We start from the raw sequence: 57671 nt of genomic DNA on the forward strand, positions 1-57671 counted from the left end.
TCCGATGATCGTCATCTATGGCGGGAGCCGTGGAGCTGAGGCAATCAACCGGGCCGTACTCGAAGCGATTCCTGAACTGAGTCAACAACCGGTCAACGTCCTCTATGTGACCGGAAACGTGCATTATGAAGCGGTCATCGCCGAAGCGAAGCCGGCAGAAAACGTCCACATCTTACCATACGTTTACGATATGCCTGCCTTGCTCGCCTGTGCGACGCTCGTCGTCTCGCGGGCCGGTGCGTCGACGATCTCTGAGCTCACGGCACTCGGCTTACCGAGCATCTTGATCCCGAGCCCGTACGTGACGGCCGACCACCAGACGAAAAATGCGTCAGCGCTCGTCGAGAGCGGGGCAGCGACATTGATTCGTGAGACGGACTTGTCCGGCGTCACGCTCGTCGAAGCGATTCGTCACGCCTTGGCCGAGCAGGAACAAATGGCAGCGGCATCGAAACGGTTAGGATTCCCGGATGCGGCGGAAGCGCTCGCTGAACTCGTGGAAGAAGTAAGCCGTTAAAGGAGAGGGAACATGGAGACACGCCAGAACACCGTCCGTAGTTTAGAAGACCGCATTCCGTATATGAAAGACCAGCGACGTAAGAAGGCGAACCGTCGCCTGTCCGCCATCTTACTCCTGTTCGCCTTGCTCATTGCGCTCGTCGTCTATATGCAGACGTCGGTGTCTGACGTGAAGGCGGTGAACGTGTCCGGCCTCGACTGGTTGTCCGAGGCGTACGTATTAGACGAGGTCGAACTCGACACGAACTCGAAAATCGTCGAGGTCTCTCCGAAACGATTAGAAGCGACGATCAAGGCGCTTCCCGGTGTGAAAGACGTCGACGTCGATCGGAGCTGGTATAACATCGTCTCGATCGATCTCGAGGAAGAGAAGATGATTGCCTATTCACGGACGGACGAGGAAGAAGTCGTCGTTCTCGCCGACGGCTCGCTCCATCCGACCGGTCAAATCGATGATCCGGAGAAATTGAAGGACGGACCGTTGTTGCGTCAATTCACGGATGTCGCCGACCTTGAGAAAGTGGCGGGCGAACTTGAACAAGTCGACGATGCGATGCGGGCCCGCATGTCGGAAATCGTCTTCTCCAAACAAGACGGTGAGCCGACGCGTTATGAGATCTTTATGAACGATGGCAACACGCTCGTCACACCGACGTTCAAACTTAGCCAAACCGTCTCAAAATACGGTGAAATCTTCGAAAACATCCCGAAAGGACAGCGGGGAACCGTCGTCATGGATGGCGGCTATTATTTCGTTCCGTATGAAAAACCGAAAGAATAATCTGATTTTTTACAGCCCTAATACACGATAGGGCTGTTTTTTTGTCGTTTGTAATCGAATTGACACCCCAAAACCGCTTAATTTGTAGGATTCTACCTTTTCTCACTATCTTATTTGTTGTAAACTTAGACGTGAGATATCTTGCCGGACCTAACAATATTTTTGGATATCTGTAATATTGTAACGGAATGATGAAACAGAAATTTTAGCGCGGAGGTGTTTCCCTGTTGGAAGCGAATGGTTATGTTGCCGCATTAGATATAGGAACGTCAGAAATTAAGCTCGTCGTGGGTGAACTACTCGGGGGAACGCTTAACATTTTGGCGGAGGGGTGCGCCCCGTCTGCAGGAGTAAAACGTGGCGCCGTCGTCGACATTGATAAGACGGTTCAAGCCATCAAACAAGCCGTCGAACATGCCGAAGCGGCACTCGGTGATCAAATTCGGTCGGTATACGTTGCCATTGAAGGGGAACATATCCAAATCGCCCCATGTCACGGAATCGCATCGGTCAAACGCGAAGACCAAGAGATCACGGACGCTGATGTGATCGAAGTCATCAACTCGGCGCAAGTGATGCGTCTCCCGGATGAGATGAGCGTCATCGATGTCATCCCGTCTTCGTTCACGGTCGACCAGCAGACAGGTGTCGTCGATCCACGCGGCATGCTCGGTTATCGGTTAGAGATGCACGGGAAGATGGTGACGGGCTCGAAGACGATCTTACATAGCATCCGCCGTTCGATTGAACGCGCGGGACTGAAGCTCGACGGCTTCGTGCTCGGTAACTTGGCGCTCGGCATGAGCGCGGCATCTGTCGATGAGATCGATCTTGGCATCGGCTTGATTGATATCGGTCACGAGAAGACGACCGTGTCCGTGTTCTATCGCGGCGACCTCGTCTACTCGTACATCCTCCCGGTCGGTGGCGACCATATGACACGTGACTTGGTGTACAAGCTCAATTGTAAATACCAAGATGCGAAAGTCGCGAAGGAAGAATACGGACTCGCCTTAGAAGAAATGGCCGATACGACCGAAGGCTTCTCGTTCACGAACATTAACGGGGAAGTCGCTTACGAGCCGCAAGCAGAAATTAGTTATGTTTTAGAGGCGAGAATAGAGGAAATGTTTACATTGGTGTTGAATAGAGTGCAAAAGGTAGGCGTCCCGACGCTCAGCGGAGGTTATCTCCTCTGTGGCGGAGCCGCTGCCTTGCCTGGCATCCAAGAACTTGCGACGCGAGTCATGGGTCAGAAGACGAGACTTTATCAACCGTCCTCGATTGGTGTCAGACACCCGAAATACGCGACTGCCGTCGGCGTCCTCAAGTATGTGCTTATGAGCGACCATCATGTCTCGAAGCAAAACTTGGAGAAACCGGAGGAGCGTGAGGTCGTTCCGACACCAGATCACACGAATCGTCACCACGATTCTGATGGGGAGCCGGAAGCGACAGACCGCGAATCGAAAAATGGATTCGGGCGATTAATGGAAAAACTATTTGGCGTGTAAGCTGATGCTATTAACAATCGGAAATTACGTAGGGGGATACCTGAATGATGTACTTTGATGAGGCGATTGACGCCGTAGCAAAAATTAAAGTAATTGGAGTCGGTGGCGGCGGTTCAAACGCTGTCAACCGCATGATTGAACACGGAGTACAAGGTGTCGAGTTCATCGCGGTCAACACGGACGCTCAAGCGCTCAACATGTCGAAAGCAGACGTGAAGCTTCAACTTGGCGCGAAATTGACGCGCGGACTCGGAGCCGGCGCAAACCCGGACATCGGGAAAAAAGCAGCTGAAGAGAGCCGCGAACAGTTGATTGAAGCGCTCGACGGCGCTGATATGGTGTTCGTCACAGCCGGTATGGGAGGCGGAACGGGTACAGGAGCTGCCCCGGTCATCGCTGAGATTTCTAAAGAAATCGGAGCGCTCACGGTCGGTGTCGTCACGAAACCGTTCATGTTCGAAGGACGGAAACGGATGCAACACGCACAACACGGCATTCAAGCGTTCAAAGAAAAAGTTGACACGCTCATCGTCATCCCGAACGACAAGTTGCTTGAAATCGTCGAGCGCAACACGCCGATGATCGAAGCGTTCCGTGAAGCGGACAACGTCTTGCGTCAAGGTGTCCAAGGGATCACGGATTTGATCGCCATCCCTGGATTGATCAACCTCGACTTCGCGGACGTGAAGACGATCATGACGGAAAAAGGATCGGCGCTCATGGGTGTCGGTGTCGCCACAGGCGAAAACCGCGCCGTCGAAGCAGCGAAAAAGGCGATTTCATCACCACTTCTCGAGTCTTCAATCGAAGGCGCCAAAGGTGTCTTGATGAACATTACGGGCGGGCTCAGCCTCAGCCTATATGAAGTCACGGAAGCTGCTCAAATCGTTCAAAGTGCCGCGGATGAAGAAGTGAACTTGATTTTCGGTTCGGTCATCAACGAAAACTTGAACGATGAGATCATCGTGACCGTCATCGCAACTGAATTTGCAGAAGATGTGCAAGGGGCGAACCCGTTCCTCCAACAGCCGAAGAAACAACCTGAGGCCGAAGTGAAGAAAGAGGCTCAACCGAAAGCAACCGAATCTGCTCCACAAGATGAAGGGAACTTCCATAGACCGGTCTATGGCGGGGACGTCCCAGACGAGACGATCAACATCCCAGCGTTCGTAAGACAACGCCGTAACTAAAAAATAGGGGGTGCCGGTTCTCGGCACTCCTTTTTTGTAAAAAAGGAGAACGTCATGCGACTGATTCATACATGGGAAACGGAAACGGAACGATATTCGGCTTACGTGACGACCCGGACCGACTGGCACAACGAAGGGAACGTCGGGTTGCACGTCGGAGACGATCAGGCGGCCGTCGTCGATAATCGAAACCGCTTTTTCACCGAGGCCGGTTTGAACTTGGCCGACTCGGTATGGGCGGACCAAGTCCACGGAAAGCGAGTCGCCTTCGTCGATGGGTCAGACCGCGGAAAAGGTGCGTTCGACTACGCCGAAGCGATTCAAGCGACGGACGGTCTCGTCACGACAGCCGAGAACGTCCCGCTCGCCCTCGTCTTCGCCGACTGCGTGCCCTTGTTTTTCTGTGCGAAAGCCCACGGAGTCGTCGGCGTGGCCCACGCAGGGTGGAAAGGGACGGTCGGCAATATCGTCGGCGCGATGGCGGATGCGTTTGCTGAACTCGGTGTCCCGGAACAAGACATCGACATGTTCGTCGGTCCGGCCATCACGTCTGAACATTACGAAGTCGACCGCCGCGTCCTCGATGCGGTGAAACAAGTGTCAGAGACAGCGTATGCGGGCGCCGTCGTCAACGAACGGGAGGACGGCCACGCCGAACTGTCGCTTCAACACGTGAACGAGACGCTCGCCATGGAACGAAATATAGACGTCACACAATCGAACGTATCGACCGTCACGGATCGGACGTATTTCTCGTACCGTAACGGTGATGCCTCACGTCGATTTGCTGCCGTCCTTGTCAAGGAGAAGAAATCGTGAGTATAGCTAATAATGTGAAACAAGTAAGACGGACGATCGCCGAACATCAAGCCGGACAGAATGTGACGCTGATTGCCGTCACGAAATCGGTCGGTCCGGACGTCGCGAACGCGCTCTACGAGGAAGGTGTCCGTGACTTCGGCGAGAACCGTCCGGAAGGGCTGCTCGATAAAGTCGAAGCGTTGCCCGAAGATGCCCGGATTCATTTCATCGGGAGTCTCCAAACGCGAAAAGTACGTCAAGTCATCGAGCACGTCGCAGCGATCCATTCGCTCGATCGGCTCTCACTCGCTGAAGAAATCAACAAGCGAGCTGATCGGGTCATCGACTGCTTCGTTCAAGTGAACGTTTCGGGGGAAGCCTCAAAACATGGGCTTGAAAAAGAGGAAGTCCTTCCGTTCATCGAGAACTGTAAACAGTATCCGCACATCCGGATCATCGGTCTCATGACGATGGCGCCTTTCACAGAAGAGGAGACGGTCATCCGTGACACGTTCCGTGAGCTTCGGACGTTGCGTGACGATATGGTTGCCAAGTCGTTCGAGCACGCCCCGTGCACGGAGTTATCAATGGGCATGTCAAATGACTATGAAATCGCCCTCGAAGAAGGCGCATCGTTTGTTCGTATTGGAACCATACTTGTGCAATAATATATCTTAAGGAGGAATCCGTTATGTCGATCAAAAACAAGATGAAAGATTTCTTCGGTCTCGAAGAAGAACCGAATGCGTATGAAGGCGAAGAGTATGTTGTCGCTGAAACGAAGCAACAACCGGTGACAGAGCAAATCGTCAAATCGGAGGAACGTCCGAAAACGGCGAACAACCTTGTCGCTTTTAACTCGAAGAAAAAAGAGCGCTCGAAAGTCGTGCTCGCCGAACCGCGGGTGTTCGCTGAGGCACAAGACATTAGCGATCAGCTAAAAGAAAATCGTGCGGTCATCGTCAACCTTCAACGTATGTCGAAAGAACAATCTCGCCAAGTCGTGAACTTCTTATCGGGTGTCGTCTATGCACTCGAAGGAACGATGACGTCGATTGGACATAACACGATTCTATGTACTCCGAACAATATCGAATTGACGGGGTCGATCTCGAATTTGATTTCGGAGGACGAACTCAATAGTAAAGGATGGTAAGTGAATGAATAACGTAGTAGAAGCTTTAGGAAATACGATTGTCACGCTTCTCGGCTATTATAGTTGGGTCTTGATCGCCTACATTTTACTGTCATGGTTCCCGAACGCGCGCGAGTCGAAGTTTGGACAAATTTTGTCGTATCTTTGTGAGCCGTTTTTAAATCCGTTTCGTCGGATCATCCCTCCAATCGGCGGGATGCTCGATATCTCCCCAATCGTCGCCTTATTCGTACTTCGAATGGCACAAGCGGGAGTGCGAGCAATTTTCGGTCTGTAAATGAGCGTCTTCGATCACTACCGACCGAGCGAGCGTGCCTTCATCGAGCAAGTGCTCGATTGGGTGCAGCAAGTCGAGGACAACTACTTGTTCAAACTGACAGATTTTTTAGACCCGCGTGAGCAACAAATCGTCAAACAAATCGTCGGGAACCGATTGACGATCCATGAAGACGGTGGCTTTGAAGGTGCGGAGCGGAAACGACTCATTCTCGCGCCTGATTACTATGAACTTGATTCGGATGATTTTGAAATCGCGATCCGTCAAATCGACTATCCGACTAAATTTGTCGACTTGACTCATCGTCAAGTGACGGGCACGCTCCTCAATGCCGGCTTAAAACGGCAAAAGTTTGGGGACGTGGTGTTACATGACGGTGTCGCCCAATTCGCGACGACGCGTGACGCGGCCGGTTTTATCGAGATGAACGTCGATCGTGTCGGGAAGGCACGGATTCGGGTCTCGGACGTGGCGCCGGAAGCCAAACTCGTCGTCCCGGAGACGAAGTGGAGCGACGAGTTCGGAATCGTCTCGTCCCTCCGGTTTGATACGGTCGTGAGTGAAGTGCTCGGCCTCTCGCGTCAAAAAGCGCAAGCGCTCGTCAAACAAGGCGAGTGCAAAGTGAATCATAAGCCGATTGACGATGCGAGTTTTATCCTCGAACCGGACGATTTAGTTTCGATTCGCGGTTATGGCCGGGTGAAGCTAATGGCGGTTCTCGGCTCGACGAAACGGGAGAAAATAAAAATCCAGTATGGCATCATACGTTGAATTTAGGAGGAAAGTCGAATGGCGTTGACACCGATTGATATTCATAACAAAGAGTTCTCGACTCGTTTTCGCGGGTACGATATCGATGAGGTCAATGAATTTCTAGATCAAATCATCAAAGAGTTCGAACTATTGATTCGTGAAAACAGAAGGTATGAAGAACTCGTCAACGATATGCAAGCTCGCATTGACTACTTCTCCTCGATGGAAGATACGTTAAACAAATCGATCATCGTCGCACAAGAGGCGGCCGAAGAAGTGAAGACGAACGCTGCCAAAGAAGCGAGCCTCATCTTGAAACAGGCGGAGCGTGAAGCGCTCGCCCGTGAAGAAGAAGCGGCCCGCAAAGAGCAGCTTGCTGAGCGAGAAGTCGTCCAAATGCTGAAAAAGGTCGAACTGTATCGGACACGTTTCCGTGTGCTCGTCGATGCGCAGATGGAGCTTTTGAACAGCACGGAATGGGACACGATCGTCGGCGAACCACCGGTCCAAACGGTTCTTGACGATACGACCGAACTTACGTATAATGACGACGAAGTCATACCAAACAAACATCACGGATAATACACAATACGTCGATTAGGACACGTCGATAAAGTCATACCTACGAAGCGACTTAGGGAAGGTGCAAGCCTAAGAGAAAGACTTTATTCGGTATCCCCTAGGAGTGTCGTGCTGAACGGAGTAAGCACGACCGCCTGACCTCGTTATCGGTCTCCAAGAGCGGTCTCAAACGTTGTTTGAGATTAGTAGGGTGGTACCGCGAGTCGACGAACTCGTCCCTATTTAGGGGCGGGTTTTTTTGTTGTCAAAAAACTGAAGGAGGAGTTTCAATGAACTACAAAGACACACTATTGATGCCTGAAACAGATTTCGCCATGCGCGGAAACTTGCCGAAACGCGAACCTCAAATGCAAGAAGCATGGGAGCAAATGGACCTATATACGCGCGTCCAAGAAAAGAATGCCGGGAAACCCCAGTATATTTTGCATGACGGACCGCCGTATGCGAACGGCGATATCCATATGGGCCACGCGCTCAATAAAGTATTAAAAGATATCATCGTCCGTTTCAAATCATTGAACGGCTATCAGTCGCCGATGATCCCGGGCTGGGACACGCACGGTCTCCCGATCGAGAACGCGCTTCAAAAAGCCGGCGTCAACCGTAAAGAAATGACGGTTGCCGAGTTCCGTGAGAAATGTGCGGCGTATGCGATGGAACAAGTGAACTCGCAGCGCGAACAGTTCAAACGCCTCGGTCTTTTAGCTGATTTTGAGAATCCATACATCACGTTGCTCCCGGAATACGAAGCGGCTCAAATCCGTTTGTTCGGGACGATGGCTGAAAAAGGTTACATCTATAAAGGGAAGAAACCGGTCTACTGGTCACCGTCTTCTGAATCGGCACTCGCTGAAGCGGAAATCGAGTACTATGACAAGAAGTCGCCGGCAATTTACGTGGCGTTCCAAGTCGCCGACGGGAAAGGCGTGCTCGAGTCGACTGACCACTTCGTCATCTGGACGACGACGCCTTGGACGATTCCAGCCAACCTCGGAATCGCCGTCAGCGATGAACTGACGTACACGCGTATCGAGCATGACGGAAAAGGGTACATCGTCGCCGACAGCCTCGTCGAAGAAGTGACGACAGCGCTCGGGTGGACGGACGTCACAGTGAGCGGGTCGTGGAACGGCCGCGAGTTCGAACATATGACGGCGAAACATCCGCTCTACGACCGGACGTCACTCGTCATGATCGGCGACCACGTCACGGCGGACGCGACAGGTCTCGTTCATACGGCACCGGGTCACGGGGAAGACGATTACCGCGTCGGTCAAGCTTATGGACTCGACGTCTTATGCCCGGTCGATGACCGTGGGTACATGACGGACGAAGCGCCTGGATTTGAAGGTCTCTTCTATGAAGACGCGAACAAGCAAATCGGGATGAAGCTTGAAGAGAACGGTTATCTCCTTAACTTGAAATTCATCAAGCACTCATACCCGCATGACTGGCGCACGAAAAAACCGGTCATCTTCCGGGCGACGCCGCAATGGTTCGCATCGATCAAAGATTTCCGCAGCGACTTGCTCCGCGAAATCGAAGAAGTGAAATGGGTTCCGGAATGGGGCATGACACGTTTGTACAACATGGTCCGTGACCGTGGGGACTGGGTTATCAGCCGTCAACGGGCTTGGGGTGTACCGATCCCAATCTTCTACGCTGAAGACGGGACCGAAATCATCACGAACGAGACGATCGACCACATCGCCAACTTGTTCCGTGAGCATGGCTCGAACGTCTGGTACGAGCGCGAAGCGAAAGACCTGCTCCCAGCAGGGTTCACGCATCCGAACAGCCCGAACGGCGAGTTCCGCAAAGAGCTCGACATCATGGACGTTTGGTTCGATTCAGGATCATCGCACGCAGGCGTGCTTGAAGAGCGGGCCAACCTTCGCCGTCCGGCCGACCTGTATTTAGAAGGCTCAGACCAATATCGCGGTTGGTTCAACTCGTCGCTCTCGACAGCGGTCGCGACGACAGGGAAAGCACCGTACCGCACGGTCTTAAGCCACGGGTTCGTTCTCGACGGCGACGGACGGAAAATGTCGAAGTCGCTTGGCAACACGATTGCGCCGAACGATCTCGTTAAACAGTACGGAGCTGAAATTATCCGTCTGTGGGTGTCATCGGTCGACTATCAGTCAGACGTTCGTGCATCTCATGACAACTTCAAGCAAGTATCGGAAGTGTACCGGAAGATCCGCAACACGCTCCGTTTCTTGCTCGGAAACTTGAACGGGTTCGACCCGTCGATGCGCGTCGCTTTCGACGACATGCCGGAAGCCGATCGCTTCATGGCGACGAAGTTGAAGCAATTGCAGACGAAAGTCGTCAAAGCGTACGACACGTTCGACTTCATGGCCGTCTATCACTTGATCCACAATTTCTGTGTCAACGAATTGTCGTCGTTCTACCTCGACTTCACGAAAGACATCCTCTATATCGAGCGTGAAGATGATGCGCGTCGTCGTGCCGTTCAGACGGTCATGTATGACACGGTCGTCACGCTCACGAAATTGATTGCGCCGATCCTTCCGCACACAGCGGACGAAGTGTGGCAAGAAGTGCCGGCCAAATCGGCCGACAGCGTCTTCTTGTCGGACATTGAAGAAGTCGCTTCGCTTACAGAGGAAGAGACAACGTTGCTCGCGAAATGGTCGAAGTTCCTCACGTTCCGTAACGACGTGTTGAAAGCGATCGAGATCGCCCGCGGCGAGAAGTTGATCGGGAAGCCACTCGAGGCGAAATTGTTCATCGCGCCGAAAGCGGAGACGAAACAGTTGCTCGAGACGATCGACAACGTCCGTCAATTGCTTCAAGTGTCGCAACTCGACTATGTCGAGACAGCCGACGTGGACTACGCCACGGCACAGATCACTGTCGCCAAAGCAGACGGAGCCGCTTGTGCCCGCTGTTGGACGTATTCGACGGAGCTCGGGCAAGACGCTGAGCATCCTGACCTTTGCCCACGCTGTACAGAAGTCATCGCGTAAGCCGGACCGGAGTGGCGAACCCCCACTCCGGTTTCTTATGACGTGAAAGGAGAATTTGATGAAACGTTATTACGGATTGGCCTTGTTTCTCATCTTGCTCGACCAAGTGACGAAGTGGATCGTCGTCCAGACGATGACGATCGGACAATCGATCGAACTCATCCCGGGGTGGTTGTATTTGACGTCGTACCGGAACAAAGGAGCGGCTTGGGGCATGCTCGAAGGACAGATGGTGTTCTTTTTCATCGTCACGGCCATCGTCGTCGTCGGATTGATTTACTTCTTGCATAAAGAAGTGAATGGATTCAGCCTGCTCGGTTATAGCGTCGGTTTGTTGCTCGCCGGTGCGATCGGGAACTTCATCGACCGGCTGTTTCGCGGCGAAGTCGTCGATTTCGTCGACACGTATCCGTTCGGCTACAATTTCCCGATATTCAACGTCGCCGACATGGCGCTCACGTTCGGGGTCATCTTTATGATCATCGGCGTCTTATTTGAAGAAAAATTAAACAAAGAAAGGGGACGATCGTAATGGAAACATTCACATTTGTCGCCGAAGAAAAGGCACGTATCGATAAATGGATGAGTGAGCGGAGCGACTGGTCCCGTTCGCAAATCCAAGACTGGATCAAGGCAGGAAACCTTCTTGTCAACGGTGAAACCGTGAAACCAAACTATAAACTGCAAGTCGGGGACGAAGTCGTCGTGATGGTCCCGGAAGCGGTCGAGCTCGAAGTGTTGCCAGAGGACATTCCGCTCGACATCGTTTATGAGGACGAGGATGTCATCGTCGTCAACAAAGCACGCGGCATGGTCGTTCATCCGGCGGCCGGACATACGTCTGGGACGCTCGTCAACGCATTGCTTTTCCACTGTGATGACTTGTCAGGGATTAACGGCGTCAAGCGTCCGGGCATCGTCCACCGCATCGACAAAGACACGACAGGCCTGCTCATGGTCGCTAAAAACGATTTGGCCCATGAGTCGCTCGCGCGCCAGCTGAAAGACCGCACGATCAAACGCGAGTATACTGCGCTCGTCCACGGTGAGGTCTTCCATGAACTCGGGACGATCGAAGCGCCGATCGGTCGCGATACGAACGACCGTCAACGCATGACAGTGACGGATCGAAACGCGAAAGAAGCGGTGACCCACTTCCGTTTGCTCGAACGTTACAAAGACTTCACACTCGTCGAGTGCAAGCTCGAGACCGGCCGTACGCACCAAATTCGTGTCCATATGCGCTACATCGGCCATCCGCTCGCCGGAGACCCGAAATACGGACCGCGCCGAACGATCGAGTTGAACGGTCAAGCGCTCCATGCGGCGACGCTCGGCTTCCATCATCCACGCACGGATGAATGGCTCGAATTCGTTGCGCCGCTCCCGGCTGACTTCGAGGCGGAACTCGCGAAATTGGACAAAATCGAGAAAACGCGTTGACAATCAACCTATTCCGATTTATAGTCTAGAAAGCATAACACCTTTAAACCCAGTCCAGAGAGGCTGTGAAAGGGAACATGGCCGCGGCCATGACACGTCGATTATTTGAGGCAGGAGTCTGCCCTCACATATGAAGACTTCCTTTCCAGCCGGATGAGGAAGTCTTCTTTTTTTATATATACGTTCAGAGAGGAGGAATACGTTTGAAACACTCTACCATACTAGACGAGGCCGCCATCCGGCGAGCGTTGACACGAATCGCCCACGAGATCATCGAGCGCAACAAAGGGACGGACAACGTCGTCCTCGTCGGCATTAAGACGCGCGGTGAGACGCTCGCCGACCGGCTCGCCCGCCGCATCGAAGAAATCGAAGGGAAGCCGATCGCGCTCGGGAACTTGGACATCACGCTGTATCGGGACGACTTGTCTAAAAAGTCACTCGATCCGGAAGTGAAAGCGACCGAACTCCCGCATGACATTAACGGCAAGACGGTCGTGTTGATCGACGACGTGTTGTACACGGGACGGACGGTGCGTGCCGCAATGGACGCACTCGTCGACCACGGACGACCGGATTACATTCAGCTTGCCGTCTTGATTGACCGCGGGCACCGGGAGTTACCGATCCGCCCAGACTTTGTCGGAAAAAATGTTCCGACCTCGAAATCCGAACAAGTTGTCGTCAGGCTCAGTGAAGTCGATGCGACAGACGAAGTATTTATCAAACAGCAGTAACACCAAAACCTTTAAGGTGGTCCAGAGAGGCCAGGAAGGAGAACCACATATGAAACCAATCCTCAACATCCACGAGCGTCCTGCTCACTTGCCACAATGGCTGCTCTTCAGCCTTCAACACGTCTTCGCCATGTTCGGAGCGACGATTTTAGTCCCGATTTTGACAGGACTGAACACATCTGTCGCCCTCGTCGCTTCCGGAGTGGCCACGCTCTCATTCCTAGCCATCACCCGCTTCAAAGTCCCGACGTACCTCGGGTCAAGCTTCGCCTATATCGCGCCGATCATCGCGGTCAGCCAACAATGGGGCGTCGAAGCCGCACTGTTCGGCGGCATCATCGCCGGCTCCGTTTACGGTGTCGTCTCGCTCATCATCTATAAAACGGGTGTGAGCTGGCTCCTGCGTCTCTTGCCACCGGTCGTCGTCGGACCGGTCATCATGGTCATTGGCCTGTCACTCGCGCCGGTCGCCATCGACATGTCGATGAATCAAGACGGGGCGTACAACGGCACGTTCATCACGATCGCCTTGCTCACGCTCGGGATCACGATGGTAGCGATGACGAAATTAAAAGGGGTGTGGGGCGCCGTCCCGATCCTCTTCGGAATCGTCGGAGGCTATGCGATTGCCGCCATGTTCGGAATCATCGACTACTCGGCCATCGGGCAAGCGAGCTTGTTCCAACTTCCTGATTTCACGATGGTGTTCGTCGACTACATGCCGATGTGGCAAGTCGGGGCGCTCCTCGCCATCGTCCCGGTCGCTCTCGTCACGATGACAGAGCATATCGGCGACCAAATGGTCACGTCGAAAATCATCGGACGCGAAACGATGAAAGACCCCGGCCTGCACCGTACGCTTCTCGGCGACGGCGTCGGGAAAGCAGTCGCTTCGGCACTCGGTGGTCCGCCATGTACGACGTACGGTGAAAACAACGGCGTCATGGCGATCACGAAAGTGTACAGTGTCTACGTGATTGCCGGTGCGGCACTCATGGCCATCAGCTTCGGCTTCCTCGGACACGTCGAAGCGTTCATCTCGACAATCCCGAACCCGGTCAAAGGCGGCATCTCGATCTTGTTGTTCGGTGTCATCGCCTCGAACGGCTTACGGACGATGGTCGAAAGCAAAGTCGACCTCGCCGAGAAACGTAATTTGATCATTGCCTCGGTCATCCTCGTCGTCGGACTAGGCGGCGCGATGGTCCAGCTCGGCAGCTTCCCGGTCCAAGGGATGGCGCTCGCGACAATCGTCGGTATCCTCTTGAACGCCTTCTTGCCAAAAGAAGAGACGGATGCGGAAGCGGAAGAGCAACCAATTGAAGAAACTCGACAAGCAAGTAACTTTTAATTCGATCCCGTGAGGTCGGCAAAGTGAAGGCTCGTTTATTTGGGTGTAGTCTATCCAAATGAAGGCGTCCCTTCACGTAGGTGAAGAGGCGCCTTTTCTCTTTGCCTTCTAACAAAAGGAGGAGACGAACATGAACTTGATCAAACAACAACCGAAACATTTTGTCAGTCTCGACACACTTACATTAGAAGAAATTATGGGAATGATCGAGGAGTCACTGCGCTATAAACAAGGCGATATGCCACCTTTGTTTGATGGAAAGACGGTCGCCAACTTGTTCTTTGAAAACTCGACACGGACGAAAAATTCGTTTCAAATGGCCGAACGACATTTGAAGATCCAAGAGATCCCGTTCGATGTGGCGACGTCGTCAGTGACGAAAGGCGAGACGCTCTACGATACGTGCAAGACGCTCGAGGCGATCGGTGTCGACGCCCTCGTCATCCGTCATCCGGAGGACGGGTACTATCATGAGCTCGTCGAGAAGCTGTCCATCCCGGTGCTAAACGGAGGGGACGGCAGCGGGGAACACCCGTCGCAGTCGCTCCTCGACCTCGTCACCATCTATGAAGAGTACAAGACGTTTCAAGGATTGAATGTCGCCATTTGCGGCGACCTCGTCCATAGCCGTGTCGCCCGATCGAACGCCTCGGTATTGAAACGGCTCGGCGCGAACGTCGTCGGCTGCAGCCCCGAGTCGTGGTGGGACGATTCGATGGGACTCGTTCATCGCGACATCGACGACATCTTGCCAGACTGCGATGTCATCATGTTGCTCCGCGTTCAACATGAGCGCCATATCATGGGTGACATCTTCTCGAAAGAAGACTATCATGCTCGCTTCGGCTTGACGGTCGAACGGGTCGAACGAATGAAACCGGGTGCCATCATCATGCATCCGGCCCCGGTCAATCGGGACGTCGAAATCGCGGGCAGTTTAATTGAACACCGACAGTCGCGCATCTTTCCACAAATGACGAACGGGGTATACGCACGCATGGCCATCTTACATCGAGCATTAGGGGGACAATTATGATACTTCAACGAGCAACGTGGTATGACGGATCAACGAAACGGACAAGTAACTTATTGATCGAGGACGGTATCATCCGTTCGGTCGACTATGACGGACCGACGGACGGTCACGACTTGATCGACGCGAGCGGAAAGCTCCTCATCCCGGGACTCGTCGATGTGCACGTCCATTTGCGGGAACCAGGCGGGGAGAAGAAAGAGACGATCAAGACGGGGACCGAGGCGGCAGCGGCCGGAGGATTCACGACGATTTGTGCCATGCCGAACACACGTCCCGTACCGGACGACCGGGCGACGATGGACAAGCTCTTGGCTAAAATCGAACAAGACGCTTTAGTCCGCGTGCTCCCATACGCCGCCATCACGAAACGCCAGCTCGGAATGGAGCAAGTCGACATGGATTCGCTCAAAGACGCGTTCGCCTTCACCGACGACGGTGTCGGTGTCCAATCGGCCGCGATGATGCGCCAAGCGATGCGCGAGGCGAAACGGCTCGGCAAAGCGGTCGTGGCGCACTGTGAAGACAATACGCTCAAGGCCGGTTCGGTCCATGAAGGGAAGTTCAGTCAACAACACGGCATTCAAGGGATTCCAAGTCTTGCCGAGAGCATCCACATCGCGCGTGACGTTTTAATCGCCGAAGAGACGGGCTGTCACTATCACGTCTGCCACGTCTCATCACGACAGTCGGTCCGAGTCATTCGCGACGCAAAACGAGCAGGCGTTCACGTCACGGCCGAAGTGACGCCGCACCACCTCGTCTTGTGTGAAGACGACATCCCGGGACTCGATGCGAACTTCAAGATGAACCCGCCGCTCCGGAGCCGAGACGACCGCGACGCGCTCTTAGAAGGGTTGTTCGATGGGACGATCGACATGATCGCGACCGATCACGCCCCGCATACGGTAGCAGAAAAAGCGGAAGGAATGGAACGGGCTCCGTTCGGCATCACCGGGTTCGAGACGGCGTTCCCGCTCCTCTACACGACGTTCGTCAAAACCGGACAGATGGAAGAAGCGGCGCTCATCGATTGGATGACGAGACGTCCGAGTGAGGTGTTCGGATTGCCTTACGGCGTGATCGACGCCGGACGAGCGGCGGACCTTGTCCTCATCGACACGGAAACGGTGCGCCAAGTTGACCCGGCGACGTTCCGTTCGAAAGGGAAGAACACACCGTTCGCAGGAAAAGCACTGACAGGATGGCCGGTCATGACGATCGCGGCCGGAGAAATCGTATATAAGGGGAGATTCGATGAAACGAACATTATGGCTTGAAGACGGGACGGCATTTGTAGGGAAGGCGTTCGGCGCCGACGTGGAGACGAGCGGAGAGGTCGTGTTCCAAACGGGGATGACCGGCTACCAAGAAATGTTGTCGGACCCGTCCTATTGTGACCAGCTCATCGTGTTGACGAACCCATTGATCGGGAACTACGGGGTCAACCGGGAAGACTTCGAGACGACGGTGCCGATGGCGAAAGGGCTCATCGTCAAAGAAGTGTGCGAGACGCCATCGAACTTCCGCTCGACGGCGACGCTGTCTGAGACGCTCGAACGTTTCGGGATCCCGGGACTAGAAGGGATCGATACGCGGATGCTCACGCGTCATCTTCGCTCGCGCGGAGTTATGCGCGGTGTCATGGTCGACGGGGAATCGACGTGGGCGACCGCTTCAAGCCGGTTTGAGGACGGCTTGCGTACCGATCAAGTCGAACGGGTGTCGACGAAGCGAGCCTACGTCACGACCGGAAGCGGTCCGCGCATCGCCCTCATCGATTTCGGGGCGAAGCTCGGCATCATGCGTGAGCTCGTCAAACGCGACTGCGAAGTCGTCGTCTTGCCGCACGACGTGACGGCAGAGGATGTGATGCGCTACGAGCCGGACGGGGTCATGCTCTCGAACGGACCGGGTGATCCGAAAGACGTCCCGACGGCGCTTCCGCTCATCGAGACGCTCATGCCGAAACTTCCGATATTCGGCATTTGTCTCGGGCATCAATTGATTTCGCTCGCAAGCGGTGCGAATACGTTCAAGCTTCCGTTCGGACATCGCGGCGCCAACCATCCGGTGCTTGAACTTGAGACGGGCGCGGTGACGATCACATCGCAAAACCATGGCTACGCCGTCGACGAGTCCTCGCTCGCTCACACTTCGCTCATCGTCACGCACCGGGCCGTCAATGATGGGACGGTTGAAGGCGTAAGACATTTGCATCATCCGACGTTCTCTGTCCAATACCATCCGGAAGCGGCGCCGGGACCGTATGATGCCAACGACTTGTTCGATCGCTTCATGCAACTCGTCCAAGAAAACAAACAGAAAGTAGGAATGTGACATGCCAAAACGACCAGACATTCAAAAAATCCTCGTGATCGGATCAGGGCCGATCGTCATTGGACAAGCGGCAGAATTTGACTATGCTGGTACACAGGCGTGTCTAGCTTTAAAAGAAGAAGGATATGAGGTCATCCTCGTCAACTCGAACCCGGCGACGATCATGACCGACCCGACGACAGCGGACCGTGTGTATATCGAACCGCTCGAGTCGGAGTTTGTCGAGCGAATCATCCGTCAAGAACGACCGGACGCGCTGCTTGCGACGCTCGGCGGCCAGACGGGGCTCAACTTGGCGATGGAACTTGATCGCCGCGGCGTCCTTGAAGATTGCGGCGTCGAACTGCTCGGGACGAAACTGTCGGCCATCGAACAAGCCGAGGACCGGGAACAGTTCCGCGACTTGATGTACAAGCTCGGTCACGGTGTGCCTGAAAGTGAGATCGTGCAGTCGCTCGAATCGGCCTGGGGTTTTGCCGACAAAATCGGCTATCCGATCATCATCCGTCCGGCGTACACGCTCGGAGGAACCGGTGGCGGGATCGCCCACGACCGGGAGTCGTTCGAACAAATCGTCGAGTCAGGGCTCAAGGCGAGTCCGGTCACGCAAGTGTTACTCGAAAAATCGATCGCCGGAATGAAAGAAGTCGAATACGAGGTCATGCGTGACTCGAGTGACCAGGCCATCATCGTCTGTGCGATGGAAAACTTTGATCCGGTCGGGGTCCATACGGGCGACTCGATCGTCTTTGCTCCGACGCAGACGCTGTCTGACCGCGACTATCAAATGCTCCGTAGCGTCTCGCTCGACATCATTCGCGCGCTCGGGATCGAAGGCGGCTGCAACATTCAGTTCGCACTCGACCCGGACAGCTTCACGTACTACGTCATCGAAGTCAACCCGCGCGTCTCGCGCAGCTCTGCCCTTGCCTCGAAAGCGACCGGCTATCCGATTGCGAAACTCGCCGCTAAAGTCGCGGTCGGCTATAAGTTGTCCGAACTCAAAAACCCGGTGACCGAGACGAGCTACGCCTCGTTCGAACCGGCGCTTGATTACGTCGTCGCCAAAATCCCGCGCTTCGCGTTCGATAAGTTTGAGAGCGCGGACCGCCGTCTCGGCACGCAGATGAAAGCGACCGGGGAAGTGATGGCGATCGGCCGCAACTTGGAAGAGGCGCTCCTGAAAGCCGTCCGTTCGCTCGAACTCGGGACGGAAGACTTGGCACAGCCGCGCTTGGCTGAGTTGAGCGATGACACGCTCGACCAGGAATTGGCGACGCCGACCGATGAACGGCTCTGGATGCTCTATGAGGCGCTCCGACGCGGTTACTCGACAGAACGACTTCATGAGTTGACGAGCATCGACCGCTTCTTCTTGGCAAAACTAGCGAACATTTGGCGGCATGAAACGAAGCTAAACGATGAGCCGCTCACGGCGGAGCGACTCCGTGATGTGAAACGGCTCGGCTTCAGCGACAAGATGATTGCCCGCATCATGAACGAAACGACTGAAGCGGTCACTTCGCTCCGGAGCGAATGGGACATCCGTCCGGTCTATAAAATGGTCGACACGTGCGCGGCCGAGTTCACATCGGAAACACCGTATTTTTACGGGACGTACGAAGTCGAGAATGAAGCGGTGAAGACGGACAAGCCATCGATTCTCGTCCTCGGTTCGGGCCCGATTCGAATCGGACAAGGCGTCGAGTTCGATTACGCGACGGTCCATTCGATTCAAACGATTCGCGATGCCGGATACGAGGCGATCATCGTCAACAACAACCCGGAGACGGTGTCGACCGACTTCTCGATTTCGGACCGGCTGTACTTTGAACCGCTCACGACAGAAGACGTACTCGAAGTCGTGCGCAACGAAGACCCGCTCGGTGTCATCGTCCAATTCGGTGGTCAGACGGCCATCAACTTGGCGGCTTCGCTCGAGGCACACGGTATTCGGATCATCGGAACGTCACTCGAAGACATCGACCGCGCCGAAGACCGGAAAGCGTTCGAAGCGACGCTTACCCGCGAATCGCTTGCCCAGCCGCCTGGCAAGACGGCTGTCACGGTCGAAGAGGCCGTCGCCTGTGCCGATACGCTCGGCTACCCGGTGCTCGTCCGGCCATCTTACGTCCTTGGCGGTCGCGCCATGGAAATCGTCTACGAACGTTCGGAACTAGAGCGCTATATGCGCCACGCCGTCGTCGCCTCGAAAGATCGTCCCGTACTCATCGACCGCTATTTGACGGGAATCGAAATCGAAGTCGACGCCATCTGTGACGGCACGGACGTCTATATCCCGGGCATCATGGAACATATCGAACGGGCCGGGGTTCACTCGGGCGATTCGATCGCGGTGTACCCGCCGCAACGGTTGAGCGCGGCGTTGAAACAAAAAGTCGTCGACTACACGATCAAACTCGCTAAGGCGTTCAACATCAAAGGGTTGCTCAACATCCAGTTCGTTTACGCGGACGATTTATACGTCATCGAGGTCAACCCACGGGCGAGCCGGACGGTGCCGTTCATCTCGAAAGTGACGGGGCTTCCGGTCGCACGCATCGCGACGCAAGTCATTCTCGGGACGAGCTTGCAACAACTCGGCCTCGGCACCGGGCTTCATCCGGAAGCGGACGACATTTCGGTCAAAGTGCCGGTGTTCAGTTTCGCAAAATTAAAAGAAGTCGATCCGTCGCTCGGGCCTGAAATGAAATCGACGGGCGAAGTCATGGCGACGGACCGGACGCTCGAAAAAGCGCTCTATAAAGGGCTTGTCGCCGCCGGTATGACAATCGCCTTGAAAGGCAACGTCCTCTTGACGATCGCCGACCAAGACAAAGAAGAAGCGCTCGATCTCGCCCGCCGCTTCCATCGACTCGGTTTCCGTTTGATGGCGACGGCGGGGACGGCAAAGGTGCTCGAACGGGACGGTCTTCCGGTGAGACAAGTCGGGAAGATCAAAGAAGACGGAGAGACGATGCTGAGTGTCATTGAACGAGGCGTCGACATCGTCTTGAACACGACGACACGAGACGCGCTCGCGACGAAAGACGGGTTCATCATCCGTCGGGCCGCCGCTGAGCAAGGTGTCCTTTGTCTGACATCGCTCGATACGGTCAAAGCGCTCTTGCAAGTCATCGAGAGTCTATCGTTCCAGACGACGAGTTTACCGGCTTTCACTGAATTCGGGGTGACCGTATGAGACAAATGGCGACCGTGTTATCCAATCGTCCCGTCGCCAAAGGCGCGATGGAGATGAAAGTGTCGGTCGGGGCAGGAGAAATCGCCCCGGGTACGTTCTTTCATGTGAAGACGTCGCAACTGCTAAGGCGGCCGCTTTCGGTCGCGAACGTCGATGGGAACGTCGTCACGTTCCTTTATAAAGTCATCGGTGCCGGCACGACTGATCTGGCTGCGCGCAAAGCCGGGGATAAGTTAGACGTCCTCGGTCCGCTCGGCAACGGTTTCCCGCTCGACCAAACTGGAAAACGGGTCGTGTTGGTCGGTGGGGGGATCGGAATTCCACCGCTTTACTACACGCGTCGCATGCTCGCCGCGCGCGGCATCGAGACGGTGGCAATTCTCGGGTTTGATACGAAAGAAAGCATTTTCTATGAAGACGCGTTCCGTGAGCTAGGGGAGACGATCGTCACGACGGTCGACGGATCGTACGGTGAACAAGGATTCGTCACCGGCCCGCTCGAACGCATCCAAGCGGACGTCTTGTTCAGCTGTGGCCCGGAACCGATGTTAAAAGCAGTCGCAGCGTCCCATATCCCGGAACGTTACATCTCGATCGAGAATCGGATGGGGTGCGGCATCGGGGCGTGCTTCGCCTGTGTCTGTCAAGCACCGGGCGGCTACGTCAAAGTATGCAGCGATGGACCGGTATTTCAAGCAGAAGAGGTGACGTTATGAGACTTCACGTCGATTTGCCAGGCTTGTCGTTAAAAAATCCGATTATGCCGGCGTCGGGATGTTTCGGGTTCGGGGAAGAGTTTGCCAAGCTGTATGACTTGTCCGTCCTTGGGGGCATCATGATCAAGGCGTCGACGGGGGAGTCGCGTTTTGGCAACAACACGCCGCGTGTCGCCGAGACGGCGCAAGGGATGCTCAACGCCATCGGCCTGCAAAATCCGGGCGTTGAAGCGATCATTGACACGAAATTGCCGTTCTTGTCCGCGTTTGACACCGAAATCATCGCCAACGTCGCCGGGTCGACGTCTGAAGAATACGTCCACGTCGCGCGGCAGTTGAGCGCGGACCCGACGATCAAAGCGCTCGAACTGAACATTTCCTGTCCGAACGTGAAATGTGGCGGCATGCAGTTCGGTACCGACCCGGTTATGGCAGCCGAACTGACTCGTCTCGTCAAAGCGGCCTCGTCGAAGCCGGTGTACGTCAAGCTGTCACCGAACGTCACGTCGATCACCGATATGGCGCGAGCGGTCGAAGCGGCCGGTGCCGACGGGATCACGATGATCAATACACTCGTCGGCATGCGCATCGACGTCACGACGGGTCAACCGATTTTAGCGAACCGGATCGGTGGTCTGTCGGGCCCTGCCATCAAACCGGTCGCGATCCGAATGGTGTATGAAGTCGCGCAAGCCGTCAACATTCCGATTATCGGGATGGGCGGGGTGCGAACGGTCGACGATGTTCTCGAGTTCATTTACGCGGGGGCGTCCGCGGTCGCGGTCGGGACGGCCAACTTTGAGAATCCTTACGTATGTCAAGAAATCATCGAAGCGTTGCCCGGACGGCTCGATGAACTCGGAATCGACCATATTTTAGATGTCAGGGGGAGAGCTTATGCACAGACTGTATCTCGCGCTTGACGTGGAGACGGCCGAAGAGGCATTTCGTCTGTTGCGGCGCATCGAGGCAAAACCGGCCGTGAAAGTCGGGATGGAACTGTTCTATCACGAAGGCGGGCAGTTCGTGGAACGGCTCGTCGGCGAGGGATATCCCGTCTTTTTAGACGTCAAAGTCCACGACATCCCAGAGACGGCACGACGGACACTCCGCCAAATCGGGCGGCTCGGTGTCGAATTGACGAACGTGCATACGCTTGGCGGTGAGACGATGATGCGCTATGCGCTCGACGGACTGCGTGATGTGAACGAGACGACACGATTGATCGGTGTCACCCAGTTGACGTCGACGGACGAGCGGATGCTCGCTGAAGAACTGCATATCGAAGGCGGTCTCGAACGAGCCGTCCTGCGGCAAGCGTTGTCCGCAGAGCGAGCGGGGCTCGACGGGGTCGTCGCCTCGGTGCATGAAGCCCGCGCGATTCACCAAGCACTCGGTTCTCAATTTTTAACCGTGACGCCAGGTATTCGCATGAACGAGACGACGGATGATCAAGTCCGGGTCGCGACGCCGAAAGCGGCCCGCGAAGCCGGAGTGTCGGCAATCGTCGTCGGCCGCCCGATCACCCGGGCCGAAGACCCGAACGCCGCTTACACCTACTACTTACAGGAATGGAGTCGAACTTATGAGACAAATCGCTGAAGCATTATTAGAAATCGAGGCCGTGACGCTCTCGCCGGAGAACCCGTATACGTGGTCGAGCGGGATGAAGAGCCCGATTTATTGTGACAACCGGTTGACGCTCAGTTATCCCGAAGTTCGCGATATAATCGTCGAAGCGCTCGTCGAAGCGGTTCGCCCGCTCGGTGCCGACGTCATCGCCGGGACGGCGACGGCAGGGATTCCTCACGCTACGCTCTTGGCCGACCGCCTCGGTTTGCCGCTCGTCTATGTCCGCTCGAGTGCGAAAGGACATGGCAAAGGAAATCAAATCGAGGGCCGGTTTGCGCCTGGGGCCCGGGTCGTCGTGATTGAGGACTTGTTGTCGACCGGTTCGTCGAGCATCGAGGCCGCCAAAGCGATCCAAAAAGCGGGAGGAGACGTGATTACCATTCAAGCCATCTTCTCCTATAGTCTGAGCCGTCTCGCCATCAATCTGTTAGACTCCGGTGTGAACGCGCACGCGTTGACGACGCTTGGCGAGTTGCTTGAAGTCGCCTTGGAGACGGGTGTCATCAGCGAAAGCGAGGCCGCTTCCTTGTACGAGTGGCAACATGATCCGCAAAGTTGGAGTGAACACGTCACATCAAAATGAGCCTTTTCAAGAATCCACCTCCGGGCGGATTCTTTTTCTGTTGGCAACATGTGATACTGGACGTGTTAGAATAGGGAAAGCAAATTAAGAAGGAGAGAGATATGGCGTACTCTAGAATGAAAGGGAAGTCATGGAAGGCGCGGTTTCAAGACATCCCGAAACATCGTAAAATCGCGTTCGGTCTCGTCCTCATCATCTTGCCCGTCCTTTTTTTCGTGAATTTATTCGTATTCAGCCACGTGTTGGCGCTCGGGGACAAGTATGAGGACCGCTATCAAATGAAAAAGCTGCGCTTAGAGACGGCACACGGCAATGTCGAGTTCGTCCGCAGCACGAACGAAAAAGTACAGATCGAGGTGCTGCAGACGAACTCGAAAGAACGGACGGTTAAAGTCAAATCGGTCGGGGACACGATTTCGGTCGTCGAACGTTACGGACGTCTCAGTCAGTTCGGCAGCCGGCCGAGCACGGCCCCGTCCCGCTATAAAATTCGGGTCTCGCTCCCGAGTTCAATGACCTCGATCGACGTGACCGCCGAGCAAGTGACCGGTCAAGGTTTGATCGCGAAGACGATCGTCCTCGATGCGAACGCGGTCAACTTGACAAAAATCGAGTCCGATCGACTGCGGGTCGAGACACGAAGTGACGCGACGATCGCATCGGTCCGCGTCGTCCAAGCGGATATTCGCTCGTATCGTCACGCCACGATTCGCGACATCGTCGTCAATCAGGCGTTGACCGTCCAAACCGAGGCTGGGGCGCTCACGTTCGAACCGCGAAATGCGACCGGACAAGTTCAAGTCGACACGGCTGGGAGCGTGACCGCTTCCGAGCGATTCCAAGACATGGGCGAAGGGGTGTATCGCCTCTCGAACTCGAACCGTCCGACGATTGAGTTGATCTCTGAGACAGGGAAGGTCGAATTGAAATGATAGATAAACGATACATCCCGAAAGTCGGCCTCCGTACGATCAAGACAGGGATCGCCGTCGCGATCACGATCGCGTTGTCTTGGTATGTGTTCGGTATTTATTCTGGTATGGGTGCCATCGCCGCGGTCGTGGCGATGCAACCGACCGTCAAGCGTTCCTCGAAAATCGTCTTCAGCCGCATTTTCGGCACGATGGTCGGGCTCATGTGTGGCTTGCTCATCGTCTATGCGTTCGGGGTGAACCCGATCTCGATCGGACTTGCTGTCATCGTCGCCTTGACGCTCAACACGACGTTCGACAAGACGCATATGTCGACGTATGCGGCGTTCGCGATCGTGCTCATGCTCGAGAACCCGACGACCGACTTCTTTCACTACGCGTGGACGCGTTCCTTGTTGACCGCAGTTGGCGTCTTCGTCTCGCTCGGCGTGAACTATGCGTTCATGCCGCCGCGGTACGAAGAGCGGCTCCTCGGTGAAATCCGCAAGACATCGGCCTATATGTTCCATCATTGGCGCGAGCTCGTCGGGTCACCAGGCGAACTGCTTGAGACACGGGCCCGGATTCTCGGACATCAAGAACTGCACATGATGCTCCAAGAAGATATGAAAGTGACGAACGTGAAACTGAAGCATTTGACGATCAAGCAGTATCGGCTGTTGATCCATCTCGAGGACAAACTCGTTCTTTTGCTCGAGAGCCTTGCGGAGCATCGGGAAGCGTTGTTGATGATGGAAGAAGATGAGCGGAAAGCGTTCGAGGCCGAGTTTTTATATTTGCTCGCCCACCATCACGACATTTTGTACACGTGTGACAAACCGTACTCGCTCTTTACGCTCCCGCATGAAGATTTGTCCGTCTCAGAAATTTTGCACGGTCACCTGCTCGACTATCATGAACAGCTCGAAGCGTTCAAACATAACCCGAAATAAACGAAGGCCCCGTCAAGCGACGGGGCCTTTTTGTGATTTGAATCTAAAAAGAGTTTTCACGTTTTCATAACTTTGCCGGCACCCTCATTGTTGGAGTGATTTAACAAGCCGCTCATCCGGTGTGACGTACACCGTCTGCTGATCCGTGTAGATGACGAAGCCGGGCTTGGCACCGCTCGGTTTCTTGACGTAGCGGGCCTTCGTATAGTCGACCGGCACGCCGCTCGAGGCGCGTGCTTTCGAGAAGTAGGCGGCGACGGCCGCCGCTTCGAGGAGCGTCGTCTCATCCGGTTCAGTCGAGCGAATGATGACGTGTGAGCCTGGGATATCTTTCACGTGAAGCCAAATCTCATCACGCCTTGCGAACTTGAACGTCAAATGATCGTTTTGTGTGTTGTTCTTGCCGACGAAAAACTCGGTGCCGGTCGAAGACGTATAGCCTTCGAGCGTGATTTTTTTCGTCTGTTTCTTCTTTTGATGCTTTTGGCGGATGTAGCCGCCTTCGGCCAACTCTTCGCGAATCTCGATAATGTCAGACGGCGAAGCGACGTCGAGTTGGGCGACGAGCGTCTCTAAATAACGGATCTCGGCCTCGTTCAACTCGATTTGCTTTTGTACTTCGACTTTGGCCACTTTCAGCTTGTTGTATTTCTTATAGTAACGTTGCGCGTTCTCGTTCGGTGTTTTGAGCGGGTCGAGCGGGATGTCGATCATGGCGCCGTCTTCATCATAATAGTCGACGACGTGCGCGACTTTCATCCCTTTCTCGAGCTGGAACAAGTATGTCGTCAATAGTTCCCCGAATTTTTGAAGCTCATCCGACCGTTCCGTCGCTTTCAAGTCGTCAAGCAACCGCTTACGCTTCAACTGGTTTTTCTCGAGCTCGGACTTCAACAAACGTTCGACGTCGTGGGCTTGCTGTTTGACCCGGTCACGGTTCGCTTTCTCATAGAAGAAGCGATCGAGCACTTCTTTGCTCGAGTCGTACGTCTCTTCAGACGTGACGTCACCGAACGTCAGGCGAAGCGGGGCGAACCGTTCTTTGCCAGAGGCGAGCTGTTGGAACACGTATGGTCCTTTAAGGTCGTCGATGACGCTCTTGAACGCCGTCTCGACATTCGCACGGTTCGTGACGTTTGCCCGGTGTACGATTTCTTGGGCGATCTGTGGGCTGAGCCCGGCAAAACTGGCGACAAGTTGCTTATCGAGCTTGCCTGCGTTCCAATCGATGCGTTTAAGCCCATCTTCTCGCTCTGTCAGCGGATCGGCTTTGTCTTGGGCGGGCGGCAGCAAATAGTCGCTGCCCGGCATGATCGTCCGGTACGTGTTTTGCGACGGGGGCAAGTGCTTGATCGCATCCAAGATTTTGCCGTCCTCATTCGTCAAGATGACGTTCGAGTGTCGTCCCATCAGTTCGATGTATACTTTTTTGTTCTCTTCGTCGCCGAGCTCGTTGCGTGAGCGGATCGAGAAGACGATGACCCGGTCCCGCCCGATTTGTTCGATGGCCGTAATGAAGCCGCCTTCGATATGCTTGCGGAGCATCATACAAAACATCGGAGGTTCTTGCGGGTTTTTAATCGAAGTATCCGTCAGTTGAAGCCGCGCATACATCGCGTTCGCCGACACGAGCAACTGTACGCTCTGCCGGTTCGACCGGACTTGAATCATCAAGTCGAGCGCGTACGGTTGGTGGACGCGGTTGATCCGTCCGCCGACGAGCGCTTGTAATTCTGTTACGACACGATATGTCATTAATCCATCATATGCCACTAGTCTCATCACCTTTGTTCTTTTTCTGTCTCTACGTTATCAGATTACCGGAAAATATGGTACGATGAAGTAGGAAATCCGAACTTCTTCTTGCCGTAACAATCGATTGACTGCTATTATTATGAAATGTGATGTTAGAAGATGGAGGGCAATGCATTGAATTTTAAAGAACGAGGATTATTAATCGTCTTGTCCGGTCCAAGCGGCGTCGGCAAAGGTACGGTCTGCCGTGTGCTCCGTGAGGAAGAGGATAACAACCTTCAGTATTCGGTGTCGGCGACGACGCGGAAACCACGTGAAGGAGAAGTTGAGGGAGTGCATTACTTCTTTAAGACGAGAGAACAGTTTGAAGACATGATCGAGCACGACCAGTTGCTCGAACACGCCGAGTTCGTCGGGAACTATTATGGGACTCCGGTCGAATGGGTACGTGAAACGCTCGAAGGCGGCAAGGACGTCATTTTAGAAATTGAAGTCCAAGGTGCTTTCCAAGTGAAAGAGCGGTTCCCGGAAGCCGTCTTTTTATTCCTGGCCCCGCCGAGTCTACAAGAGCTTCGTAACCGTCTTGTCGGCCGAGGCACTGAGTCGGAAGAAGTCATCAAACAACGTTTGCTCGTCGCTCGTGAAGAAATTGAATTGATGGACGCCTACGATTACGTCGTGACGAATGATGAAGTCGAGAAAGCGATCGATCGCATTAAAGCGATCGTGACGGCCGAGCATTGCAAACGTGAACGTGTCGCGTCTCTCTATAAAAAAGCCATGATGGAGGTCATTTAATGTTATACCCTTCGATTGATGCCTTACAACGTACAATCCCGTCGAAGTATACGATCGTAACGGTCGCTGCGAAGCGGGCCCGCCAAATCCAGGACGGAAAAGCTCCAAAAATCGCCGCGCCAAAATCTTTTAAGCCGGTCGGACAAGCGCTAGAAGAACTGTTTTCGGGTGACACGACAATCATCGTGAACGAAAAAAACAACGGATGAATGGTGACCCAAGTCGTTTGCGCCTTGGGTCTCATTGTCTATAAGGGGGAGAATTGTGAATGGTGAACGATCGGAACATCTTGCTTTGTGTGAGTGGCGGTATCGCCGCCTACAAGGCGTGTGCACTTACATCGAAACTCGTTCAAGCGGGTGCGAACGTCCGTGTGGCGATGACGCAGTCGGCTGAACAGTTCGTCGGGAAAGCGACGTTTCAAGCGCTCAGTCGCAATCCGGTATATACGGACGTGTTCAAAGAGCACGACCCGACGAAAATCGCTCATATCGACATTCCGGACGCAAGCGACTTGATCGTCGTCGCCCCGGCGACGGCGAACATGATCGCCAAGCTCGCCAATGGAATCGCCGACGACTTCATCACGACCTCGATCTTGGCGGCGACATGTCCGGTCATCGTATCGCCGGCGATGAACGTCAATATGCTCGACCATCCGGCAACACGACGAAACATTGAGACGCTCAAATCATTCGGCTACCAAATCATCGAGCCGGGTGTCGGCAACCTCGCATGCGGCTGGATCGGCGGGGGACGTTTACCGGAACCAGAAGACTTGTTACGTATCATCGAGAGCCAGTTCGTCCCGAAACACTTGCTCGGGAAACGTGTGCTCGTGACAGCCGGTCCCACGGTCGAACGCATCGACCCGGTCCGCTTCTTGTCGAACGATTCATCTGGAAAGATGGGTGTCGCCCTCGCTGAGGCGGCCCGAGATATGGGAGCAGACGTCACGCTCGTGCACGGTCCGCTTCAAATCCCGGTCCCGGCCGGAGTGACAGCCATCCCCGTCGAATCAAGTGCAGATATGCTCGAGACGATGCTCGCCCGTTTTGATGCGCAGCACCTCGTCATCAAATCGGCGGCAGTCGCCGATTACCGCCCAAAAACGGTTCATGCCGAGAAACATAAAAAAGTCCATGGGCCGTTGACAATCGAACTCGAGGAGACGACCGACATTTTGAAGACGCTCGGGATGCGAAAGACAACCCAAACGCTCGTCGGGTTTGCAGCTGAGACGGAACATCTGGAAACCCATGCCCGTGCCAAGCTCGAGAAAAAACGAGTCGATTATCTCGTGGCGAACGATGTGTCGACACCGGGTGTCGGTTTCGGGGCCGACGAGAATGAAGTGACGTTGTTCCGGGCGGACGGGTCTTCCACCCGACTGCCACGCCAAACGAAACGTCAACTCGCCATCGAACTGCTCACGCATTTCAAGGAAGGGATCCAATGATTGCCCACGTCCATGTCGATGCGCCGGTCATCACGATCGACCGCCCGTTCGACTACGAGGTGCCGGTCCAGTTCGAATCGCTCATCGAACCAGGAATGCGCGTCTCGGTCCCGTTCGGTTCAAGACGTCTGCTCGGAATCGTCACCGGTCTGTCCCCAGGGACGAGAGAAGGACTGAAACCGCTCGAGGCGCTGTTAGACGAGACGTCTTCGCTCACCGAGGAATTGCTCGACTTGTCGACCCACGTGAAAGAGACGACACTATGTTTTCGCTCATCGGCTCTCCTCGCGATGCTCCCGGCCGCATTGAAGGTAAGTTACGATAAAGAAATCAGTGGGACGGACCTCCCGGAAGGTGTCCGTGCCGGGACACATTTATCGGAATACCCGAAAGACGTGCAATCCGTCATTTTAGAGCGCGCGAAAAAAGGAGAGTTGACGTTGTCGCCTGTCCTCAAAGAAAAGCGGACGGTCAAAACCGACCTCGTCATCGAACTCTTGGACGCGACGGTCGTCCCGGCCCGTGCGAAAAAACAGCGTGAAGCGATTCAATTGTTGGAAGACGTGCCGCGCATGTACTGGTCGTCGCTCCGTCAAATCGGACTGTCACGTGCGCAACTGCAAAAGCTCGAATCGCTCGGCGCCGTCCGGGTGACCGAGATTGAACTGAATCGAGATCCGTACGCCTTGATTGAACAAGTGACCGAGACGGTCGAGCTAAACGACAGCCAAACGGTCGCCGTCAAAGCGATTCGCGAAGCCGAAGCCGGAGAGACGTTACTGTTGCACGGTGTGACTGGCAGCGGGAAGACGGAAGTTTACTTGGAAGCGATCGGACGCGTCGTCGACGAAGGGAGACAAGCAATCTTGCTCGTCCCTGAGATCAGTTTGACACCGATGATGGTGAAACGGTTCAAACGACGGTTCGGCGACCGGGTCGCCGTGCTCCATAGCGCTCTTTCACAAGGCGAAAAATACGATGAGTGGCGGAAAATCAAACGCCGCGAAGTCGATGTCGTCGTCGGTGCGCGTTCGGCCGTGTTCGCGCCGCTCGAACGAGTCGGCCTCATCATTCTCGACGAAGAGCATGAGACGACGTACAAGCAAGAAGAAAACCCGCGCTATCACGCCCGGGACGTCGCGATTTGGCGTGCCCGCTACCACGGGTGTCCGGTCGTGCTCGGCAGCGCCACACCGTCGCTTGAGAGTTACGCCCGCGCTCAGCGAGGGGTTTACCGCTATTTACATTTGAAAGAACGATACGGTGGAGAAATGCCGCCGGTCCATATCATTGATATGCGACGCGAGCTGGCTCGAGGGAACACGACGATGTTTTCGGAAGACTTGTTCCTCGCCATCAACGACCGCATTGCGAAAAAAGAGCAGTGCGTCATCTTGCTCAATCGCCGAGGCTTCACGACGTTCGTGATGTGCCGGGACTGCGGCGAGGGACTCACCTGTCCGCATTGTGCCGTCAACTTGACGTATCATCAGCACGGTGACCGTCTGAAGTGCCACTACTGTGGTTATGAGATGGGCATGCCGTCGAAATGCCCGGCGTGTGACAGCAAGAAAATCAAACAGTTCGGGACCGGTACGCAAAAGATCGAGACCGAGTTGTTGAACCGGATTCCGGACGCCCGGATCATTCGGATGGACCAAGACACGACGTCACGAAAAGGGTCGCACGAACAACTGCTCAAACGATTCGAAGACGGGGAAGCCGATATCCTGCTCGGCACGCAGATGATCGCCAAAGGGCTCGACTTCCCGAACGTCACGCTCGTCGGGGTGCTCGCAGCCGACGCGACGCTCGGCATGCCAGATTTTCGGGCGACCGAGCGGACGTTCCAGCTCGTGACCCAAGTCGCCGGCCGAGCCGGACGAGGAAAGTTGCCGGGCGAGGCGTACGTCCAGACGTACAATCCGGACCATTACGTCATCGAGACGGCGAGCCATCACGACTTCGAAGCGTTTTACGAACAAGAGATGAGGTTGCGGCAAGTCGGGAGCCATCCGCCTTATTGGTACATGACGCTCGTCACGGTCGCGGCTGAAAACCCGCTCGTCGCCCAAACGGAGGCGGAACAGTTCGCCGAGGACTTCATGAACGCCCACGTCGAACAATCGAGGTTGAACGGGCCGATGCCCGCCCCGTTGTCCAAACTTAAAAACATGTATCGTTACCAACTGTTCATCAAGACAAAACAGCCGGAGGCGCTTTATCCGGTGCTCGCCATGCTTCAACAAGCGCGGGCGAAAGCGATCAGCAAGAAAGAATATCAATTGAGTATCGATGTAAATCCATACGTATTCATGTGAGGTGGAATGAGATGTATAAAGTAGTAGAAATCCCAAATGAGATATTACGTGTCGTCTGTGAGCCGGTGACGAAGTTCGATAAAAAGTTGCGGCAGACGGTCGACCGTCTGTTCGATACGATGTATGAGTATGACGGCGTCGGTGTCGCGGCCCCGCAAGTAAACTTGAACCAACGGCTCGCCGTCGTCCATACCGACGATGAGACAGGACCGCTCGTCTTGATCAATCCAGAAATCATCGAGACGTCTGGAAAAGAAGTCGGTCTTGAAGGGTGTCTGAGCATTCCGGGTGAGTTCGGGTTTGTCGAACGACACGAGACGATCGCCGTCAAGACGCTAGACATGAAAGGGCGCGAGCAACTCGTTACAGCGAGCGGCTTCTTCGCCCGGGCGATCCAACATGAGATCGACCATTTGGACGGGGTGTTGTTCACCGATAAATTGGCCGTGCCACGGAAAGGGACCGACCAACGCATCGTCTTCATGGGAACACCGACGTTCGCCGTGTCCGTACTTGAGCGCTTGCTCGAAGAAGGATACAATGTCGTAGGTGTCGTCTCCCAACCCGACAAACCGGTCGGACGCAAACGGGAGTTGAAACCGACGCCGGTGAAAGCGAGCGCGCTTCGCCACGGTATCCCGGTGTTGCAACCAGAGAAAGTCCGCACCGATTATGCGGACATTTTAGCGCTCGAACCTGATTTGATCGTGACGGCGGCGTACGGCCAGATTGTCCCGACCGAGCTGTTAGAGGCCCCGACACACGGCGCCATTAACGTCCACGCCTCGCTGCTCCCGAAATATCGGGGCGGGGCGCCGATCCATCAAGCGATTCTTGACGGAGAGAAAGAGACAGGCGTGACGATCATGTATATGGTCGATCGGCTTGACGCGGGCGATATGATCGCCAACACAATCGTACCGATCGAGGAGACGGACACGGTCGGCACATTGTTCGACAAACTCGCGGTCGCAGGATCGGACTTGTTGATTCAAACGTTGCCGGCTTTCCTCGAAGGTTGGATCGAAGCAGTGCCGCAAGACGAGCGTGACGTCACGTTCGCCCCGAACATCAGCCGGGACCGGGAACAGTTAGACTGGTCTCAGCCGGGCGAAGTGATCTTCAATCACATTCGGGGGATGAATCCGTTCCCGACGGCGTACACGTTGATCGCAGGCGAACGAGTGAAAGTGTTTGCGAGCGAGAAGACGACCGGAACGGGTGAACCGGGAACGATCGTACGGTTAGAAGACGACGGTTTCGTCGTCGCGACGGGCGATGCGGTCGCGATCAAAGTGGTCGAGCTTCAACCGGCTGGTAAAAAACAAATGGACGGTGCCACGTTCATGCGCGGCGCCGGACAGAAGTTGCAAGTCGGCGACCGATTAGGAGGATAAACAATGAATGTCAGACACGCAGCGCTAGAGACGCTGATTAAAATTGAACAAGGTGGGGCTTACTCGACGATCGCGGTCAACGAGTTATTGAACCAAAAGAAGTTGGCGACGAAAGATGTCGGCTTATATACCGAGCTCGTCTACGGGACGCTCGGACGAAAACGGACGCTCGACTACATTTTAGAAAAGCGGATCCACAATCCGAGAAAGCTCGACCGTTTCGTCTTGCCGCTTCTCCGGATGAGTGTGTATCAACTGTTTTATCTCGACAAAGTGCCGGACCGGGCCGTGTTGCACGAAGCCGTTGAAATCGCGAAACGAATGGGGCATTCCGGCACAGGCAAGTTTGTGAACGGGGTGTTGCGTAACGTCATCCGTGACGGGTTCCCTGATTTGAGCGGACTACCTGATGCCGAGCGCATCGCCATCGAGCATAGCCATCCGGACTGGCTCGTCGCGGATTGGATTGAGACGTACGGTGTCGAAGCGACCGAGGCGATGTGTAAATTGAACAACGAGCCCGCTCCAGTGACGGTTCGGGTCAACCGGAAACGTGCCAGCGTCGCTGAGATGATCGAACGTCTCGCTGACGTCGGTGTCGTCGCGATACCGTCCGCCTTGTCGGCAGACGGCCTCGTCATCGAATCAGGCAACGTCCATCAGACATCGTTCATCGACATGGGTCTCTTGTCGATCCAAGACGAGAGCTCGATGATCGTCGCCGACGCGCTCGACGCGCAGGCGTCATCGCACGTGCTCGATGCATGCGCGGCACCAGGCGGGAAAGCGATGCATACAGCCGAACGGATGGACGGTGGGACGCTCGTCGCCCTCGACTTGCATCCGCATAAAGCGAAATTGATTGAACGTCAAGCGAAGCGACTACACATCGATGGAGTGACCGCACTGGCCCTCGATGCCCGCGGCGCCGGGGACGAGTTTGAACCGGAAAGCTTTGATCGAATCTTGCTCGACGTCCCTTGTTCGGGACTCGGTGTCATTCGCCGGAAGCCGGACATCAAATGGACGAAAGAAAAAGCCGCGCTAGCCGGGTTGCCGAAAGTCCAACGTGAAATTATCGATGCTGTCTTGCCTCTCTTAAAACGAGGTGGTACGCTAGTGTACTCGACATGTACGATCGACCCGTCTGAAAACGAAGAGCAGGCCGACTACATTTTGTCGAACGGATTGACGTGGGATGAGACACTCCGTGAGCGTCTTCCCGAAGTATTACGGCCGATGGTGTCATCGGACCGCGCTGAACTTAAATTACTCCCGACGACGTTTGGGACGGACGGCTTCTACATCGCCGCCTTCAAGAAAGAGGTATAAAACATGAATCCAAAAGCAGTTGAAAAAAATCCACTGGTCGGCGCCAAGCCGTCGCTTTACTCGTTGACATACACGGAACTCGAGCAATGGCTCGAGGAAGCAGGAGAAAAAGCGTTCCGGGCGAAACAGTTATACGACTGGATGTACGTCAAACGCGTGACATCGTTCGAAGATATGACGAACTTATCAAAACCGCTCCGCGAGAAACTTGATGCGGCGTTCCAGTTGACGACGCTGAAAGAACTCGTTCGTCAAGAGTCAAAAGACGGCACGATCAAATTCTTGTTCGAGCTTCAAGACGGCTATTCGATCGAAACGGTGCTCATGCGCCACGAATACGGGAACTCGGTCTGTGTCACGACACAAGTCGGTTGCCGCATCGGTTGTACGTTCTGTGCCTCGACGCTCGGCGGGTTGAAACGTAACCTTGAAGCCGGTGAAATCACGGCCCAAGTGCTCGATGTGCAACGTGCGCTCGATGCGAGCGGCGAGCGGGTCGACTCGGTCGTCGTCATGGGAATCGGGGAGCCGTTTGACAACTATGACGAGTTGATGCGTTTCCTCCGGACGATCAACCACGATGACGGATTGAACATCGGCTCACGTCATATCACCGTCTCGACGAGCGGAATCGTGCCGAAGATCTACAAGTTCGCCGATGAAGGAATGCGCATCAACTTCGCCATCTCCCTTCACGCACCGACGACAGAGATCCGGACACGTCTCATGCCGATCAACCGCGCTTACAACTTGGATAAATTGATGGAAGCCGTCAATTATTACACGGAGAAGAGCGGTCGCCGCATCACGTTTGAATACGGTCTGTTCGGTGGCGTCAACGATACGGAAGAACACGCGCATCAGCTTGCCGACTTGTTGAAAGGCGTAAAATGCCACGTCAACTTGATCCCGGTCAACCACGTGCTCGAGCGCGACTACGTCCGGACGCCGCGCAGCCAGATTTTTGCCTTTGAAAAAGTGCTCAAAAACCGAAAAGTGAACGTGACGATTCGTCGCGAACAAGGTTCGGACATCGATGCGGCTTGTGGGCAGCTTCGAGCGAAGGAGCGCGAACAAGAAACGAGGTAATGGGAGAGATGGAATTAGCCTATCGTACCGACCGTGGGCAAGTGAGGGCGCAAAACGAGGATGCCGTCTTGATTTTAGGGGACGAGCATGCCGGCATCGCCCTCGTCGCCGACGGGATGGGCGGGCATGAAGCCGGAGAAGTCGCGAGTGAGCTCGTCATTGAGCAGTTTCGTCGCGCTTTTCCGACGCTTCCGGCCACGCCGATGGAGATGGAACAATGGTTCCGTGATAACGTAGAACTGGCGAATGAACAAGTGCTCGCGTTTTCGAAACAGTCGAACCTCGTCATGATGGGGACGACGATCGCAGGCGTCTGTTGGCATGATGAGACGATCGTCATCGTCCACGTCGGCGACAGTCGCGTCTATGCGCTTCGCAACGGGGCGTTGCTGCAGTTGACCGAGGACCATTCTTACGTCAACGTATTGAAGCAGCTCGGCGAGTTGACCGAAGAAGAGATGCGCGTTCACCCGAAACGAAACATCATCACGCGTGCCATCGGGTCGAACGAACACGTCGAACCTGATTTACAAGTGTTGGCCGAACCTGAATTTGACACGATCTTGATCTGTACGGACGGGTTGACGACCCATCTGACGGATGAGGACATCTTGCTCGTGCTCGAGCGTCCGATCTCTGCTGACGTCAAAGCGGATCAGTTGATCGATCAAGCGAACCGATTGGGTGGGAGCGACAACATCACCGTTGCTATCGTCCAGTTTACAGATAGAAAGAGAGGATGAATCCGATGCGAAGCGGAGAACGAATCAACGATCGTTATCGGATCGAACAGCAAATCGGCAGCGGCGGCATGGCAAATGTCTATCGGGCTCACGATGAGATTTTAAACCGAACCGTCGCCATCAAAGTGTTACGATCTGAATTCTCACATAACGAACAGTTCATAAGACGGTTCGAACGAGAAGCCCATGCGGCAACTAGCCTGAACCATCCGAATATCGTCGCCATCTATGACGTCGGAGAAGAAGAAGATTTGTATTACATCGTCATGGAACATGTCGATGGGATGACGTTAAAACAATATTTGCAGGAAGAATACATATCTGTCGAAGAGGCGTTACGCATCATGGGACAGATTTGTGATGCGATTGACCACGCCCACGCGAATCGGATCATCCATCGGGATATCAAACCGCAAAATATGATGATTGACCAGAACGGGAACGTGAAAGTGACCGATTTTGGCATCGCGGTCGCCATGTCGAACGCGACGCTCACCCATACGATGTCCGTGCTCGGTTCTGTCCATTACTTCTCGCCGGAACAAGCGCGCGGGAAGTTCGCTGATGAAAAGTCAGACATTTATTCGCTCGGGGCGGTTCTGTACGAACTCATCACCGGCCGGGTCCCGTTCATCGGAGAGACACCGGTCGCCGTCGCCTTGCAACATCTTCAAGACGACCCGATCCGTCCAATGGATCTGAACCCGAAAATCCCGCAAGCGCTGGAGAACTGTATCATGCAGGCGCTCGCGAAATCACCAGGGGCAAGACATGCGTCGGTCGCGGCGTTCAAGAAGGACTGTTTGACGTCGCTCGATTCGGAGCGGGCGCATGAGCCGAAGCGGGTGAACGCCGAACAAGACGCGTTCGATCAAACACTCGTCATGGCACCGGTCGTTCCGGAAGAACCGAAAGTCGTCGCCGAGCAACCGGTTAAACCGGTCGAGCCAAAAGTTGAACCACCGAAGAAGAAAAAGCGGAAGTGGTGGTTGTGGCTCCTCTTCGCACTGCTGCTCATCGGCGGGGGAATCGGGGCTTACGTCGTCGCTGATGAAATGTCACGCACCGTCGTTCCGGACGTTGTCGGAATGACAGTCGGCGACGCGACGACGGAACTTGAGTCATCCGGCTTTGTCGTGGATGTGACCGAGCGGGCAAGCGATAACGTCGAGGCCGGCAATGTCATCTCGCAAAACCCGCCAGCCGGCCGTAAGCCGAAGCGGGGCACGACGGTGACGCTCGTCGTCTCGGCCGGTAAAGAGACGGTCGAAATGCCGGACGTGGAAGGGTTGTCGCAATCAGCGGCGGAACGGACGTTGAAAGATTTGGATTTCACTGATATCGACATTCAAAAAGAAGCGTCTGAGACGGTCGACAGCGGCGACGTCATCTCGCAATCGCTCGCGCCGGGAGAAGAAGTCATTCCGTCCGAAGTGACGGTCACACTCGTCGTATCGACGGGAAGCAATAAAATTGAGCTTGCCAACTTGGCCGGTTACACGTTCGAGGAAGCGTCGACGTACGCGGAGCAGAACAACTTGAAGATCGTCAAACGAGACGAGTATTCGACGAGTGTGCCGGCGAACCAAATCATTCGCCAGCTCCCGACGGCCGGTACGGCCGTCGATCCGGGCACCGAGCTGACGGTCATCGTCTCACTTGGGGTCGAGCCGACCGATGCGTCGATCGAGCGTGAAGTGAGCGTCGAGATCGAGCCGCCGGCAGAAGGAGAGACGGCTGAACCCGTCGAGGTCGTCATTCGAACGGTCGATGCACGTGGCGAGATCGAAGTGCTCCGTGATAAAATAACGGAGACGACGACATACTCGTACACGCTCGTCATCGCCCCAGGCGAAGTCGGCACTGCGACGATCGAAGTGGACGGCGAAGTCGTCCGGACCGATTCGGTGACGTATGCACAAGCTAAAGATGCACAATAAAGAGGTGGCGTGCGCGTCGCCTCTTTTTCTAAGGAGGAAACAGGATGAAAGGAACAATCATTCGCCTGCAGGGCGGGTTTTACGATGTCATGACCGAGATGAAACAAGAGATTCGTTGTCGTGCCCGCGGAAACTTTCGAAATCGTAACATCTCGCCTGTCGTCGGGGACGACGTCGACATACAAGATCAAGGGGACGGCACCGGTTATATATTGGCTGTCGACGAACGGTCGAACCACCTCGTCCGTCCGCCGATCGCGAATATCGATCAAGCGTTTCTGTTGTTCTCGGTGAAGGAACCTGCGTTCTCGTTCCATTTGCTCGACCGGTTCCTCGTCTTGATCGAATCCAAGCAAGTCCATCCGATCATCGTTTTGACGAAGATGGATTTGTTACAACAACACGAGCTAGAAAAAATTAGAGACGCGGCGGCGTTGTACCGTTCGATCGGCTATGAAGTGATTGAGACGTCGACCGAGACTGGGGCTGGGATCGAACTGATTCGGGGCTCGTTCAAAGATAAGACGAGTGTCTTCGCCGGACAGACGGGAGTCGGCAAAAGTTCATTGCTCAACGCCGTGGCGCCAGAGCTTGAACTCGCGACCGGTAAAATTTCTAAATCACTCGGACGAGGTAAACATACGACGCGTCACGTCACGCTCATCACGCTTGCGGGCGGTCTCGTCGCGGATACGCCGGGATTCTCGAGCCTCGAGTTCCCGCAAGAGCTCGAGACAGAAGAACTGCGTTGGTGTTTCCCGGAGTTCGTCGAGCGGCATGATGACTGTAAATTCCGGGGGTGCGCCCACGTGAACGAGCCGGGCTGTGCCGTCAAGTCGGCGGTCGAAGAAGGAGAAATCGCTTCCACTCGCTACGAAAATTATGTTACGTTTATGGAAGAGTTAAACGATAGACAACGGAGGTATTGAACTGATGATTAAAATCGCACCATCGATTTTGGCAGCGGACTTTGCAAACTTGGAGGCGGAAGTGAAAGCTGTTCAGGAGGCGGGCGCCGACTACATCCATTTTGACGTGATGGACGGTCAATTCGTCCCGAACATCTCGATCGGTCTCCCGGTGCTTTCAAGCTTACGGAAGAAATCGGATATGGTTTTAGACGTCCATTTGATGATCGATCAGCCGGAACGGTTCGTTGAAGACTTCATCAAGGCAGGTGCGGACATCGTCACCGTCCACGTCGAAGCGACGAATCACCTGCATCGTGTGCTGCAACAAATCAAGGCGGCCGGAGCGAAGTGCGGCGTCGTCTTGAATCCGCACACGCCGCTCGCGTCGATCGAGCACGTGTTGCAAGACGTCGACATGGTGCTCCTCATGACGGTGAACCCAGGCTTTGGGGGCCAAGCGTTCATCGAATCAGTCGTGCCGAAGATCGCCGCCTTAAGCGACATGCGTGCTGCCCGCGGTCTCGATTTTGAAATTGAGATCGATGGCGGAGTGAACGCGGTGACGGCGAAACTGTGCATCGACGCCGGAGCCGACGTCCTCGTCGCCGGTTCGGCGATTTACAACGAGCCGAGCTATAAAGACGCGATCGATAGCATTCGCAACGCATCTCGTGTATAATCGTCTGTAGAACAACAAATATTGTCGCAAGGGGTGTCACATTCTGTGGCTGAGAGGCATACGCTAACCCTTTGAACCTGTTCCGTTCACACGGACGTAGGGATGTGGCGAAAATGCACGTTGCGAATCCAAGCAGCATGGCGTTTACGTCATGCTGCTTTTTGTCGTTCTCAATTAAAAAGGGGGAATTGGAAATGAAACAAAAATTGAAGTTGCAAGCGTTGATCGAGATCTCGCTCTTTTCGGCGCTCGCGTTGATCTTTGACTTGCTCATGCCGTACCGGATGCCGCAAGGAGGCTCGATCACGCTCGTCATGTTACCGATCTTTGTGATGGCGTATCGGCACGGATTGAAAGGCGGTCTTGCGACCGGTGCGCTCGTCGGAACGCTCCAACTGCTGTTTGGCGCCTACATCTTCACGCCCGTTCAGTTCTTGGTCGACTACACGTTCGCTTACGGGCTCGTCGGTATGGCCGGCGTATTCGCCGGGCAAGTGAAACGAGCCGCCCATGACGGCGCTAAAAAGACGCTCGTCGTGTACTTGATTCTTGGTGCTTTGCTCGGATCGCTGCTTCGTTACGCCGCGCACGTCCTCTCAGGGATCGTCTTCTTCGCCCAATACGCGGAAGGACCGGTCGTTGCCTACTCGCTCGGCTATAACATGACGTACATGCTCCCGTCGTTCTTGATCGCGACGATCGTGCTCGTCCTTTTGTTCACGACGGCACCGCGGTTCGCGACGCTCGCGACACGGGACGTGCGCTAATGCGTGTCTTGATCGTGGCGGCCAGTCCGGAAGCGGTTCCGCCCCTGCCGAACGACATCGATTATGTCATCGGTGTCGACGGCGGCTATCAGACGCTGCTCGATCACGGGATCACGCCAAACCTCGTCGTCGGCGATTTCGATTCGTTCGAAGGGACCGTCCCGGATGAGGCGGTCCGTTATCCGTCCGAGAAAGATGTGACCGACCTCGAGATCGCCCTCGAGGCGGCACGGGGCCATGGGGCCACGGAAATGCTCGTCTACGGGGCCCTCGGCGGTCGTCTCGATATGACGCTCGGCAATATCGGGTTGCTTGAGGCATACCCGGAGATGCGCCTATATGCTGACGGGCAAGTGGTACATCTCGCACGAACGGGCCGGCACACGCTCGCGCGGCGTGACGACCATTATTTGTCGCTCATCCCATGGAAGCAGGCGAACGTGTCGATTCGGGGCGTCCGTTATCCGCTCGAGCGTCACGACGTCGTCAGTCACGAGGCGTTGACGATCTCGAACGAATGGGACGCGGAAACGGCGGAGTTGATCGTCCATGACGGGACGGTCTTGGTCATGTATGTAAAAAAATAAGCAAAAAAAATCCCATCGGCGCATGCCGCTGGGATTTGTTTCGTTCGTGTATAAGATTATACGCGTTCAACGAGACCAGATTTAAGAGCGCGAGCTGAAACCCAAACGCGTTTCGGTTTACCGTCAACGAGAATACGAACTTTTTGTACGTTTACACCCCAAGTACGTTTTGTCTTGTTGAGTGCGTGCGAACGGTTGTTACCTGACTTAGGTGATTTACCTGTTACGTAGCATTTACGTGCCATGCGTTTCCCCTCCTTTTTTATGTGGGTTCGTCCTAATAGACACTCGTTTATATTAGCACGGGTTTTTTCCCGATGCAACTAGAAAATAATAGTATGACAAGAAAAAAACTTGACATTACTGGTAAGGATTTTAATAATGAATGAGGGTTACAGCACAATTGACCGAGTTTAGGAGCAGGTCCTTTAAATAACTAGGTGGATATTGTAGAATGTAGTGAAGGAATCATTCCGAATAAAGGAGGCTACTCCATATGGCAATTGATATGAAGACAACATATGGCAATATTGACATTACGAACGACGTCGTGGCAACACTAGCAGGCGGTGCGGCGATGGAATGTTTCGGCGTCGTCGGCATGGCGTCACAAGCTCAATTGAAAGATGGGATTGCAGAACTTTTGAAGCGCGAGAACTATGCGCGCGGCGTCGTCGTACGTCAAGATGGTGAAGACGTACATATCGACATGCACATTATCGTAAGTTACGGGACAAAAGTGTCAGAAGTCGCCTACAACGTGCAAAGTCGTGTGAAGTACACGCTCGGTGAAACGTTAGGATTAAACGTTTCGTCAGTGAACATATTCGTCCAAGGCGTTCGGCTGACGAATGACTGACGAGAACGGAGGAGGATTTGGTGTGGGTTTACAACGTTTAGATGGATTGGTGCTCGCGAATATGATCGCGAACGGAGCAGCCAACTTAAGTCAAAATGCGGATTACGTTGATTCGCTCAACGTGTTTCCGGTCCCGGATGGGGATACAGGAACGAACATGAACTTGACGATGACGTCAGGGGCAAAAGAAGTCGCTGCGCTCGACACGGCGAACGTCGCTGACATTTCGGCGAAATTCGCCCGCGGTTTGTTAATGGGAGCCCGCGGGAACTCTGGCGTCATTTTGAGCCAGTTGTTCCGCGGCTTCGGCAAGGCGATCGAAGGAAAGGCAGAACTCTCGACAGTCGATTTCGCCGAAGCGCTCAAGCGCGGCGTCGATACGGCTTACAAAGCGGTCATGAAGCCGGTTGAAGGGACGATTTTAACGGTCGCCCGTGAAGCGGCGGATGAGGCGCTCGTCGCGTCTGAATCGACAAGTGATTTCAACGAGTTCATGGAGCGGATCGTCGCTGAGGCAAAAGCGTCGCTCGACCGGACGCCAGACTTGTTGCCGGTTTTAAAAGAAGTCGGCGTCGTCGACTCTGGCGGACAAGGGCTTCTCGTGATCTATGAAGGGTTCCTCGAGACACTTGAAGGGAAAGAACTTGAAAAACCGCACGCCCCGGTCATGGACGCGCTCATCGAAGCTGAGCATCACGCGCATTCTGCTCAAGGATTCATGTCGACAGAAGACATCGAATTCGGGTACTGTACGGAAATCATGGTCCGGTTCCAAGACGAGAAGTTGAAAGACACTCCGTTTGATGAAGACGTGTTCCGCAACGAACTGTCTGAACTCGGGGACTCACTTCTCGTTGTAGCGGATGAAGAATTGCTCAAAGTCCACGTGCACGTGGAGACACCGGGCGATGTCATCACGAAAGGACAGCGTTTCGGAGAACTCGTCGCGGTCAAAATTGAGAACATGCGTCAACAGCACTCGACGATTCTCGAAGAAGAGCACGGCGCGAATCAACATGGCGTTCAAGCAACTGCCCCGACGGCGACTGCTCCGAAGCCAAAAGCACCATATGCGATCGTGACGGTCGCGATGGGTGAAGGTGTCAGCGAATTGTTCCGTTCACTCGGAGCGGCGCACGTCATCGAAGGTGGCCAGACGATGAACCCGTCGACGGAAGATATCGTGAAGGCGGTCGAAGCGGCCAACGCCGATCATGTCTTCATCTTCCCGAACAACTCGAACATCATCATGGCAGCTGAACAAGCGGCGTCAGTGGCGCCATGCGGCGTATCGGTCATCCCGACGAAGACGGTACCGCAAGGTCTCGCGGCAGCGATCGCCTTCAATCCGGAAGCAGACGTCGACACGAACGAGTCGGTCATGAAAACAGCCGCGGCTTCGGTCAAGTCTGGACAAGTGACGTATGCCGTCCGCGATACGAGCATCGACGGCATCGAGATTCGAAAAGACGACCATATGGCCATCGCCGAGAAGAAAATTGTCGCCTCGTCGGCTTCAAGCCTTGAAGCGGCGAAGAAACTCGTCGATGCGCTCATCGATGCGGATGATGAGATCGTCACGATTTTGACAGGTGAAGGTTCATCAGCGGAAGACGTCGAAGCGCTCTCGGCTTACATCGAGTCGAAGAACGATGAGATTGAAATCGAAGTCCATGACGGGAAACAACCGCTCTACTCCTATATTTTTAGTGTGGAATAAGCTGTATCTCGGCCCTACCTTCTGTATAATGAAGGTAGGGTTTTTTTGAAAGGGGGAAATGCGATGAAATATCGCAGTGTGTTTGATATTATCGGTCCGGTCATGGTCGGGCCGTCGAGCTCGCATACGGCCGGTGCGGCCCGCATCGGTCTCATGGCCGGCAAACTGTTCGGACGTCAGCCGCGTCTCGCACGCATCACGTTTTACGGCAGTTTCGCGGACACGTACCGCGGCCACGGCACCGATGTCGCCATCGTCGGCGGGATCATGGGGTTCGACACGTTCGACCTGCGCATCCCGCAGGCGCTCGACATCGCGAAAGAACGTGGCATCGACATCGTCTTCGAGACGAGCGATGCGCTCACGGACCATCCGAACACGGCACGGGTCCATTTAGAAGATGCGGATGGGACGTTTGAAATCGTTGGAATTTCCATCGGCGGCGGGACGATTGAAATTACCGAGTTGAACGGGTTCCCGCTCAAATTGTCTGGCGGCGGGCCGGCACTTGTCGTCTTGCATCACGATCGCTTCGGGGCAATCGCGGCCGTGACGGGCATTCTCGCCAAATATGAGTTGAACATCGGCCATATGGAAGTGAGCCGCCACGAGAAAGGCAAGCAGGCGCTCATGGCGATCGAGATTGATGAACATTTATCAAAAGACGTGTTAGCGGAGATTGAACGGTTGCCTCAAATCGAACGGGTAGCCATCTTTGGGGAATAAGGAGAATCGACTATGTTTAAATCAGTAGAAGAGTTGGTCCGGTCGGCGACAGAACGAGGCGTCCCGATTTCAGAAATTATGATTGAGCAAGAAGTGCACGTCAGACGCTCGACGCGTGAAGACGTGTTCGGGATGATGGAGCGGAACTTAGAAGTGATGGAAGAAGCCGTCGAACGGGCGCTGCAAGGCGTGACGTCCGTGACAGGGCTCACCGGCAATGACGCGGTGCTCATGCAGGACTATGTCCGTTCCGGTAAATCGCTCGCGGGCGATTTGATTTTGGATGCGGTCGCGAAAGCGATCGGCACGAACGAAGTGAACGCGGCGATGGGCCGGATTTGTGCGACCCCGACGGCGGGGAGCGCCGGTGTCGTACCAGGGACGCTCTTCGCGGTGAAAGACCGTCTCGAGATGGACCGTGAGGCGATGGTCCGTTACTTGTTCACGTCGGGTGCGTTCGGGTTCGTCGTGGCGAACAACGCCTCGATCTCGGGTGCTGCCGGCGGCTGTCAAGCTGAAGTCGGGTCAGCGACCGGGATGGCAGCAGCGGCCATCGTCGAAGCGGCCGGCGGGACACCGGAACAGTCGGCGACCGCTTTCGCCATCGCCTTGAAAAATATGCTCGGGCTCGTCTGTGACCCGGTAGCGGGACTCGTGGAAGTGCCTTGTGTGAAACGAAACGCCATGGGTGGCGCCAACGCGATCGTCGCGGCCGATATGGCGCTCGCCGGCATCACGTCGCGTATTCCTTGCGATGAGGTCATCTCGGCGATGCATGAAATCGGCCAGATGATGCCGACGGCGCTCAAAGAGACGGCGCGTGGGGGGCTCGCCAACACGCCGACGGCACGCCGTCTCGAGAAAAACATTTTCGGAGCGAAAGAAAATGTCGAGAAGTGAGTCGCTGACGACGCTTAAAGGAGTCGGGCCGGAGATGGCCAAAAAATTAGAGACGATGGGTCTCGAACGAATCGAGGACGTGCTAGAGCACGTCCCGTTTCGTTATGAGAATTATAATAGCGGTACGGTGACGACGGCCGTCCATGGGGATCTCGTCAAATGGAGCGGGACCGTCCAAGCCGAGCCGCTCGTCCGCTATTACAGTAAAGGAAAAAATCGCCTACAATTTCGGCTGTTGCTCGAAGAGCGCTACGTCGTCCACGTGACGATGTTTAATCGGGCTTTTTATAAAGACAAGCTCACGCTCGGGTCGACCGTGACGGTCAAAGGCAAATGGGATATGAACCGGATGACGATCAGCGCGACCGATCTCGAGTTCGGAGAGTTGTCGGACGGATTGCAGCCGATCTATTCATTGCGATCCGGTCTGACCCAGAAAAACTTTAGCCGCATCGTCAAGCTCGCGTTCGAACAGACGCCGACGTTCGACAATCGGTTACCGGAATCGATTCGTGAACGTTACCGGTTGCAAGACCGAGCGTCGATGCTTCGAGGGATGCATTTCCCGGAATCGGTCGATGCGTATAAGCAAGCCCGGCGCAGCTACGTGTATGAGGAGTGTCTCTTATATCAATTGAAGCTGCAGGCGTTTCGTAAAATGGAGCGCTCGGGGAAAGGACGGGCACTCGTCCTCGACAAACAGCAACTGAACGAGTTCGTCAAACGGCTCGCTTTTCCGCTCACCGGGGCCCAAACGAGAGTGATCCGCGAGATTGTCGGCGACTTAGAGAAGCCCGAACGGATGAACCGATTGTTGCAAGGGGATGTCGGGAGCGGGAAGACCGTCGTTGCCGCGATCGCCTTGTATGCGACAGTACGGGCCGGTTACCAAGGAGCGCTCATGGTTCCGACGGAAATTTTGGCCGAGCAGCACGTCACTTCGCTCCAAGCGTTGTTCGAACCGTACGGCATTCGCGTCGCGTTGCTGACGAGCTCGGTGAAAGGGAAGACGCGAGACGGTCTCCTCGCCTCGATTAAAGCGGGGGACATCGACATCGTCGTCGGGACACACGCCTTGATACAAGGTCCGGTTGAATTTTCAAGCCTGCACTTGGCCATCACCGATGAACAGCACCGGTTCGGAGTCGAACAACGGAAAATGCTTCGTGACAAGGCCGACCTCGCTGACGTCCTTTATATGACGGCGACACCGATCCCCCGTACGCTCGCCATTAGCGCGTTCGGGGAGATGGACGTGTCGACGATCGATGAGATGCCGGCCGGACGCAAGCCGATCGAGACGCATTGGGCGAAGCCCGACCAAATCGACCGTGTCCACGCGATGGTCGAACGCGAACTCGCGCTCGGTCGCCAAGCCTACGTCATCGCGCCCCTCATCGAAGAGTCAGATACGCTCGAGGTGGAAAATGCGACCGCTTTGTATGAACTATTAAAACAACGTTTCCAACAGTATGCGGTCGGTCTCATGCACGGGAAGCTGTCGAGCATCGAAAAAGACGAGGTCATGAAGTCGTTCTCTGTGAACGAGCTGCAAATCCTTGTCTCGACGACGGTCGTCGAGGTCGGGGTGAACGTGCCGAACGCCTCGCTCATCATCATCCACGACGCGGAGCGGTTCGGGCTCGCCCAGTTGCATCAGTTGAGAGGGCGGGTCGGACGTGGCGCGCATCAGTCTTATTGCCTGCTAGTCGGTGACCCGAAGTCGGACGTCGGGAAGTTGCGTTTGAAGACGATGACGGAGACGAACGACGGCTTTGTCTTGGCCGAGAAAGACCTTGAGCTCCGCGGGGCCGGTGATTTCTTCGGCACGGCCCAAAGCGGGTTGCCGAGTTTCCGTGTCGCCGACCCGGTGCTCGATTTAAAAGTGATGGAAGTGGCGATGCAAGATGCCGTCCGTTTGCTCGGCAGTGAGACGTTTTGGCAAGACGCGGCATACCGGCCGCTTCGGCACTATTTGAAACGGCTCGACTTGCTTGTCGGGGAAAGGTTAGAATAACGGTTGAAAATAAAATCTAAAGAATATATACTACTATTAGTACCAGGTATTAAGTTCTTTAGCATAGAGTTTAGGAGGGAACTGAATGCGGGTACCTAAGAAAGAGCGGCAACGTTTGCTGCAAGAAACGATTGAACAAAACCCGTTCATTAAAGACGATGAGCTGTCCAAACAGTTTGCCGTCAGCATTCAAACGATTCGACTCGATCGGATGGAGCTTAAAATTCCAGAGGTGAGAGAACGAATCAAGCATGTTGCTTCAGAACACCTCGATGAAGTGAAGTCGCTCGCAATGAGCGAGGTCATCGGTGATATGATTGACTTGAAACTCGACGAATCGGCCATTTCGGTTCTCGACATGGAGAGAGAACACGTCTTTAGCCGCAACGAAATCGCCCGGGGGCACGTCTTGTTCGCCCAGGCCAACTCGTTAGCGGTGGCGCTCATCAATGATGAATTGGCGTTGACCACTAAAGCGGACATCCGCTTCAGTCGCCAAGTCCATCTCGGTGAGCGAGTCGTTGCCAAGGCTCGTGTGATCAAACTGCGTCGGGACGGACGGACAGACGTCACAGTTGATAGTTATGTCGGCGATGAGTGTGTCTTTAGCGGAGACTTTACGATCTATCGTCGCGGTGAGGAGGAACAAGCATGAAGTTAGCAATCGATGCAATGGGTGGGGATCACGCCCCAAAAGCGATCGTGGAAGGTGTCAAGCAATTCGCGGACCGCTTCCCGAACGAACAGATGGAACTATTTTTAGTCGGGGACGCGGTGAAGCTAGCCTCTTACGGGCTGACCGATCCACGGATCACAATCGTCCCAGCGAGTGAGATCATCACCGGGGAAGACGAGCCGGTCCGGGCGGTACGCCGTAAAAAGGACAGCTCCCTCGTCGTGGCAGCACAGCTCGTCAAAGACGGGAAAGCTGACGCACTCGTGTCGGCCGGGAACACCGGGGCGCTCATGGCGGTCTCGTTGTTCGTCATCGGTCGAATTCCTGGAATCGAGCGGCCGGCACTTTCGCCAACGTTCCCTACATATACGGGTAGCGGTGTCGTCGTCTTAGACGTCGGGGCGAATCCTGACGCGAAGGCTGAGCATTTGGTCGACTATGCGATCATGGGCTCACTCTATGCAGAGCATGTGCGCGGCGTCAAACGACCGCGTGTCGCGCTTCTCAACATCGGGACCGAGGCAGGGAAAGGAAATGCGCTCACTAAAGAAGCGTTCCCCCTCCTTGAACAAGCACCGGTCCACTTCGTCGGAAACGTCGAGGCCCGTGAGGCGATGTCGGGAGACGTCGATGTCATCGTGACCGAAGGGTTCGCCGGTAACATCTTGTTGAAAGGGGTCGAGGGCTCATCCTCGATGCTCATGAAAATGTTGAAAGAACAGTTCACGAGCGATCTTGTCTCGAAGCTTGCCGCTCTCGTCTTAAAGCCGAAGTTGCAGAAGTTAAAACAAACATTAGATTATCGGGAACAAGGCGGGGCCGGCCTTTTCGGTATTAACGCCCCCGTCATTAAAGCCCACGGGTCAAGTGACGCCCTCGCCATCATGAGCGCGCTCAAACAAGCGAAGATCATGGTCGAGCATGACGTCGTCACGAAGATCAAGCAAGCGAAAGAAACGACAGACTAACGTAAAGAAGGTGAGTACATGGGGAAGACAGCATGGGTATTTCCAGGACAAGGGTCACAAGCCGTCGGCATGGGCCAAACGTTCTTAGACAATCCTGAAACGCTACAGACAATCGGTCGTCGCCTCGGGTTCGATTTACTCGACGTGATGGCGGCCGGGTCGAAAGAAGACCTGCAACAGACAGAAGTGGCGCAACCTGCCATCGTGGCGCATGCGGCGTCGCTCGCTCTCGCTTACGGTGAGACAGGCGCGACACCGGACGTCGTCATCGGGCATAGTGTCGGGGAGTATGCGGCGCTCGTCATCGCGGGCGTCATCGACCTCGAAGAAGCGAGCGTGCTCGTCCGTGAGCGCGGCAAACTCATGTCAGAGGTGAAAGACGGAACGATGGCGGCCGTCATCGGGATGACCGATGTCGCCGAAGCGTTCCATGTGACGGAGAAAATCAGTGCTAGTGGTAACCTTGTACAAATCGCCAACTATAACTGTCCTGGCCAATTCGTCATCTCGGGACATGTCGACGCCATTAAACAGGCGGAGACGGAATTGAAACAAGCAGGCGCGAAACGAGTGTTACCGCTCGACGTGTCAGGTGCGTTCCATAGTTCGTACATGATGCCTGCGGCGACGCGGTTCAAAGACGTGCTCGCCTCGTCACCGTTCAAACCGGCGTCGGTCGGAATCATCTCGAACGTCGATGCCGACGTGCATACAGACCCGGACAAGCTGAAAGCGCTCCTCACCGAGCAGCTGTACGCGTCTGTCCGCTTCGAGGATTGCGTTCGCAAAGCGATCGACGCGGGTGTCGACACGTTCATCGAATTCGGTCCGGCTTCGCCGCTTTCAGGGCTGATCAAGCGGATCGATAAGAACGTGACGATCAAGCAAGCGACGACGTTAGAAGAAGTGGCATCGTTAGGAGGAGAAGTGCGTGCATGACCATGTAGCCATCGTGACTGGCGCGTCCCGCGGGATCGGGGCCGCCATCGCGAAGCGTTTAGGGGAAGACGGCTTTCGGGTCGTCGTCAATTACTCGGGTAGTGTAGAAAAAGCGAACGCGGTCGTCACCGCGATTGAAGAAGCAGGCGGAGAAGCCATCGCCGTCCAAGCCGACGTCTCGAACGCCGATGACGTGAAAACACTCGTCAAGACGGCGCTCGATGCGTTCGGTCGCATCGATTGCCTCGTGAACAACGCCGGCATCACACGTGACGGTTTGCTCATGCGGATGAAAGAGACCGATTTTGATGCCGTCTTGTCGACGAACTTGAAAGGCGCGTTCTTGACGTCGCAAGCCGTGACGCGACCGCTCCTCAAGTCGACGTCGGGGCGAATCATCAACATCGCCTCGGTCGTCGGGATCACGGGGAACGCCGGCCAAGCGAATTATGCGGCCGCGAAGGCAGGTCTCATCGGCTTGACGAAATCGGTGGCGCGCGAGCTCGCGAGCCGTCACGTCACGGTCAATGCGGTCTGTCCGGGGTTCATTCAGACCGATATGACCGATGCGCTCACAGAAGGTCAGCGGGAAGCGACGCTCGGTCAAATCCCGTTCAACCGTTTCGGGCAAGTCGAAGACGTGGCAAACCTCGTCTCGTTCCTTGCGTCCGATCAAGCCGCGTATGTCACCGGGCAGACGATCGCCGTCGACGGCGGCATGACGATGGCGTAAAACAGAACTTTACCAATCACAACACATTTTATATACTTTAATCTGGAGGGATTTAATCATGACAAAAGAACAAATCTTAGTAGACGTACAAGCAGCAGTGGCTGAAAAGCTCGGGAAAGACGTATCTGAAATCACAGCCGACAAATCATTCAAAGACGACCTCGGCGCTGACTCGCTCGAAGTGATGGAAATGGTCATGGACCTCGAAGACAAGTTCGACATCACGATCGAAGACGAAGATGCAGAGAAACTTGCGACAGTAGGCGACGTTGTCGCATACATCGAAACTAAATTGTAATCCAGCTTCCCACCGCTCGTTTTGAGCGGTGGGCATGCTTCTATTTGGAGGGAACTATGACAAAGGATAAACGACGGTTTGACCGTCAAGGGTCGGCGCAACGACGCCGACGAAACGAGTTGGAACGGGCCCGGATCATCGAGCAGTTCACGGGACTCGAACAACGGCTCGCGGTACAGTTTGCGAACAAAGAGCTGTTGATGCAGGCGTTCACGCATTCTTCTTACGTCAATGAACAACGCGGTCTGAAAAAAGACAACGAGCGGTTAGAGTTTCTAGGAGATGCGGTGCTCGAGTTGACAGTGTCTCGCTTCTTGTATGAGACGTATCCGGAGCGCTCCGAGGGGGAATTAACGAAGTTACGGGCGGCCATCGTTTGTGAGCCTTCGCTCGTGAACTTTGCAGAAGCTTACGCTTTCTCTGAGTTCATCTTGCTTGGAAAAGGAGAAGAGTTGACCGGGGGACGGAAGCGTCCGGCCTTGCTCGCCGATGTGTTTGAATCATACATCGGGGCGCTCTATCTCGACCAAGGGATCGAACCAGTCGAACAGTTCCTCGCCGAAGCGGTTTTTCCGAAAGTCTTGGCCGGTGTGTTTGAAGAGCAGACAGACTATAAGAGTCAGCTCCAAGAGAGCGTGCAACGGGAAGGGCTTGGCCCGGTGACGTACACGATCATCGAAGAGCGAGGCCCGGCTCATAGCCGGGAGTTCGTCGCCCATGCCCGCCTGTCGGACGATATCGTCGGAGAAGGGGTCGGGCGTTCGAAGAAAGAAGCCGAGCAAATCGCGGCAAAAGAGGCGTTGATTGAATTTAACCGCCGCTACGCCGATCTATAACGAAAAAAAGTGAGCCAAAAAAATTGGCTCACTTTTTCGTTTGGTCACGTCAATTGTCCGAGTTCTTCGACGATGCCGTCGACTTCAGAAATCGACAGTGATGACCGGTTCATCACGTAGTCGTAAATCTCTTTCACGGCGGTGGCGTCGGCGCGGTTATATTCTTCGGCTTTGATGGCGCCGCGATTGATGATGTTCATCTTGTCGAGAATCTCCTCGATCATTTGTTCGTTCGTCATGTGTCGTACCCCTTTCTACAGTTCTTTTTAGAATAGCATGATTCTAGCATTTTGACGAACTGTCAACTGTGGTAAAATAAACGAATGAATGCTTACTGAGGATAGGATGGTCACGATGCACTTAAAACGAATCGAACTCGCTGGCTTTAAATCGTTTGCCAAGCGGATTGAACTAGATTTCCGCCCCGGTGTCACCGCTGTGGTTGGACCGAACGGGAGCGGGAAATCAAATATATCGGATGCGGTGCGCTGGGTGCTCGGTGAGCAGTCGGCCAAGTCGCTCCGAGGCGCCAAAATGGAAGATGTCATCTTTGCCGGCAGTGAAGGCGAGAACCATCGGAACGTCGCCGAAGTGACGCTCGTCCTCGATAACACGGATGCGCATTTACGGCTGCCGTATGAAGAAGTGAGCGTGACCCGGCGTGTGTCCCGCAGCGGCGACAGCGATTACTTCATGAACAAAAAGCCGTGCCGACTAAAAGACGTCATCGACTTGTTCATGGATACAGGACTGTCCCGCGACGCGTTCGCGATCATCGGGCAAGGCCGGGTCGAACAAGTCATCTCCGGGAAGCCGGAAGACCGCCGCGCCGTCATCGAAGAAGCAGCCGGCGTCTTGAAGTATCGGCAACGCAAAAAACAAGCCGAGCGCAAGCTTCAAGACACAGAGTTGAACTTGTCACGAGTCGACGACATTTTGTACGAGCTGGCCGACCGTGTCGAACCGCTCCGTGAGCAAGCTGCGCTCGCTCGGGAATACCAAGTCGCGAAAGCCCGGCACGATGAGCTCGAGACAGGTATCCTCGGAGCCGAGATTGCCGAGCTCGGCGAGAACTTGACCGCCAGCCGGACCGGGCTCGAGACGGCGACAAGCGAAAAAGCAAAACAAAACACCGTGCTCGAGGCGATCGTCGCCGAACGGACCGAACTTGAGACGACGCTCGTCAACAAACGAGAAGAACTCGAGGCGCTCCATCACGAAGAACGGACACAAGCGACCGAACTCGAACGGCTCGTCGGTGAGATCAATTTGGCGCAAGCCCGTGAGGAACACGGTGCCGAGACGAAGGAACGGCTCGAACGGCAACAAGAAGAGTCGGCCGGCGAACTAGAGCAGCTAGACGTACGGCTACAGTCAGCGCGAGCGGACTTGGCATCGAAACGCACGGCACTCGAAACGATCGAATCGGCGCGAAGCGAACTCGACAAAAAACTCGAGGCCGCATCGCGTGATTTCGACGCGGAAATCGAGGCGCTCCAAAGCGAAGCGTTCGAACTCGCGACGACTCGGGCCACGCTCACGAATCAACAGAAGCGCGAAGAGCGGGATATCGAGCAGGCAAAAGAAGCGACCGAACGGTTGCTGCGGGAAAATAAAGATCGGCTTGACGTCCGGACGGAACAGACGGCCGTGCTCAATCAGGAACGAGAGCGTCTCGAAACGTCACGCGCGGCGTGGCAGCAACTGCTCGAGCGTGAAGACGAGCTCTCGGCCGAGGCGACGACGCTTCGCGACAAATTGACGCGGGCGGAACAGTCGTACCACGACCTCGACCGGCGCCGTCAAAAGACCGAAGACCGCATCGACATGCTCGAACGGATGAAACAATCGTATGAAGGCTACTTCCATGCGGTCAAATTCGTCTTGAAAGACCGTGGTCCCGGCGTGCTCGGGGCCGTGGCGGAACTGATTCAAGTGCTCCCGACGTACGAGGCCGCCATCGAGACGGCGCTCGGTCAGACGCAACAACACATCGTCGTCACCGAAGAATCGGTCGGACGCCGCGAGATCGACAAGTTGCGCCGGGCGAGTGCCGGCCGAGCGACGTTCGTTCCGATGACGACCGTCAAGGAGCGTTTCGTCCCATCCGAAGTCGTCCACCGGCTTGAAGCGATGGACGGATTCATTGGGGTCGCATCTGACCTAGTGTCGACAGAAGCGACGTATGACAAACTGAAACGTTCACTCCTCGGTGCGGTCATCGTCGCCAAGACGCTCGAAGTTGCGAACCGGATCGCCCAGACGACCGGATATCGCTATCGCATCGTCACGCTCGACGGGGATATCGTCAACGTCGGCGGTTCGATGACCGGTGGGAGCCGGAAACAAGGCGTCGCGTTGTTCACCCAGTCACGTGAACTCGATGATTTGAAACAAGGTCTCACACAAGGGCTCGCCATGCTTCACGAGCAACAGTTGCGCGTGACCGAGTATACGGAGGCACTCGGACGACTCGAGGTTGAACTTCAGGCGTTACGGGCGGAAAAACGAAACAACGAGAACGCTCTTCGGGAACGCGAAGCGGCATATCGTGAACTTGAACGCGTCAGTCAAGACGCGAAAGCACAACTAGAACTGTTTGACCACGAGATGAATCGATACGCGAAGACGATTGAGTCGTCGTCAGCAGAACTCGCGCGTCTCTCAGAAGAAATCGCTACGACATCGACAAAAGAGACAGCGCTCCGAAAACAACTCGAGTCGCTCCGGGTCGAACAAGCGAAAGGCGCCGAGACGACCGACGAACTGCGTGAGACGTTGCGTCAAAACGAACTTGACCGTCAGCGGCATACGCTCGAAGTGGAGCGGGTCGAGGCTGAAGCCGAACGGCTCGAGGATGAACGGTTGAAACTCGTCACAAGGATCGGCCAAGTCGAGGCCGAGCTCGCACGTCTCGCGAGCGGGAAAATCATCTCATCGGCCGAATTGCGCGTCAGCCATGAAGCGGCCATCGGACAAATGGAGACGCTCAAACGGCGAATCGATACCGAGACGGCCGGACTGAAGGCGCAAGAAGAGTCGCATCGCATCCTTCGCCAACGCGAGCAGCAAGCGACGGATCTGTTGCGCCGCCTTGACGCGGACGTTAGGAAAGCCGAGACGATGCTGAACGAGCTCGAGTTGAAACGGCAGTGGAAGCTCGATGCGCTCGAAGAACGGGGACTCGTCTTCGAACTTCTTCCGGCACTCGATCTGCCGCTCGAAGAGGCGCGCGAGGAGTTCAAGCTGCTCGTCCGCCAAATCGAGGAGATCGGGCCGGTGAACGTGAACGCGATTGAAGAGTTCGACATCGTCAACGAACGTTTCACGTTCCTATCGGAGCAACGCGATGACCTCGTGAGCGCCAAAGAAGATTTGTACGACATCATCTCGGAGATGGACCGCGAAGTGACGCGTCTGTTCAGCGAGACGTACACGTCGGTACGCAACCACTTCAAGCAGACGTTCAAAGAGCTGTTCGGTGGCGGCGAGGCCGATTTGAAATTGATTGACGACGGTGATCTGCTCAATACGGGAATCGATATCGTCGCGAAACCGCCAGGGAAGAAACTGCAAACGCTCAGCCTGTTGTCAGGCGGGGAGCGGGCACTGACGGCGATCGCTTTACTATTTGCCATCTTGAAGACGCGCCCGGTACCGTTTTGTGTCCTCGATGAAGTCGAGGCGGCACTTGACGAAGCGAACGTCCATCGCTTCGGCGAGTACGTGCGGACGTTGTCGATCGATACCCAGTTCGTCATCATCACCCACCGCAAAGGGACGATGGAGGCGGCTGACATGTTGTACGGCGTGACGATGCAACAAAACGGGGTGTCCGAGGTGCTTTCGGTCGAGTTGGCCGAAGCGAAGCGCGTCGTCGAGACGGAACAAGAGATGGAGGAATTGACTTGAGCTTTTTTAAAAAATTAAAAGATAAACTGACGACCTCGACACAAGAAGTGTCCCAAAAATTTACGGACGGGTTGACGAAGACGCGTGACGGGTTCGCAAGTGCCGTCAACGATCTCGTCTACCGCTTCCGGGAAGTCGATGAGGACTTCTTCGACGAACTTGAAGACTTGCTCATCCAAGCGGACGTCGGCGTGACGACGACGATGGACCTCGTCGAGGATTTAAAAGAAGAAGTGAAGCGCCGCAACTTGAGAGACCCTGAGGCCGTCCGTGATGCGCTCGTCGAAGTCGTGGCCAAACGACTCCAAGAAGACGAGTCGGAGCGGGAGTTGAACATGCAAGACGGGTTGACCGTCATCTTGTTCGTCGGGGTAAACGGTGTTGGGAAGACGACGACGATCGGTAAACTGGCCCATCAGTTGAAGTCAGAAGGTCGCTCGGTCATGCTCGCGGCAGGCGACACGTTCCGGGCCGGCGCCATCGACCAGCTCCAAGTGTGGGGCGAACGGGCCGGCGTCCCGGTTATCCGTCAGGCGGAAGGGTCTGACCCGGCCGCGGTCGTCTTCGATGCCGTCCAGGCGGCGAAGTCGCGCGGCGTCGACGTCCTCATTTGTGACACGGCGGGCCGTCTTCAAAACAAGGTCAACTTGATGAAGGAGCTTGAGAAAGTGAAGCGCGTCATCGAGCGGGAAATCCCGAACGGACCGCACGAAGTGCTCCTTGCTTTGGATGCAACGACGGGTCAGAACGCGATGATGCAAGCGAAAGCGTTCCAAGAAGCGACGAACGTGAGCGGGATCGTCTTGACGAAACTCGACGGGACGGCAAAAGGCGGGATCGTGCTCGCGATTCGAAACGAGCTCGATATCCCGGTCAAATACGTCGGTCTCGGCGAGAAGATTGATGATTTACAACCGTTCGACCCGGAACAGTTCGTGCTCGGACTATTCGGGGACGTATTTGAAGAAAAAGCACAACCAAACGATGACCTCGCCTGACTTTCACTGTTAAGAAAAAAACTTGACAAGAGGTTAGGACGGCTGTACTATTGGTAGTTGTAAAGGGATTTCACTTAACATGTGGAGGTGGAACGGATGTCGCTCGAAAAGACGAATCGAATGAATTATTTATTCGATTTTTATCAAGCGCTTCTCACGCCGAAACAGCGCAACTATATGTCTCTTTATTACCTAGATGACTTTTCGCTCGGAGAGATTGCGGAAGAGTTCGAAGTCAGCCGTCAAGCGGTCTACGATAACATAAAGCGTACTGAAATGATGCTCGAGCAGTACGAGGAGAAATTAGAGTTGTTCACGAAACACGAACAGCGTCAACTTCTGCTCCAGACGCTCAAACGTCAAGTCGAGCTTTCACCCGACGCGACGGAGACAATTTCGGCGCTTGAGAATTTAGAGTAGGGGGCTGAAGCATGGCATTTGAAGGATTATCAGAACGATTGCAGGCGTCACTTGCGAAGATGCGCGGCAAAGGAAAAATCTCAGAGGCTGATGTCAAAGAGATGATGCGTGAAGTTCGCCTCGCGCTCCTTGAAGCCGACGTCAACTTTAAAGTCGTCAAACAGTTCGTCAACGACGTGAAAGGACGGGCCATCGGCCAAGACGTCATGAGATCGTTGACGCCAGGACAACAAGTCGTCAAAATCGTTCACGAAGAGCTAACGACTTTGATGGGTAGCGATGTCGTCCCGATCACCTTTAGTTCGAAACCGCCGACGGTCGTCATGATGGTCGGATTACAAGGTGCGGGGAAAACGACGACGACCGGCAAGCTAGCGAACTTGATTCGCAAAAAGCATAACCGGAGTCCGCTCCTCGTCGC

At 54.9% G+C, this 57671-nt stretch carries 56 protein-coding genes, 1 pseudogene and 1 riboswitch (1 of these 58 running past the window's edge); of the genes and pseudogenes, 54 read left to right on the plus strand and 3 right to left on the minus strand.

Annotated elements, in window-relative coordinates:
• The 25 genes from JJU47_RS10610 to JJU47_RS10730 all read left to right on the plus strand — a co-directional run.
• A partial coding sequence (locus JJU47_RS10610; protein ID WP_228619129.1) for a UDP-N-acetylglucosamine--N-acetylmuramyl-(pentapeptide) pyrophosphoryl-undecaprenol N-acetylglucosamine transferase occupies positions 1–517 on the plus strand: 517 nt, incomplete at its 5' end.
• Positions 518–529: 12 nt separating this feature from the next.
• Entirely contained in the window at positions 530–1300 is a 771-nt protein-coding gene (locus JJU47_RS10615; protein ID WP_228619131.1) for a cell division protein FtsQ/DivIB, read from the plus strand.
• A gap of 227 nt (positions 1301–1527) precedes the next feature.
• The gene (gene ftsA, locus JJU47_RS10620) at positions 1528–2814 is read left to right on the plus strand and encodes a cell division protein FtsA (RefSeq protein ID WP_228619133.1); all 1287 of its coding nucleotides are present in this window, start codon (positions 1528–1530) and stop codon (positions 2812–2814) included.
• Between the two features lie 44 nt (positions 2815–2858).
• Positions 2859–4004: a cell division protein FtsZ gene (gene ftsZ, locus JJU47_RS10625; protein ID WP_228619136.1), complete on the plus strand. Its 1146-nt coding sequence runs from the start codon at positions 2859–2861 to the stop codon at positions 4002–4004.
• Between the two features lie 54 nt (positions 4005–4058).
• On the plus strand, positions 4059–4823 hold the full coding sequence (pgeF, locus tag JJU47_RS10630) for a peptidoglycan editing factor PgeF (protein WP_228619138.1): 765 nt from the start codon (positions 4059–4061) through the stop codon (positions 4821–4823).
• Entirely contained in the window at positions 4820–5473 is a 654-nt protein-coding gene (locus JJU47_RS10635) for a YggS family pyridoxal phosphate-dependent enzyme (protein ID WP_228619141.1), read from the plus strand. The genes pgeF and JJU47_RS10635 overlap by 4 nt, the downstream gene beginning before the upstream one ends.
• A gap of 23 nt (positions 5474–5496) precedes the next feature.
• A complete protein-coding gene (locus JJU47_RS10640; RefSeq protein WP_024370033.1) occupies positions 5497–5961 on the plus strand; it encodes a cell division protein SepF in 465 nt (154 codons plus the stop codon).
• A 4-nt stretch (positions 5962–5965) separates the two neighbouring features.
• Positions 5966–6238, plus strand: coding sequence for a YggT family protein (locus JJU47_RS10645; RefSeq protein WP_024370034.1), 273 nt, complete (start codon positions 5966–5968; stop codon positions 6236–6238).
• Positions 6239–7009 carry a YlmH family RNA-binding protein gene (locus JJU47_RS10650; RefSeq protein ID WP_228619143.1) on the plus strand — a complete coding sequence of 257 codons (771 nt, stop codon included), beginning with the start codon at positions 6239–6241 and terminating at the stop codon, positions 7007–7009.
• An 18-nt stretch (positions 7010–7027) separates the two neighbouring features.
• Entirely contained in the window at positions 7028–7573 is a 546-nt protein-coding gene (locus tag JJU47_RS10655) for a DivIVA domain-containing protein (protein ID WP_214839461.1), read from the plus strand.
• Positions 7574–7842: 269 nt separating this feature from the next.
• Entirely contained in the window at positions 7843–10569 is a 2727-nt protein-coding gene (ileS, locus tag JJU47_RS10660) for an isoleucine--tRNA ligase (RefSeq protein WP_228619146.1), read from the plus strand.
• A 58-nt stretch (positions 10570–10627) separates the two neighbouring features.
• Positions 10628–11101 carry a signal peptidase II gene (lspA, locus tag JJU47_RS10665; RefSeq protein WP_228619150.1) on the plus strand — a complete coding sequence of 158 codons (474 nt, stop codon included), beginning with the start codon at positions 10628–10630 and terminating at the stop codon, positions 11099–11101.
• Positions 11101–12012: an RluA family pseudouridine synthase gene (locus JJU47_RS10670; protein ID WP_228619152.1), complete on the plus strand. Its 912-nt coding sequence runs from the start codon at positions 11101–11103 to the stop codon at positions 12010–12012. Before lspA ends, JJU47_RS10670 begins: the two co-directional genes overlap by 1 nt.
• A 203-nt stretch (positions 12013–12215) precedes the next feature.
• Positions 12216–12749: a bifunctional pyr operon transcriptional regulator/uracil phosphoribosyltransferase PyrR gene (pyrR, locus tag JJU47_RS10675; RefSeq protein WP_228619156.1), complete on the plus strand. Its 534-nt coding sequence runs from the start codon at positions 12216–12218 to the stop codon at positions 12747–12749.
• A gap of 49 nt (positions 12750–12798) precedes the next feature.
• Positions 12799–14100 (plus strand): uracil-xanthine permease family protein, encoded by a 1302-nt coding sequence (locus tag JJU47_RS10680; RefSeq protein ID WP_228619159.1) that lies wholly within the window; start codon positions 12799–12801, stop codon positions 14098–14100.
• Between the two features lie 130 nt (positions 14101–14230).
• Complete coding sequence (locus JJU47_RS10685; protein ID WP_228619161.1) at positions 14231–15136, plus strand: aspartate carbamoyltransferase catalytic subunit; 906 nt, start codon at positions 14231–14233, stop codon at positions 15134–15136.
• Positions 15133–16413, plus strand: a complete 1281-nt coding sequence (locus JJU47_RS10690; RefSeq protein WP_228619163.1) for a dihydroorotase — start codon at positions 15133–15135, stop codon at positions 16411–16413. The genes JJU47_RS10685 and JJU47_RS10690 overlap by 4 nt, the downstream gene beginning before the upstream one ends.
• On the plus strand, positions 16391–17473 hold the full coding sequence (locus JJU47_RS10695; RefSeq protein ID WP_228619166.1) for a carbamoyl phosphate synthase small subunit: 1083 nt from the start codon (positions 16391–16393) through the stop codon (positions 17471–17473). The genes JJU47_RS10690 and JJU47_RS10695 overlap by 23 nt, the downstream gene beginning before the upstream one ends.
• Position 17474: 1 nt before the next feature.
• Positions 17475–20675: a carbamoyl-phosphate synthase large subunit gene (gene carB / locus JJU47_RS10700; RefSeq protein WP_228619170.1), complete on the plus strand. Its 3201-nt coding sequence runs from the start codon at positions 17475–17477 to the stop codon at positions 20673–20675.
• Positions 20672–21391, plus strand: a complete 720-nt coding sequence (locus tag JJU47_RS10705; RefSeq protein WP_228619172.1) for a dihydroorotate dehydrogenase electron transfer subunit — start codon at positions 20672–20674, stop codon at positions 21389–21391. The genes carB and JJU47_RS10705 overlap by 4 nt, the downstream gene beginning before the upstream one ends.
• Positions 21388–22314, plus strand: a complete 927-nt coding sequence (locus tag JJU47_RS10710; protein ID WP_483298127.1) for a dihydroorotate dehydrogenase — start codon at positions 21388–21390, stop codon at positions 22312–22314. Before JJU47_RS10705 ends, JJU47_RS10710 begins: the two co-directional genes overlap by 4 nt.
• Complete coding sequence (gene pyrF / locus JJU47_RS10715) at positions 22289–22993, plus strand: orotidine-5'-phosphate decarboxylase (protein WP_228619179.1); 705 nt, start codon at positions 22289–22291, stop codon at positions 22991–22993. Before JJU47_RS10710 ends, pyrF begins: the two co-directional genes overlap by 26 nt.
• Positions 22977–23606 (plus strand): orotate phosphoribosyltransferase, encoded by a 630-nt coding sequence (gene pyrE / locus JJU47_RS10720; RefSeq protein ID WP_228619182.1) that lies wholly within the window; start codon positions 22977–22979, stop codon positions 23604–23606. The genes pyrF and pyrE overlap by 17 nt, the downstream gene beginning before the upstream one ends.
• Before the next feature lie 101 nt (positions 23607–23707).
• Entirely contained in the window at positions 23708–24538 is an 831-nt protein-coding gene (locus JJU47_RS10725) for a hypothetical protein (RefSeq protein WP_228619186.1), read from the plus strand.
• On the plus strand, positions 24535–25470 hold the full coding sequence (locus JJU47_RS10730) for an FUSC family protein (RefSeq protein ID WP_228619191.1): 936 nt from the start codon (positions 24535–24537) through the stop codon (positions 25468–25470). The genes JJU47_RS10725 and JJU47_RS10730 overlap by 4 nt, the downstream gene beginning before the upstream one ends.
• Positions 25471–25554: 84 nt before the next feature.
• Here the strand turns inward: JJU47_RS10730 and JJU47_RS10735 are convergent, their stop codons facing one another.
• Positions 25555–27243: an Rqc2 family fibronectin-binding protein gene (locus JJU47_RS10735; protein WP_228619319.1), complete on the minus strand. Its 1689-nt coding sequence runs from the start codon at positions 27241–27243 to the stop codon at positions 25555–25557.
• A gap of 156 nt (positions 27244–27399) precedes the next feature.
• On the opposite strand from JJU47_RS10735, the gene gmk reads away from it, so the two are divergent.
• The 14 genes and pseudogenes from gmk to JJU47_RS10800 all read left to right on the plus strand — a co-directional run bounded on the left by gmk (position 27400) and on the right by JJU47_RS10800 (position 41248).
• Positions 27400–28023, plus strand: coding sequence for a guanylate kinase (gmk, locus tag JJU47_RS10740; protein WP_024370053.1), 624 nt, complete (start codon positions 27400–27402; stop codon positions 28021–28023).
• The gene (gene rpoZ, locus JJU47_RS10745) at positions 28023–28232 is read left to right on the plus strand and encodes a DNA-directed RNA polymerase subunit omega (protein ID WP_228619194.1); all 210 of its coding nucleotides are present in this window, start codon (positions 28023–28025) and stop codon (positions 28230–28232) included. Before gmk ends, rpoZ begins: the two co-directional genes overlap by 1 nt.
• 59 nt (positions 28233–28291) lie before the next feature.
• Positions 28292–29482 (plus strand): bifunctional phosphopantothenoylcysteine decarboxylase/phosphopantothenate--cysteine ligase CoaBC, encoded by a 1191-nt coding sequence (gene coaBC / locus JJU47_RS10750; RefSeq protein ID WP_228619198.1) that lies wholly within the window; start codon positions 28292–28294, stop codon positions 29480–29482.
• Positions 29479–31803, plus strand: a complete 2325-nt coding sequence (gene priA / locus JJU47_RS10755) for a primosomal protein N' (RefSeq protein ID WP_228619201.1) — start codon at positions 29479–29481, stop codon at positions 31801–31803. Before coaBC ends, priA begins: the two co-directional genes overlap by 4 nt.
• An 11-nt stretch (positions 31804–31814) precedes the next feature.
• Positions 31815–32240, plus strand: a pseudogene (gene def, locus JJU47_RS14700) (peptide deformylase); the annotation flags it as partial.
• Positions 32241–32285: 45 nt separating this feature from the next.
• Complete coding sequence (fmt, locus tag JJU47_RS10760; RefSeq protein WP_366511958.1) at positions 32286–33200, plus strand: methionyl-tRNA formyltransferase; 915 nt, start codon at positions 32286–32288, stop codon at positions 33198–33200.
• A 3-nt stretch (positions 33201–33203) separates the two neighbouring features.
• Positions 33204–34532, plus strand: a complete 1329-nt coding sequence (rsmB, locus tag JJU47_RS10765; protein WP_228619205.1) for a 16S rRNA (cytosine(967)-C(5))-methyltransferase RsmB — start codon at positions 33204–33206, stop codon at positions 34530–34532.
• A 3-nt stretch (positions 34533–34535) separates the two neighbouring features.
• Positions 34536–35621 (plus strand): dual-specificity RNA methyltransferase RlmN, encoded by a 1086-nt coding sequence (rlmN, locus tag JJU47_RS10770; RefSeq protein WP_228619209.1) that lies wholly within the window; start codon positions 34536–34538, stop codon positions 35619–35621.
• 8 nt (positions 35622–35629) lie between these two features.
• Entirely contained in the window at positions 35630–36364 is a 735-nt protein-coding gene (locus JJU47_RS10775) for a Stp1/IreP family PP2C-type Ser/Thr phosphatase (RefSeq protein ID WP_228619211.1), read from the plus strand.
• A 5-nt stretch (positions 36365–36369) separates the two neighbouring features.
• Positions 36370–38304 carry a Stk1 family PASTA domain-containing Ser/Thr kinase gene (pknB, locus tag JJU47_RS10780; protein WP_228619215.1) on the plus strand — a complete coding sequence of 645 codons (1935 nt, stop codon included), beginning with the start codon at positions 36370–36372 and terminating at the stop codon, positions 38302–38304.
• 44 nt (positions 38305–38348) lie between these two features.
• Positions 38349–39233: a ribosome small subunit-dependent GTPase A gene (gene rsgA / locus JJU47_RS10785; RefSeq protein WP_228619218.1), complete on the plus strand. Its 885-nt coding sequence runs from the start codon at positions 38349–38351 to the stop codon at positions 39231–39233.
• Between the two features lie 4 nt (positions 39234–39237).
• Positions 39238–39894 carry a ribulose-phosphate 3-epimerase gene (gene rpe, locus JJU47_RS10790; RefSeq protein WP_228619221.1) on the plus strand — a complete coding sequence of 219 codons (657 nt, stop codon included), beginning with the start codon at positions 39238–39240 and terminating at the stop codon, positions 39892–39894.
• Positions 39895–39913: 19 nt separating this feature from the next.
• Positions 39914–40014: riboswitch (TPP riboswitch) on the plus strand.
• Positions 40015–40088: 74 nt separating this feature from the next.
• Positions 40089–40661: an energy-coupled thiamine transporter ThiT gene (thiT, locus tag JJU47_RS10795; RefSeq protein WP_228619223.1), complete on the plus strand. Its 573-nt coding sequence runs from the start codon at positions 40089–40091 to the stop codon at positions 40659–40661.
• The gene (locus JJU47_RS10800) at positions 40661–41248 is read left to right on the plus strand and encodes a thiamine diphosphokinase (protein WP_228619227.1); all 588 of its coding nucleotides are present in this window, start codon (positions 40661–40663) and stop codon (positions 41246–41248) included. The genes thiT and JJU47_RS10800 overlap by 1 nt, the downstream gene beginning before the upstream one ends.
• 56 nt (positions 41249–41304) lie before the next feature.
• Here the strand turns inward: JJU47_RS10800 and rpmB are convergent, their stop codons facing one another.
• Positions 41305–41493: a 50S ribosomal protein L28 gene (rpmB, locus tag JJU47_RS10805; RefSeq protein ID WP_015881349.1), complete on the minus strand. Its 189-nt coding sequence runs from the start codon at positions 41491–41493 to the stop codon at positions 41305–41307.
• Positions 41494–41744: 251 nt separating this feature from the next.
• Here rpmB and JJU47_RS10810 point away from each other — a divergent pair, with 251 nt between their 5' ends.
• The 11 genes from JJU47_RS10810 (at position 41745) to rnc (ending at position 51920) form a co-directional block, all read left to right on the plus strand.
• Positions 41745–42107, plus strand: coding sequence for an Asp23/Gls24 family envelope stress response protein (locus tag JJU47_RS10810; protein WP_024370065.1), 363 nt, complete (start codon positions 41745–41747; stop codon positions 42105–42107).
• Between the two features lie 22 nt (positions 42108–42129).
• Complete coding sequence (locus tag JJU47_RS10815) at positions 42130–43827, plus strand: DAK2 domain-containing protein (RefSeq protein WP_228619231.1); 1698 nt, start codon at positions 42130–42132, stop codon at positions 43825–43827.
• Positions 43828–43890: 63 nt separating this feature from the next.
• Positions 43891–44553 (plus strand): L-serine ammonia-lyase, iron-sulfur-dependent subunit beta, encoded by a 663-nt coding sequence (gene sdaAB, locus JJU47_RS10820; protein WP_228619235.1) that lies wholly within the window; start codon positions 43891–43893, stop codon positions 44551–44553.
• Positions 44554–44565: 12 nt separating this feature from the next.
• On the plus strand, positions 44566–45453 hold the full coding sequence (gene sdaAA, locus JJU47_RS10825; RefSeq protein WP_228619238.1) for an L-serine ammonia-lyase, iron-sulfur-dependent, subunit alpha: 888 nt from the start codon (positions 44566–44568) through the stop codon (positions 45451–45453).
• The gene (recG, locus tag JJU47_RS10830) at positions 45440–47470 is read left to right on the plus strand and encodes an ATP-dependent DNA helicase RecG (protein ID WP_300997862.1); all 2031 of its coding nucleotides are present in this window, start codon (positions 45440–45442) and stop codon (positions 47468–47470) included. The genes sdaAA and recG overlap by 14 nt, the downstream gene beginning before the upstream one ends.
• Positions 47471–47555: 85 nt before the next feature.
• Positions 47556–48125 carry a transcription factor FapR gene (gene fapR, locus JJU47_RS10835; RefSeq protein ID WP_228619244.1) on the plus strand — a complete coding sequence of 190 codons (570 nt, stop codon included), beginning with the start codon at positions 47556–47558 and terminating at the stop codon, positions 48123–48125.
• Positions 48122–49114, plus strand: coding sequence for a phosphate acyltransferase PlsX (gene plsX / locus JJU47_RS10840; protein ID WP_228619247.1), 993 nt, complete (start codon positions 48122–48124; stop codon positions 49112–49114). The genes fapR and plsX overlap by 4 nt, the downstream gene beginning before the upstream one ends.
• A gap of 18 nt (positions 49115–49132) precedes the next feature.
• Complete coding sequence (gene fabD, locus JJU47_RS10845) at positions 49133–50053, plus strand: ACP S-malonyltransferase (protein ID WP_228619254.1); 921 nt, start codon at positions 49133–49135, stop codon at positions 50051–50053.
• Positions 50046–50786, plus strand: a complete 741-nt coding sequence (fabG, locus tag JJU47_RS10850) for a 3-oxoacyl-[acyl-carrier-protein] reductase (RefSeq protein ID WP_228619258.1) — start codon at positions 50046–50048, stop codon at positions 50784–50786. Before fabD ends, fabG begins: the two co-directional genes overlap by 8 nt.
• A 58-nt stretch (positions 50787–50844) precedes the next feature.
• Entirely contained in the window at positions 50845–51084 is a 240-nt protein-coding gene (acpP, locus tag JJU47_RS10855) for an acyl carrier protein (protein ID WP_024370074.1), read from the plus strand.
• A gap of 56 nt (positions 51085–51140) precedes the next feature.
• Positions 51141–51920 (plus strand): ribonuclease III, encoded by a 780-nt coding sequence (gene rnc, locus JJU47_RS10860; protein ID WP_228619260.1) that lies wholly within the window; start codon positions 51141–51143, stop codon positions 51918–51920.
• Positions 51921–51964: 44 nt separating this feature from the next.
• Here the strand turns inward: rnc and JJU47_RS10865 are convergent, their stop codons facing one another.
• Positions 51965–52159: a DUF1128 family protein gene (locus JJU47_RS10865; RefSeq protein WP_024370076.1), complete on the minus strand. Its 195-nt coding sequence runs from the start codon at positions 52157–52159 to the stop codon at positions 51965–51967.
• Between the two features lie 115 nt (positions 52160–52274).
• On the opposite strand from JJU47_RS10865, the gene smc reads away from it, so the two are divergent.
• From smc to ffh, 4 genes are all read left to right on the plus strand, one after another.
• A complete protein-coding gene (smc, locus tag JJU47_RS10870) occupies positions 52275–55832 on the plus strand; it encodes a chromosome segregation protein SMC (protein ID WP_228619262.1) in 3558 nt (1185 codons plus the stop codon).
• Entirely contained in the window at positions 55829–56830 is a 1002-nt protein-coding gene (gene ftsY / locus JJU47_RS10875; RefSeq protein WP_228619264.1) for a signal recognition particle-docking protein FtsY, read from the plus strand. Before smc ends, ftsY begins: the two co-directional genes overlap by 4 nt.
• A gap of 96 nt (positions 56831–56926) precedes the next feature.
• Positions 56927–57250 carry a putative DNA-binding protein gene (locus tag JJU47_RS10880; protein WP_228619267.1) on the plus strand — a complete coding sequence of 108 codons (324 nt, stop codon included), beginning with the start codon at positions 56927–56929 and terminating at the stop codon, positions 57248–57250.
• A gap of 11 nt (positions 57251–57261) precedes the next feature.
• A protein-coding gene (ffh, locus tag JJU47_RS10885) for a signal recognition particle protein (protein ID WP_228619270.1) crosses the window boundary here: on the plus strand, positions 57262–57671 show its 5' portion. Its footprint extends 931 nt past the window's final position; only the first 410 of its 1341 coding nucleotides appear in the window; it begins with the start codon at positions 57262–57264; its stop codon lies beyond the right edge, outside the window.

Origin of the sequence: Exiguobacterium sp. (assembly GCF_020832205.1) — a bacterium.
Taxonomy (GTDB): domain Bacteria; phylum Bacillota; class Bacilli; order Exiguobacteriales; family Exiguobacteriaceae; genus Exiguobacterium.

What these genes read in the sequence shown, in the direction of transcription:
- sdaAA (WP_228619238.1), top strand. Translation starts at nt 44,566, where the DNA reads ATGTTTAAATCAGTAGAAGAGTTGGTCCGGTCGGCGACAGAACGAGGC.
- rpe (WP_228619221.1), top strand. Translation starts at nt 39,238, where the DNA reads ATGATTAAAATCGCACCATCGATTTTGGCAGCGGACTTTGCAAACTTG.
- pgeF (WP_228619138.1), top strand. Translation starts at nt 4,059, where the DNA reads ATGCGACTGATTCATACATGGGAAACGGAAACGGAACGATATTCGGCT.
- plsX (WP_228619247.1), top strand. Translation starts at nt 48,122, where the DNA reads ATGAAGTTAGCAATCGATGCAATGGGTGGGGATCACGCCCCAAAAGCG.
- sdaAB (WP_228619235.1), top strand. Translation starts at nt 43,891, where the DNA reads ATGAAATATCGCAGTGTGTTTGATATTATCGGTCCGGTCATGGTCGGG.
- JJU47_RS10615 (WP_228619131.1), top strand. Translation starts at nt 530, where the DNA reads ATGGAGACACGCCAGAACACCGTCCGTAGTTTAGAAGACCGCATTCCG.
- ileS (WP_228619146.1), top strand. Translation starts at nt 7,843, where the DNA reads ATGAACTACAAAGACACACTATTGATGCCTGAAACAGATTTCGCCATG.
- fabD (WP_228619254.1), top strand. Translation starts at nt 49,133, where the DNA reads ATGGGGAAGACAGCATGGGTATTTCCAGGACAAGGGTCACAAGCCGTC.
- coaBC (WP_228619198.1), top strand. Translation starts at nt 28,292, where the DNA reads ATGGTGAACGATCGGAACATCTTGCTTTGTGTGAGTGGCGGTATCGCC.
- rsgA (WP_228619218.1), top strand. Translation starts at nt 38,349, where the DNA reads ATGAAAGGAACAATCATTCGCCTGCAGGGCGGGTTTTACGATGTCATG.
- rlmN (WP_228619209.1), top strand. Translation starts at nt 34,536, where the DNA reads ATGAATCCAAAAGCAGTTGAAAAAAATCCACTGGTCGGCGCCAAGCCG.
- fmt (WP_366511958.1), top strand. Translation starts at nt 32,286, where the DNA reads ATGGGAACACCGACGTTCGCCGTGTCCGTACTTGAGCGCTTGCTCGAA.
- JJU47_RS10800 (WP_228619227.1), top strand. Translation starts at nt 40,661, where the DNA reads ATGCGTGTCTTGATCGTGGCGGCCAGTCCGGAAGCGGTTCCGCCCCTG.
- smc (WP_228619262.1), top strand. Translation starts at nt 52,275, where the DNA reads ATGCACTTAAAACGAATCGAACTCGCTGGCTTTAAATCGTTTGCCAAG.
- JJU47_RS10705 (WP_228619172.1), top strand. Translation starts at nt 20,672, where the DNA reads ATGAGACAAATGGCGACCGTGTTATCCAATCGTCCCGTCGCCAAAGGC.
- rpmB (WP_015881349.1), bottom strand. Translation starts at nt 41,493, where the DNA reads ATGGCACGTAAATGCTACGTAACAGGTAAATCACCTAAGTCAGGTAAC.
- JJU47_RS10670 (WP_228619152.1), top strand. Translation starts at nt 11,101, where the DNA reads ATGGAAACATTCACATTTGTCGCCGAAGAAAAGGCACGTATCGATAAA.
- JJU47_RS10685 (WP_228619161.1), top strand. Translation starts at nt 14,231, where the DNA reads ATGAACTTGATCAAACAACAACCGAAACATTTTGTCAGTCTCGACACA.
- JJU47_RS10645 (WP_024370034.1), top strand. Translation starts at nt 5,966, where the DNA reads ATGAATAACGTAGTAGAAGCTTTAGGAAATACGATTGTCACGCTTCTC.
- pyrE (WP_228619182.1), top strand. Translation starts at nt 22,977, where the DNA reads ATGAGACAAATCGCTGAAGCATTATTAGAAATCGAGGCCGTGACGCTC.
- JJU47_RS10880 (WP_228619267.1), top strand. Translation starts at nt 56,927, where the DNA reads ATGTCGCTCGAAAAGACGAATCGAATGAATTATTTATTCGATTTTTAT.
- pyrF (WP_228619179.1), top strand. Translation starts at nt 22,289, where the DNA reads ATGCACAGACTGTATCTCGCGCTTGACGTGGAGACGGCCGAAGAGGCA.
- JJU47_RS10695 (WP_228619166.1), top strand. Translation starts at nt 16,391, where the DNA reads ATGAAACGAACATTATGGCTTGAAGACGGGACGGCATTTGTAGGGAAG.
- pknB (WP_228619215.1), top strand. Translation starts at nt 36,370, where the DNA reads ATGCGAAGCGGAGAACGAATCAACGATCGTTATCGGATCGAACAGCAA.
- acpP (WP_024370074.1), top strand. Translation starts at nt 50,845, where the DNA reads ATGACAAAAGAACAAATCTTAGTAGACGTACAAGCAGCAGTGGCTGAA.
- ftsZ (WP_228619136.1), top strand. Translation starts at nt 2,859, where the DNA reads ATGATGTACTTTGATGAGGCGATTGACGCCGTAGCAAAAATTAAAGTA.
- JJU47_RS10680 (WP_228619159.1), top strand. Translation starts at nt 12,799, where the DNA reads ATGAAACCAATCCTCAACATCCACGAGCGTCCTGCTCACTTGCCACAA.
- JJU47_RS10640 (WP_024370033.1), top strand. Translation starts at nt 5,497, where the DNA reads ATGTCGATCAAAAACAAGATGAAAGATTTCTTCGGTCTCGAAGAAGAA.
- priA (WP_228619201.1), top strand. Translation starts at nt 29,479, where the DNA reads ATGATTGCCCACGTCCATGTCGATGCGCCGGTCATCACGATCGACCGC.
- rpoZ (WP_228619194.1), top strand. Translation starts at nt 28,023, where the DNA reads ATGTTATACCCTTCGATTGATGCCTTACAACGTACAATCCCGTCGAAG.
- lspA (WP_228619150.1), top strand. Translation starts at nt 10,628, where the DNA reads ATGAAACGTTATTACGGATTGGCCTTGTTTCTCATCTTGCTCGACCAA.
- fapR (WP_228619244.1), top strand. Translation starts at nt 47,556, where the DNA reads ATGCGGGTACCTAAGAAAGAGCGGCAACGTTTGCTGCAAGAAACGATT.
- rnc (WP_228619260.1), top strand. Translation starts at nt 51,141, where the DNA reads ATGACAAAGGATAAACGACGGTTTGACCGTCAAGGGTCGGCGCAACGA.
- carB (WP_228619170.1), top strand. Translation starts at nt 17,475, where the DNA reads ATGCCAAAACGACCAGACATTCAAAAAATCCTCGTGATCGGATCAGGG.
- JJU47_RS10650 (WP_228619143.1), top strand. Translation starts at nt 6,239, where the DNA reads ATGAGCGTCTTCGATCACTACCGACCGAGCGAGCGTGCCTTCATCGAG.
- JJU47_RS10810 (WP_024370065.1), top strand. Translation starts at nt 41,745, where the DNA reads ATGGCAATTGATATGAAGACAACATATGGCAATATTGACATTACGAAC.
- thiT (WP_228619223.1), top strand. Translation starts at nt 40,089, where the DNA reads ATGAAACAAAAATTGAAGTTGCAAGCGTTGATCGAGATCTCGCTCTTT.
- rsmB (WP_228619205.1), top strand. Translation starts at nt 33,204, where the DNA reads ATGAATGTCAGACACGCAGCGCTAGAGACGCTGATTAAAATTGAACAA.
- JJU47_RS10690 (WP_228619163.1), top strand. Translation starts at nt 15,133, where the DNA reads ATGATACTTCAACGAGCAACGTGGTATGACGGATCAACGAAACGGACA.
- JJU47_RS10710 (WP_483298127.1), top strand. Translation starts at nt 21,388, where the DNA reads ATGAGACTTCACGTCGATTTGCCAGGCTTGTCGTTAAAAAATCCGATT.
- JJU47_RS10775 (WP_228619211.1), top strand. Translation starts at nt 35,630, where the DNA reads ATGGAATTAGCCTATCGTACCGACCGTGGGCAAGTGAGGGCGCAAAAC.
- JJU47_RS10730 (WP_228619191.1), top strand. Translation starts at nt 24,535, where the DNA reads ATGATAGATAAACGATACATCCCGAAAGTCGGCCTCCGTACGATCAAG.
- JJU47_RS10655 (WP_214839461.1), top strand. Translation starts at nt 7,028, where the DNA reads ATGGCGTTGACACCGATTGATATTCATAACAAAGAGTTCTCGACTCGT.
- JJU47_RS10865 (WP_024370076.1), bottom strand. Translation starts at nt 52,159, where the DNA reads ATGACGAACGAACAAATGATCGAGGAGATTCTCGACAAGATGAACATC.
- recG (WP_300997862.1), top strand. Translation starts at nt 45,440, where the DNA reads ATGTCGAGAAGTGAGTCGCTGACGACGCTTAAAGGAGTCGGGCCGGAG.
- JJU47_RS10725 (WP_228619186.1), top strand. Translation starts at nt 23,708, where the DNA reads ATGGCGTACTCTAGAATGAAAGGGAAGTCATGGAAGGCGCGGTTTCAA.